General features: G+C 70.3%; 53 protein-coding genes, 1 tRNA gene, 4 pseudogenes and 1 riboswitch (2 of these 59 cut by a window edge). Of the genes and pseudogenes, 34 read left to right on the top strand and 24 right to left on the bottom strand.

Annotated elements, in window-relative coordinates:
• The 4 genes from ACQEVG_RS08000 to ACQEVG_RS07985 form a co-directional block, all read right to left on the bottom strand.
• A protein-coding gene (locus tag ACQEVG_RS08000; RefSeq protein WP_432985167.1) for a SpoIIE family protein phosphatase crosses the window boundary here: on the bottom strand, positions 1-94 show its 5' end (the start). 2,507 nt of this gene lie to the left of the window's left edge; 94 of the gene's 2,601 nt are visible here — the first part of the coding sequence; it begins with the start codon at positions 92-94; its stop codon lies off the left edge, out of view.
• Between the two features lie 284 nt (positions 95-378).
• Positions 379-1,461, bottom strand: coding sequence for a prenyltransferase (locus ACQEVG_RS07995; RefSeq protein WP_432979082.1), 1,083 nt, complete (start codon positions 1,459-1,461; stop codon positions 379-381).
• Complete coding sequence (locus ACQEVG_RS07990) at positions 1,458-2,192, bottom strand: class I SAM-dependent methyltransferase (protein WP_432979079.1); 735 nt, start codon at positions 2,190-2,192, stop codon at positions 1,458-1,460. Before ACQEVG_RS07990 ends, ACQEVG_RS07995 begins: the two co-directional genes overlap by 4 nt.
• Positions 2,193-2,310: 118 nt before the next feature.
• Positions 2,311-3,618 carry a glycosyltransferase family 4 protein gene (locus tag ACQEVG_RS07985; RefSeq protein ID WP_432979076.1) on the bottom strand — a complete coding sequence of 436 codons (1,308 nt, stop codon included), beginning with the start codon at positions 3,616-3,618 and terminating at the stop codon, positions 2,311-2,313.
• A 198-nt stretch (positions 3,619-3,816) separates the two neighbouring features.
• On the opposite strand from ACQEVG_RS07985, the gene ACQEVG_RS07980 reads away from it, so the two are divergent.
• Entirely contained in the window at positions 3,817-4,443 is a 627-nt protein-coding gene (locus tag ACQEVG_RS07980) for a TetR family transcriptional regulator (protein WP_432979073.1), read from the top strand.
• A 217-nt stretch (positions 4,444-4,660) separates the two neighbouring features.
• On the top strand, positions 4,661-5,269 hold the full coding sequence (locus ACQEVG_RS07975) for a LuxR C-terminal-related transcriptional regulator (protein ID WP_432985164.1): 609 nt from the start codon (positions 4,661-4,663) through the stop codon (positions 5,267-5,269).
• A 53-nt stretch (positions 5,270-5,322) separates the two neighbouring features.
• On the opposite strand, the gene ACQEVG_RS07970 is transcribed toward ACQEVG_RS07975, so the two are convergent.
• The gene (locus ACQEVG_RS07970; RefSeq protein WP_432979070.1) at positions 5,323-5,556 is read right to left on the bottom strand and encodes a ferredoxin; all 234 of its coding nucleotides are present in this window, start codon (positions 5,554-5,556) and stop codon (positions 5,323-5,325) included.
• Positions 5,556-7,040: an aldehyde dehydrogenase gene (locus tag ACQEVG_RS07965; protein ID WP_432979067.1), complete on the bottom strand. Its 1,485-nt coding sequence runs from the start codon at positions 7,038-7,040 to the stop codon at positions 5,556-5,558. The genes ACQEVG_RS07970 and ACQEVG_RS07965 overlap by 1 nt, the downstream gene beginning before the upstream one ends.
• A 222-nt stretch (positions 7,041-7,262) precedes the next feature.
• On the opposite strand from ACQEVG_RS07965, the gene ACQEVG_RS07960 reads away from it, so the two are divergent.
• The 11 genes from ACQEVG_RS07960 to ACQEVG_RS07910 all read left to right on the top strand — a co-directional run bounded on the left by ACQEVG_RS07960 (position 7,263) and on the right by ACQEVG_RS07910 (position 19,286).
• On the top strand, positions 7,263-7,928 hold the full coding sequence (locus tag ACQEVG_RS07960) for a hypothetical protein (protein WP_432979064.1): 666 nt from the start codon (positions 7,263-7,265) through the stop codon (positions 7,926-7,928).
• A 114-nt stretch (positions 7,929-8,042) separates the two neighbouring features.
• A complete protein-coding gene (locus ACQEVG_RS07955) occupies positions 8,043-8,279 on the top strand; it encodes a ferredoxin (RefSeq protein WP_432979061.1) in 237 nt (78 codons plus the stop codon).
• Positions 8,236-9,663 (top strand): NAD(P)/FAD-dependent oxidoreductase, encoded by a 1,428-nt coding sequence (locus ACQEVG_RS07950; RefSeq protein ID WP_432979058.1) that lies wholly within the window; start codon positions 8,236-8,238, stop codon positions 9,661-9,663. The genes ACQEVG_RS07955 and ACQEVG_RS07950 overlap by 44 nt, the downstream gene beginning before the upstream one ends.
• 62 nt (positions 9,664-9,725) lie before the next feature.
• Complete coding sequence (locus ACQEVG_RS07945) at positions 9,726-10,964, top strand: cytochrome P450 (RefSeq protein WP_432979055.1); 1,239 nt, start codon at positions 9,726-9,728, stop codon at positions 10,962-10,964.
• A 161-nt stretch (positions 10,965-11,125) separates the two neighbouring features.
• A complete protein-coding gene (locus tag ACQEVG_RS07940; protein ID WP_432979052.1) occupies positions 11,126-12,160 on the top strand; it encodes an MBL fold metallo-hydrolase in 1,035 nt (344 codons plus the stop codon).
• Positions 12,161-12,310: 150 nt separating this feature from the next.
• A riboswitch (cobalamin riboswitch) is annotated at positions 12,311-12,381 on the top strand.
• Between the two features lie 129 nt (positions 12,382-12,510).
• Positions 12,511-13,746, top strand: a complete 1,236-nt coding sequence (locus tag ACQEVG_RS07935) for a prenyltransferase/squalene oxidase repeat-containing protein (protein ID WP_432979049.1) — start codon at positions 12,511-12,513, stop codon at positions 13,744-13,746.
• On the top strand, positions 13,746-14,396 hold the full coding sequence (locus tag ACQEVG_RS07930; protein ID WP_432979046.1) for an SCO2322 family protein: 651 nt from the start codon (positions 13,746-13,748) through the stop codon (positions 14,394-14,396). The genes ACQEVG_RS07935 and ACQEVG_RS07930 overlap by 1 nt, the downstream gene beginning before the upstream one ends.
• A gap of 443 nt (positions 14,397-14,839) precedes the next feature.
• Positions 14,840-15,928, top strand: a complete 1,089-nt coding sequence (locus ACQEVG_RS07925; RefSeq protein ID WP_432985161.1) for an energy-coupling factor transporter transmembrane component T — start codon at positions 14,840-14,842, stop codon at positions 15,926-15,928.
• Positions 15,925-17,658 carry an ABC transporter ATP-binding protein gene (locus ACQEVG_RS07920; RefSeq protein ID WP_432979043.1) on the top strand — a complete coding sequence of 578 codons (1,734 nt, stop codon included), beginning with the start codon at positions 15,925-15,927 and terminating at the stop codon, positions 17,656-17,658. Before ACQEVG_RS07925 ends, ACQEVG_RS07920 begins: the two co-directional genes overlap by 4 nt.
• Positions 17,659-17,693: 35 nt before the next feature.
• Positions 17,694-18,536, top strand: coding sequence for an ECF transporter S component (locus ACQEVG_RS07915; RefSeq protein ID WP_432985158.1), 843 nt, complete (start codon positions 17,694-17,696; stop codon positions 18,534-18,536).
• Positions 18,537-18,863: 327 nt separating this feature from the next.
• Complete coding sequence (locus ACQEVG_RS07910) at positions 18,864-19,286, top strand: transglycosylase SLT domain-containing protein (RefSeq protein ID WP_432979040.1); 423 nt, start codon at positions 18,864-18,866, stop codon at positions 19,284-19,286.
• 142 nt (positions 19,287-19,428) lie between these two features.
• Here ACQEVG_RS07910 and ACQEVG_RS07905 read toward each other — a convergent pair whose 3' ends face one another.
• Positions 19,429-20,598 carry a steroid 3-ketoacyl-CoA thiolase gene (locus ACQEVG_RS07905; protein ID WP_432979037.1) on the bottom strand — a complete coding sequence of 390 codons (1,170 nt, stop codon included), beginning with the start codon at positions 20,596-20,598 and terminating at the stop codon, positions 19,429-19,431.
• A 276-nt stretch (positions 20,599-20,874) separates the two neighbouring features.
• Between ACQEVG_RS07905 and ACQEVG_RS07900 the strand changes: the two genes are divergently transcribed.
• Entirely contained in the window at positions 20,875-22,119 is a 1,245-nt protein-coding gene (locus tag ACQEVG_RS07900) for a cytochrome P450 (protein ID WP_432979034.1), read from the top strand.
• 103 nt (positions 22,120-22,222) lie between these two features.
• Entirely contained in the window at positions 22,223-22,927 is a 705-nt protein-coding gene (locus ACQEVG_RS07895; protein WP_432979031.1) for a hypothetical protein, read from the top strand.
• Positions 22,928-23,091: 164 nt separating this feature from the next.
• On the opposite strand, the gene ACQEVG_RS07890 is transcribed toward ACQEVG_RS07895, so the two are convergent.
• A complete protein-coding gene (locus ACQEVG_RS07890) occupies positions 23,092-25,116 on the bottom strand; it encodes a bifunctional glycosyltransferase 87/phosphatase PAP2 family protein (protein WP_432979028.1) in 2,025 nt (674 codons plus the stop codon).
• A gap of 190 nt (positions 25,117-25,306) precedes the next feature.
• Here ACQEVG_RS07890 and ACQEVG_RS07885 point away from each other — a divergent pair, with 190 nt between their 5' ends.
• The 4 genes from ACQEVG_RS07885 (at position 25,307) to ACQEVG_RS07870 (ending at position 28,102) form a co-directional block, all read left to right on the top strand.
• On the top strand, positions 25,307-26,416 hold the full coding sequence (locus ACQEVG_RS07885; RefSeq protein WP_432979025.1) for a DUF2330 domain-containing protein: 1,110 nt from the start codon (positions 25,307-25,309) through the stop codon (positions 26,414-26,416).
• 31 nt (positions 26,417-26,447) lie between these two features.
• A complete protein-coding gene (locus tag ACQEVG_RS07880) occupies positions 26,448-27,119 on the top strand; it encodes an O-methyltransferase (protein WP_432979022.1) in 672 nt (223 codons plus the stop codon).
• 78 nt (positions 27,120-27,197) lie between these two features.
• Positions 27,198-27,512 carry an antibiotic biosynthesis monooxygenase family protein gene (locus ACQEVG_RS07875; protein ID WP_432979019.1) on the top strand — a complete coding sequence of 105 codons (315 nt, stop codon included), beginning with the start codon at positions 27,198-27,200 and terminating at the stop codon, positions 27,510-27,512.
• Between the two features lie 74 nt (positions 27,513-27,586).
• The gene (locus ACQEVG_RS07870) at positions 27,587-28,102 is read left to right on the top strand and encodes a GNAT family N-acetyltransferase (protein ID WP_432979016.1); all 516 of its coding nucleotides are present in this window, start codon (positions 27,587-27,589) and stop codon (positions 28,100-28,102) included.
• A gap of 11 nt (positions 28,103-28,113) precedes the next feature.
• On the opposite strand, the gene ACQEVG_RS07865 is transcribed toward ACQEVG_RS07870, so the two are convergent.
• Both ACQEVG_RS07865 and ACQEVG_RS07860 read right to left on the bottom strand, forming a co-directional pair.
• Positions 28,114-30,162, bottom strand: a complete 2,049-nt coding sequence (locus tag ACQEVG_RS07865) for a DHA2 family efflux MFS transporter permease subunit (RefSeq protein ID WP_432979013.1) — start codon at positions 30,160-30,162, stop codon at positions 28,114-28,116.
• Between the two features lie 218 nt (positions 30,163-30,380).
• On the bottom strand, positions 30,381-31,013 hold the full coding sequence (locus ACQEVG_RS07860; protein ID WP_432985501.1) for a hypothetical protein: 633 nt from the start codon (positions 31,011-31,013) through the stop codon (positions 30,381-30,383).
• On the opposite strand from ACQEVG_RS07860, the gene ACQEVG_RS07855 reads away from it, so the two are divergent.
• Together ACQEVG_RS07855 and ACQEVG_RS07850 are read left to right on the top strand one after the other, a co-directional pair.
• On the top strand, positions 30,901-31,230 hold the full coding sequence (locus ACQEVG_RS07855; RefSeq protein WP_432985156.1) for a peptidoglycan-binding domain-containing protein: 330 nt from the start codon (positions 30,901-30,903) through the stop codon (positions 31,228-31,230). The genes ACQEVG_RS07860 and ACQEVG_RS07855 overlap by 113 nt on opposite strands.
• 135 nt (positions 31,231-31,365) lie before the next feature.
• Positions 31,366-32,034 (top strand): HAD-IA family hydrolase, encoded by a 669-nt coding sequence (locus tag ACQEVG_RS07850; RefSeq protein WP_432979010.1) that lies wholly within the window; start codon positions 31,366-31,368, stop codon positions 32,032-32,034.
• A gap of 124 nt (positions 32,035-32,158) precedes the next feature.
• Here ACQEVG_RS07850 and ACQEVG_RS07845 read toward each other — a convergent pair whose 3' ends face one another.
• Both ACQEVG_RS07845 and ACQEVG_RS07840 read right to left on the bottom strand, forming a co-directional pair.
• Positions 32,159-32,743, bottom strand: a complete 585-nt coding sequence (locus tag ACQEVG_RS07845; protein ID WP_432979007.1) for a TMEM165/GDT1 family protein — start codon at positions 32,741-32,743, stop codon at positions 32,159-32,161.
• A 249-nt stretch (positions 32,744-32,992) separates the two neighbouring features.
• On the bottom strand, positions 32,993-33,733 hold the full coding sequence (locus ACQEVG_RS07840) for an ABC transporter permease (protein ID WP_432979004.1): 741 nt from the start codon (positions 33,731-33,733) through the stop codon (positions 32,993-32,995).
• 166 nt (positions 33,734-33,899) lie between these two features.
• Between ACQEVG_RS07840 and ACQEVG_RS07835 the strand changes: the two genes are divergently transcribed.
• From ACQEVG_RS07835 to ACQEVG_RS07815, 5 genes are all read left to right on the top strand, one after another.
• Positions 33,900-34,553 carry an HNH endonuclease family protein gene (locus ACQEVG_RS07835; protein ID WP_432979001.1) on the top strand — a complete coding sequence of 218 codons (654 nt, stop codon included), beginning with the start codon at positions 33,900-33,902 and terminating at the stop codon, positions 34,551-34,553.
• An 84-nt stretch (positions 34,554-34,637) separates the two neighbouring features.
• Positions 34,638-36,407, top strand: a complete 1,770-nt coding sequence (locus tag ACQEVG_RS07830) for an alkaline phosphatase D family protein (protein ID WP_432978998.1) — start codon at positions 34,638-34,640, stop codon at positions 36,405-36,407.
• A gap of 43 nt (positions 36,408-36,450) precedes the next feature.
• Positions 36,451-38,667 carry an FAD/NAD(P)-binding protein gene (locus ACQEVG_RS07825; RefSeq protein WP_432985153.1) on the top strand — a complete coding sequence of 739 codons (2,217 nt, stop codon included), beginning with the start codon at positions 36,451-36,453 and terminating at the stop codon, positions 38,665-38,667.
• A 60-nt stretch (positions 38,668-38,727) separates the two neighbouring features.
• Entirely contained in the window at positions 38,728-39,204 is a 477-nt protein-coding gene (locus ACQEVG_RS07820; RefSeq protein ID WP_432978995.1) for a DoxX family protein, read from the top strand.
• A 319-nt stretch (positions 39,205-39,523) separates the two neighbouring features.
• Positions 39,524-40,183 (top strand): DedA family protein, encoded by a 660-nt coding sequence (locus ACQEVG_RS07815; RefSeq protein ID WP_432978992.1) that lies wholly within the window; start codon positions 39,524-39,526, stop codon positions 40,181-40,183.
• On the opposite strand, the gene ACQEVG_RS07810 is transcribed toward ACQEVG_RS07815, so the two are convergent.
• Together ACQEVG_RS07810 and ACQEVG_RS07805 are read right to left on the bottom strand one after the other, a co-directional pair.
• Complete coding sequence (locus tag ACQEVG_RS07810; protein WP_432978989.1) at positions 40,137-40,406, bottom strand: DUF2277 domain-containing protein; 270 nt, start codon at positions 40,404-40,406, stop codon at positions 40,137-40,139. The genes ACQEVG_RS07815 and ACQEVG_RS07810 overlap by 47 nt on opposite strands.
• A gap of 164 nt (positions 40,407-40,570) precedes the next feature.
• Positions 40,571-40,744, bottom strand: a pseudogene (locus tag ACQEVG_RS07805) (EstA family serine hydrolase); the annotation flags it as partial.
• A gap of 330 nt (positions 40,745-41,074) precedes the next feature.
• Here ACQEVG_RS07805 and ACQEVG_RS07800 point away from each other — a divergent pair.
• A complete protein-coding gene (locus ACQEVG_RS07800) occupies positions 41,075-41,722 on the top strand; it encodes a peptidase inhibitor family I36 protein (protein WP_432978986.1) in 648 nt (215 codons plus the stop codon).
• 94 nt (positions 41,723-41,816) lie between these two features.
• Here the strand turns inward: ACQEVG_RS07800 and ACQEVG_RS07795 are convergent, their stop codons facing one another.
• The gene (locus tag ACQEVG_RS07795) at positions 41,817-42,527 is read right to left on the bottom strand and encodes a glycoside hydrolase family 75 protein (protein WP_432978983.1); all 711 of its coding nucleotides are present in this window, start codon (positions 42,525-42,527) and stop codon (positions 41,817-41,819) included.
• A 169-nt stretch (positions 42,528-42,696) separates the two neighbouring features.
• On the opposite strand from ACQEVG_RS07795, the gene ACQEVG_RS07790 reads away from it, so the two are divergent.
• The 3 genes and pseudogenes from ACQEVG_RS07790 to ACQEVG_RS07780 form a co-directional block, all read left to right on the top strand.
• Positions 42,697-43,104 (top strand): ArsR/SmtB family transcription factor, encoded by a 408-nt coding sequence (locus ACQEVG_RS07790; protein WP_432978980.1) that lies wholly within the window; start codon positions 42,697-42,699, stop codon positions 43,102-43,104.
• Positions 43,031-43,534, top strand: coding sequence for an SRPBCC family protein (locus tag ACQEVG_RS07785; RefSeq protein WP_432978977.1), 504 nt, complete (start codon positions 43,031-43,033; stop codon positions 43,532-43,534). The genes ACQEVG_RS07790 and ACQEVG_RS07785 overlap by 74 nt, the downstream gene beginning before the upstream one ends.
• 22 nt (positions 43,535-43,556) lie before the next feature.
• A pseudogene (locus ACQEVG_RS07780) lies at positions 43,557-43,940 on the top strand (serine hydrolase); the annotation flags it as partial.
• Between the two features lie 32 nt (positions 43,941-43,972).
• On the opposite strand, the gene ACQEVG_RS07775 reads toward ACQEVG_RS07780, so the two are convergent.
• Positions 43,973-45,340 (bottom strand): pyridoxal phosphate-dependent decarboxylase family protein, encoded by a 1,368-nt coding sequence (locus ACQEVG_RS07775; RefSeq protein WP_432978974.1) that lies wholly within the window; start codon positions 45,338-45,340, stop codon positions 43,973-43,975.
• Between the two features lie 160 nt (positions 45,341-45,500).
• Here ACQEVG_RS07775 and ACQEVG_RS07770 point away from each other — a divergent pair, with 160 nt between their 5' ends.
• Positions 45,501-46,334, top strand: a complete 834-nt coding sequence (locus tag ACQEVG_RS07770) for an endonuclease/exonuclease/phosphatase family protein (protein ID WP_432978971.1) — start codon at positions 45,501-45,503, stop codon at positions 46,332-46,334.
• Positions 46,335-46,799: 465 nt separating this feature from the next.
• Here the strand turns inward: ACQEVG_RS07770 and ACQEVG_RS07765 are convergent, their stop codons facing one another.
• From ACQEVG_RS07765 to ACQEVG_RS07750, 4 genes and pseudogenes are all read right to left on the bottom strand, one after another.
• Entirely contained in the window at positions 46,800-47,255 is a 456-nt protein-coding gene (locus ACQEVG_RS07765) for a hypothetical protein (RefSeq protein WP_432978968.1), read from the bottom strand.
• A gap of 326 nt (positions 47,256-47,581) precedes the next feature.
• Positions 47,582-49,579, bottom strand: a complete 1,998-nt coding sequence (locus tag ACQEVG_RS07760) for an ABC transporter ATP-binding protein (RefSeq protein WP_432978965.1) — start codon at positions 49,577-49,579, stop codon at positions 47,582-47,584.
• Positions 49,580-50,973: 1,394 nt separating this feature from the next.
• Positions 50,974-51,189, bottom strand: a pseudogene (locus ACQEVG_RS07755) (integrase core domain-containing protein); the annotation flags it as partial.
• Between the two features lie 228 nt (positions 51,190-51,417).
• Entirely contained in the window at positions 51,418-52,644 is a 1,227-nt protein-coding gene (locus tag ACQEVG_RS07750) for an amidohydrolase family protein (RefSeq protein ID WP_432978962.1), read from the bottom strand.
• 112 nt (positions 52,645-52,756) lie between these two features.
• On the opposite strand from ACQEVG_RS07750, the gene ACQEVG_RS07745 reads away from it, so the two are divergent.
• A complete protein-coding gene (locus ACQEVG_RS07745; protein WP_217128979.1) occupies positions 52,757-53,248 on the top strand; it encodes a MarR family winged helix-turn-helix transcriptional regulator in 492 nt (163 codons plus the stop codon).
• Between the two features lie 136 nt (positions 53,249-53,384).
• Here the strand turns inward: ACQEVG_RS07745 and ACQEVG_RS07740 are convergent, their stop codons facing one another.
• From ACQEVG_RS07740 to ACQEVG_RS07730, 3 genes are read right to left on the bottom strand one after another with little or no spacing between them, the layout of a single operon-like run.
• Positions 53,385-53,615 carry a hypothetical protein gene (locus ACQEVG_RS07740; RefSeq protein WP_432978958.1) on the bottom strand — a complete coding sequence of 77 codons (231 nt, stop codon included), beginning with the start codon at positions 53,613-53,615 and terminating at the stop codon, positions 53,385-53,387.
• 26 nt (positions 53,616-53,641) lie between these two features.
• Positions 53,642-53,845, bottom strand: a complete 204-nt coding sequence (locus tag ACQEVG_RS07735) for a DUF6233 domain-containing protein (RefSeq protein WP_432978955.1) — start codon at positions 53,843-53,845, stop codon at positions 53,642-53,644.
• Positions 53,846-53,877: 32 nt separating this feature from the next.
• Positions 53,878-54,525 carry a hypothetical protein gene (locus ACQEVG_RS07730; RefSeq protein WP_432978952.1) on the bottom strand — a complete coding sequence of 216 codons (648 nt, stop codon included), beginning with the start codon at positions 54,523-54,525 and terminating at the stop codon, positions 53,878-53,880.
• 405 nt (positions 54,526-54,930) lie between these two features.
• Between ACQEVG_RS07730 and ACQEVG_RS07725 the strand changes: the two are divergent.
• Positions 54,931-55,182 (top strand): annotated as a pseudogene (locus tag ACQEVG_RS07725) (tyrosine-type recombinase/integrase); the annotation flags it as partial.
• 55 nt (positions 55,183-55,237) lie between these two features.
• Here the strand turns inward: ACQEVG_RS07725 and ACQEVG_RS07720 are convergent.
• Positions 55,238-55,312: transfer RNA gene (locus tag ACQEVG_RS07720), tRNA-Val, on the bottom strand.
• 187 nt (positions 55,313-55,499) lie between these two features.
• Here ACQEVG_RS07720 and ACQEVG_RS07715 point away from each other — a divergent pair.
• Positions 55,500-55,555, top strand: partial view of a DUF4097 family beta strand repeat-containing protein gene (locus ACQEVG_RS07715; RefSeq protein ID WP_432978949.1) — the beginning only. It continues 727 nt past the right edge of the window; the window shows 56 of its 783 coding nt (coding positions 1-56); it begins with the start codon at positions 55,500-55,502; its stop codon lies off the right edge, out of view.

The raw sequence follows: 55,555 nt of genomic DNA, 5'->3' as shown, positions 1-55,555 counted from the left end.
CCTCCCGCCGGCTGTCCCGCTGGGCGTCCAGTACCAGCACGACAACAGCACCGACAGCAAGCAGCAGCACGACCACGACCTGCAGCACAAACATCTGGCCGACGACACTGCGCACGCCCAGCACCGAACGCAGCCGCCCTTGCCGACTGCGCACAGACTCGTCACTGGACAGGGAATCCGGCAAAAATCGCCATCGCCGGAAAAACCCGTTCATAGATCCTTTGTACTACTTTCGGCGAGAGCACGGCGGATGGGAGGTTGATCCCCTGCCATGCCCCTTGGCATTCCTGCCCCGGCTCGACGCCTCCCGCCCCCCGCCATCCGCCACCGCATTCCCGCCCTGCCGGACGGCCGTCCGTGGTGGCGGTCCTTGGGGGGTCAGCAGCAGTCGGGCGCCAGCCCCCGTGGCAGTCGCTCCCCGCCGAAGACAGCGGTGGTCGCCTCGTCCCCCCCGAGCGCGGCCACCGCCAGCAGCAGTGACCCCGCCGTCCACGTCGTGAGCTCCTCCGGCCACACCGCGCGGTCGCCCTCGAAGACGTACCCCGTCCAGTACATGCCGCCCTCCGCGCGCAGGTGCTGCACGGACTGCAGGATCTCCAGCGCGCGGTCGGACTCGCCCATCACCCACAGGGCCAGGGCGAGTTCACAGCTCTCGCCGCCGGTCACCCACGGGTTGGGCAGCACACACCGCACACCGAGGCCCGGCACGACGAAGTCGTCCCAGGACTCCTCGATACGGGACTTCGCCTCGGCGCCGGTCAGCGCACCGCCGAGGACCGGGTAGTACCAGTCCATGGAGTAGTGGCTCTTGTCGAGGAAGCGCTCGGGGTGCCTGCGGATCGCATGCGCGAGCGCGCCCGCCGCGAGCTCCCAGTCCGGCTGCGGCTCCTCGCGTTCCTCGGCGATCGCCAGTGCGCAGCGCAGCGCCTGGTGGACGGACGAACTGCCCGTCAGCAGCGCGTCGTTGACCGGCGTACCGTCCGCCTCGCGCTTCCAGCCGATCTGGCCGCCCGGCTGCTGCAGCGCGAGCACGAACTCGATCGCGGCGTACACGGCGGGCCACAGCCGGTCGAGGAACGCGTCGTCGCCGGTGGCCAGGTAGTGGTGCCAGACGCCGACAGCGATGTACGCGCAGAAGTTGGTCTCGCGGCCACGGTCGGTGGGCCGGTCCGCCTCGCCGTCGTGGTACGCCGCGTACCAGGACCCGTCCGGATTCTGGTGCCGCCGCAGCCACTCGTACGCACCCGCCGCGGCCTCGTGCTCACCGGCCGCGTCCAGTGCCATGGCCGCCTCGGTGTGGTCCCACGGGTCGAGGTGGTGCCCCCGGAACCACGGGATCGCGCCGTCCTCGCGCTGGACGCCCAGGATCCCGGCGACCGTCTCGGCGGCCTCCTCGGCGGTCAGCACTCCGGGCAGGACGAGGTGTTCCGTACGGCCGGGGCCGCGCCTGGGCACAGTCACTTGGCGGCCACTGCGGGCAGGTGCGGCTTGGTCGCGTACGCCACGAAGCTCTTCCCGATCACCGGGTTGAGCGCCTGCTCGGCGAGCCGGGTGACCAAGGGCTTCTTCATGATGTCCCAGACCAGAAGCTGGTGGTACGCCTTGACGGGCAGCGCCTTGTCGTTGTCGACGCCGAAGGCGCACTTGAGCCACCAGTAGGGCGAGTGCAGGGCGTGCGCGTGGTGGGTGCCGTACGGCCTCAGACCGGCTTCCTTCATCTTGCCGAGCAGCTCGTCGGCCTTGTAGATGCGGATGTGCCCGCCCTCGACCTCGTGGTACGCGTCGCTGAGCGCCCAACAGATCTTCTCGGGCCCGTAACGCGGCACGGTGACGGCGATCCGGCCGCCGGGCCTGAGCACCCGCACCATCTCGGCGAGGACGCCCTTGTCGTCGGGGATGTGCTCCATGACCTCGGAGATGATCACGACGTCGAACGACTCGTCGGGGAAGGGGAGATTGAGCGCGTCCCCCTCCATGGCGGTGGCGGTGGCACCCTCGGGCGCCTCCCCGGCCTCCTTCATCGCGGCGAACCACTTGGCGACCTCGCGGATCTCCTCGCCGTTCTGATCGAGGGCCACGACGTGCGCACCGCGCCGGTAGCACTCGAACGCGTGCCGCCCGGCACCACAGCCCAGATCGAGGACGCGGTCGCCCGCGGCAAGCGGAAAGCGGGAGAAGTCGACGGTCAGCACGTGATCCTGCTTTCGCAGTCGAGGGAACCAGTACGTGTTGCGGTGCGCGGCAATTGTGGACCGCGTCCACAACTCGGGCCGCGGAGCGGCCGCGAGACCGGGGCCGCAAAGCGGCGGGTCACCGCGAGAGCCCGACGCGCGTCGCGATCGCCTCGCGGTACAGCTCGGCCGTGCCCTGCGCAGCACTCGCCCAGGTGAAGCGGGACAGCACCCGCTCCCGGCCCGCCGCCCCCAGCCGTACGCGCAGGTCCGCGTCGCCCAGCAGCCGGCCCAGAGCCGCGGCAAGCGCGCCCGGGTCGCCCGGCGGGACCGCCAGGCAGGTCTCGCCGTCCGGGCCCGTGACCTCCGGGATCGCACCCCCGGTCGTCGCTACCAACGGCGTCCCCGTCGCCATCGCCTCCGCGGCCGGCAGCGAGAACCCCTCGTACAACGACGGCACACAGGCAACCTGCGCGCTGCGCACCAGGTCCACGAGCTCCGCGTCGCTGATGCCCTTGACAAACTCGACCGCGTCCTCGAGCCCGTACCGCTCGATGAGCTGAGCGACCGGCCCGTCCTGCGCACGCTTGCCGACGACGACGAGATGGGCGGCCGGATTCTCCGTACGGAGCTTCGCCAGCGCCTCGACCAGATGCACGAGCCCCTTCAGGGGGACGTCGGCGCTGGACGTGGTGACGATCCGGCCGGGCACTTCCGCGACCGCCGGGTTCGGCGAGAAGAGATCCGTGTCGGCGCCGATGTGGACGACCTGGACGCGCCCCGGCCGCACACCGAGGTGGTCCACGATCTCCTGCCGCGAGGAGCCGGAGACAGTGAGCACGGACGGCAGCCGGCGCGCGACGCGCTTCTGCATCCGGGTGAAGCCGTACCAGCGCCGTACGGAGGCGCGCCGCCTCCAGTCCGGTGCCGCGTCCAGCTCCAACTGCCGGTCCACGGTGATCGGGTGGTGGATCGTGGTGACCAGCGGCGCACCGAGGTCGCCGAGCAGCCCGTAGCCGAGCGTCTGGTTGTCGTGGATGACGTCGAACTCGCCGCGCCGTGCGAGCAGATGACGCCGGGCCCGCAGCGAGAACGTCAGGGGCTCGGGGAAGCCGCCGGTCCACATCGTCGCGACCTCGACCGCGTCGATCCAGTCGCGGTACTCGCCCCGCCCGGGCGTACGGAAGGGGTCCGGGCTGCGGTACAGGTCGAGGCTGGCCAGCTCGGTGAGCGGCACGCCCTCGTCGAGCACGGGATACGGCTGCGCACCGATCACCTCGACGCTGTGCCCGAGGCGGGCGAGCTCGCGCGAGAGGTGGCGTACGTAGACGCCCTGGCCGCCGCAGAACGGGTTGCCCTTATAAGTGAGGAGCGCGATGCGCAGCGGCTCGTCACCGCCGCCGGACGACCCCGTACGAGGGCCGACCTCTATGGCCTCAGCGGTCACTCACGGCCCCCTTCTCACTGCGTTTCGCCGGAGCGTAACCGGTCGCGCTAATCTAGAACAAGTTTCAGACTTGATCGCTCAAGGAGCTTCGAATCTACCGGCAGGTAGCGCGCCTGTAAGGGCCGGATCAGGTGATTCGCGCCACGGCAGGCACGCTGCCGTGCTGTGCGATCCGGACTCGCGTAGGGAACGGGACATATGACAGCCGAAGCCAAGTCGGCGGGGCCGGCGGCGTCGCCCCTGACGGAACGCCAGGAGGCGCGCCGGCGTCGCATCCTGCACGCCAGTGCGCAGCTGGCCAGCCGGGGCGGCTTCGACGCGGTGCAGATGCGCGAGGTCGCCGAGGCGGCCGGCGTGGCGCTCGGCACGCTCTACCGGTACTTCCCCTCCAAGATCCATCTGCTGGTCGCCACCATGCAGGACCAGCTTCAGCACCTGCACACGACACTGCGCAAAAGACCCCCGGCCGGCGACAACGCGGCGGATCGGGTCGCCGAGACGCTGATGCGGGCCTTTCGGGCGCTGCAGCGCGAGCCGCATCTCGCGGACGCGATGGTGCGCGCGCTGACCTTCGCGGACCGCAGCGTGAGCCCCGAGGTGGACACGGTCTCGCGGCAGACGACGGCGATCATCCTGGACGCGATGGGCCTGGAGAACCCGACGCCGCAGCAGCTCTCCGCGGTCCGCGTGATCGAGCACACCTGGCACTCGGCGCTGATCACCTGGCTCTCGGGGCGCGCCTCGATCGCACAGGTGAAGATCGACATCGAGATGGTGTGCCGTCTGATCGACCTGACGACGCCGCCACGGAAGACGCGAAGCTGAGCCCCGCCGAAGATGCGGAACCAGGGCCGTCGTAGCCCTTCGGGCACTGCGTCCCTGCGTGCGCGCGCCGTGCACGCCCGGCGTTCACACCGGGCGCGTGCGCCCCTCTTGCCCCCCGTTGGCCGAATCTCCGCCCTCGCGGCGACCGTCCGCCGATGAGAATGTTTCGCGTGCTGCACGGAGCAAACCCGTGGACGGTGAGCTGAGGGGGCGAAACGTGATCCGGGTACTTCTCGTGCACGATGCCTGTCTGCTGCGCTCTGCGCTGGCGGAGAGGCTTGACAACGAACCCGACCTGGAGGTGTTCCACGCATCGTGGCCCAATGCGCCGGAGCTCGCGCGCTCGCTCGCGCCCAATGTCTGCGCCGTGGACCTGGAGTGTCCGGACTCGTACGGCATCGCGCCGCTCGGCGAACTGCGCGATCGGCGCACCAGTGCCGAGGACGGCCAGCTGCTGGTGCTCGCCAGCGCAAATCGGCCAGGTTCGCTCCGGCGCGCGGTCGAGGCGCAAGCCGTCGGCTATGTCGACAAGGAAGGCACGCCCGAGCGTCTGGTCATCGCCATACGGCAAGTGGCCAGGGGAGAGCGCTTCATCGACAACTCCCTTGGCTTCAGCTTTCTGAAGGCGACTCAGATACCGCTGACAAGACGGGAGTTAAGCGTGCTGTCACTCGCGGCCGAGGGAGCCTCCATCGCGGACATCGCGAGCAGTCTCCATCTGTCCCACGGCACGGTGCGCAACTACATGGCGGCCATCACCCGCAAGACCGGGGCCCGCAACCGGGTCGACGCCATAAGGATCTCCCAGGACGAGGGCTGGGTGTGACGCCACCGGTCGGCCGGCCGCGGCGAGCCGGGCCCGTGTGCGACGACCGGCTCTCAGTCCTCCGGCGGGAAGACCGGCTCCCCGCTCTCCAGCAGCGCGATCGCGATCGCCTCCACCGGACAGCTCTCCGCGGCCGCCAGAATCTGCTCGTTCGCGTCGATGTCGGCGGCCCGCGGGTGCGACTGCCGCGCCGAGTCCAGCGTGAAGCCTTCCGGTGCGTTGCCCACACACAGGCCCGAGCCGATGCAGACGCTCCGGTCGACCTCGACGTGCCAGCGGTCCCCCATCAGTTCTCCCCACTCCCCGCATCAGTGGCTGATGCATAGGCGGCAGGGAGATGGATCATCTTGTGCTCCAGGTACTCGCCGTATCCCTCGGGCCCGAACTCGCGCCCCAGACCTGAGCTCTTGTAGCCGCCGAACGGTCCGAGCATGTCGAGGCTGAAGGTGTTGACGTTGTACGTCCCCGTCCTGATCCGCCGCGCGAAGTCGATGCCGTGCTCGACGTCCGCCGTCCAGACGCTGCCGCTGAGCCCGTAGTCGGAGTCGTTCGCGATCTTCGCCGCCTCGCTCTCGTCCCCGTACGGCAGCAGGCAGATCACCGGTCCGAAAATCTCCTCGCGGGCGATGCGCATGGCGTTGTCGACCCCGCCGAAGAGCGTCGGCTCGACGTACCAGCCCTGGTCGAGCCCGGCCGGACGCCCGCCGCCCGTAAGAATCTTGGCGCCTTCCTCCTGGCCGATCCTGATGTAGTCGAGGGAGCGCTGCTGCTGACGCCGGGCGACCAGCGGGCCGACCTGGGTCGCCGCCTCCAGCGGGTCGCCCACCACCAGCGCGGAGGCCGCGGCCGCGAACGCCTCGGCGATCTCGTCGTAGCGGCTGCGCGGCGCGAGGATACGGGTCTGGGCCACGCACGCCTGCCCGTTGTTCATCCAGGCCGCGGGCACGATCCCGGCGACCGCAGACGCCAGATCCGCGTCCGGCAGGATCACCGCCGCGGACTTGCCGCCGAGCTCCAGGGTGACGCGGGTGAGATTGCGCGAGGCGACCTCCATCACCCGCTTGCCCGCGCCGACGGACCCGGTGAAGGACACCTTGTCGATCCCGGGGTGGCCGACCAGATACTCGCTGACCTCACGGTCCGCGGGCAGGATGGACAGGACGCCCTCCGGCAGCCCGGCCTCCTTGGCCATCTCGCCGAGGATGTACGAGTCGAGGGGCGACTCGGGCGAGGGCTTGAGCACCACGGTGCAGCCCGCGAGCAGTGCGGGCCCGAGCTTGGCCGCGGCCGTGAACTGCGGGACGTTCCACGGCACCACGGCCGCGACGACCCCGACCGGCTCCCGTCGCACGAGAATCGGCCCGAGCACTCCGGCCCGCCGCTCCTCGTGCGCGAAGTCCCGCGCGACCGTGATGGCCGCGTCCCAGACCATCATCGCGCCGAGCGCCTGCGCGAGGACGCTCCAGGAGTAGGGAGAGCCGTTCTGCGAGCTGATGGAGCGGGCGATCTCCTCGTGCCGTACCGCGATCGCGTCCTTGATCCTGGTGACGACCGCGATCCGCTCGTCGAGCGTCATCCGTGGCCAGGGCCCCTCGTCGAAGGCCTTGCGGGCGACGGCGACCGCCCGGTCGACGTCCGCCGGTGAGGCGTGCGGGACCCGCCCGATGACCTGCTCGGTGTGCGGCGATACGACCTCGATGGCGTCGCTGCCCAGCGGATCGGTCAACTCCCCGCCGATGAACAGCTTTCCGTGTTCCACGAGCTCGGTCATAGCTGCTGCCTCCTGCGGCCCGACGCTTTTCTGACACTGTTTCAGAACTGATACCAGTTCTAGTTGAAGGAGTCCACGACAGGAACGAAAGAGCTCCCGACCAGTGAATTCCCGTCTCGCTGCGGTCCGCGCACGTCACCCTCTTGCATGGTCCCGGTGGCGCGGCCGCGTGCCGGGGTGCTTGCTGGTCGTAGTCGACAGGGAGAGGAAGCGAACCACCCCATGGAGAGGAGACCTCAGGCGCTGCGCACCCCGCGAGCCGCGGGAGTGGTGGGGATCGCCTTCGCGCTGCTACTCGCTGCCACCATCGTTCTGGTCCGCCTGGCGATACCGGGCGAGCCGAGCAACGCGGGCAGCACCTGGTTCACCGACCCCTCGCGTCGGCGCACGGTACAGACGGCGCTCGGCCTCATCCCGTTCGCGGGCATCTTCTTCCTGTGGTTCATGGGCGCTGTACGCGCGCGTATCGGGGAGGCGGAGGACCAGTTCCTCGCCACCGTCTTCATCGGCAGCGGCCTGGTATTCGTGGCGACTCTTTTCGGTGCCGCGGCCGCGGCCGGCAGTCTGCTGGAGACGGCCGGTACGTCCGGGACCGACTCCGCGCAGCTCTGGTCCTTCGGCCATCACTTCACCTACAGCCTGCTGGCGACCTACGCGATGCGCATGGCCGCGGTGTTCACCCTCTCGACCTCCTCCATCGGGCACCGGCTCGGAGTCCTTCCGCGCTGGCTTGCCATCCTGGGCTATCTCGTCGCCCTGACACTGCTCTTCGTGACGAGCAGCGTCGCCTGGTCCGAGCTGGTCTTCCCGCTGTGGGCCCTGGTTCTCAGCCTCCACATTCTTGTGGCCACTTTCCGCCCGCGGCCCGCACCGACCCTCTCGTCATGACCAGCTGTTTCCTGAGCGTTTTCGGCTGATAACTCCTTTGGCCCGCCTGTGCTCGCGAAACCACGACAGCACGCACACGCTGGGGCGCAGGAGTACTACTGGAAGGGCCCCTTGATGAGGCTTGTCGTCGATCTCAACCGGTGCCAGGGATACGCGCAGTGCGCCTTCCTCGCACCCGACGTGTTCACCATGCACGGCGACGAGGCGCTGTTGTACAACCCGCACGCCGACGACACACAGCGGGAGCACGTGGCACGCGCCGCCGCGGCCTGTCCGGTCCAGGCCATCTTGGTGGACGACCTGGGCGATGCACCCGCCGCAGCGAGAGAAGGGCTGTCCGGTGTCCGGTGACGGGAACCTGGAATCGCTGAGGCGCAAGGGGCGGATCGTGATCGTGGGCGCCTCCCTCGCCGGCCTCCGGGCCGCAGAGACCCTGCGGGAGGAGGGCTTCACCGGTTCGCTGACGCTGATCGGCGACGAGCCCTACGAGCCGTACGACCGGCCGCCGCTGTCCAAGCAGGTCCTGCTCGGCAAGGCGTCCGCCGAGCACACCACACTGCCCCGGCGCCGGGCGATCGATGCGCAGTGGCGGCTCGGTGACGCCGCCACCGGGCTGGACATGGCAGCCAAGCGGGTACGCCTGGCCGGCGGCGACGAGGTGGAGTACGACCGGCTGCTGATCACCACCGGCGTCCGCGCCCGGCCGTGGCCGCACGAGCAGGAGGCCGAGCTGGACGGGGTCTTCGTGCTGCGTACGCGCGCGGACGCGGCCGGTCTGCACCGACGGATCGCGGCGGGACCTCGCCGGGTGCTCATCGTCGGCGCCGGTTTCACCGGCTCGGAGATCGCCTCCGCCTGCCGTGAGCGGGGACTGCCCGTCACCGTCGCGGAGCGTGCGGCAGCGCCTCTCGTGGGCGCGCTCGGCGGCGTGGTCGGCGCGGTGGCCGCCGAGCTGCAACGCGAAGCAGGCGTGGACCTGCGCTGCGGCGTCATGGTCACAGGGCTGGAGGGCGACTCGGCAGGGCGTCTGCGCAGTGCCCACCTGTCCGACGGCACGACGATCGACGCGGACGTGGCGGTGATCTCGCTCGGCGCGACACGCAACACCGAGTGGCTGGCGGGATCCGGACTCGGCGTCGGACCCCGGGGAATCGCCTGCGACGCGGGCTGCCGCGCCTTCGACGTCCGGGGCATCGTGACCGACGACGTCTTCGTCGCCGGTGACGTCGCGCGATCCCCGCATGCGCTGTTCGGCTACCAGTTCCTGTCCCTGGAGCACTGGGGCAATGCCGTCGCGCAGGCCGAGATCGCGGCGCACAACATGATCAGCGCCAGCTCGGACCGCCGGCCGCACATCTGGGTGCCGGCCTTCTGGTCCTCACAGTTCGGGGTCAGCATCAAGTCGGTCGGGGTCCCGTCCATGGGCGAGGAGATCCTTGTCGCACAGGGATCGCTCGCCGAGCGCCGCTTCACCGGCGTGTACGGACACCAGGGCCGCGTCATCGCCGCCGTCACCTTCGACCAGACGAAGTGGCTGGACTTCTACCAGCGGCTGATCGAATCGGCTGCGCCGTTCCCGCCGAACTTCCCCACCGTCGACCGCCGTCCTGAAGGTCTGCGGCCGGTCCCGGCCGACTTCCCCGACCCCTCCCTGCCCACCCACGGGCCGACCGTCACACTCAGCGGCTACTCGCCGACCGACCGGCGGATCACCTTCACCCCGGTCCGAGCCTGACCGCGGGCACGGCAACGCCCGCCCAAGGCCCGCAGAGCCTCCAACGCCCACAAGGACCCGTCATGACGCAAGCCACGCTCCTGGGACAGATCCTCGACCACGCCAACCGCGCCGACCCCTACCCCCTGTACGCCGAGCTCCGCAAGACTCCGGTGTACCGGGAGGAAGACAGCGACACGTACGTGGTCAGCAACTACTGGGAGATCAAGGGCCTGCTCCACGATCCGCGGATCAGCTCCGACGCCCGTAATCTGTCCCCCCAGGCAGCGGGCGCACTTCCTGACCAGGAGGAGGAGGGCGCCCTGCCACCCACCTTCCTGAAGCTCGACCCTCCCGAGCACGACCGGTTGCGCCGTATGACCATGCGGCCCTTCGGACCACCGAACACCCCCCGGCGCGTCCACCACATGCGCGGCGAACTCCTCCGAATCGTTTCCGACCTCATCGACGGCTTCGGAGACCGGGACCGGATCGACCTCGTCGACAACTTCTCCTATCCCTTCCCCGTGACTGTTATCTGCAGGCTGCTCGGAATTCCGCGCGAGGACGAGGCACACTTCCACTCCTGGGCCGACACCATCGCCGCAAGCCTGGACCCCGACCCGAGCCAGGATCCCGGCGAGCGGCGCCGCGTCGCCCAGCAGGCGCGCACCGAGCTGGGCATGTACCTGGCCGGGCTCATCGACGAACGCCGCAAGGCACCCGGCGACGACATGCTCTCCGCGCTGGCCACCGAGCACGGCCCTGACGGCCAGATGTCCCAGATGGAAGTGCTCAGCACCGCTGCTCTGCTCCTGATCGCCGGCCATGAGACCACGGTCAACCTCATCACCAACGGAATGCTCACCCTGCTGCGTAACCCGGACGTTCTCAAGCGGCTGCGGGAGGAGCCTTCGCTGGCCGTCCCGCTCGTGGAAGAACTCCTGCGCTTCGAGCCCCCCGTACAGCTGCTGCCCCAGCGCACCACGCTCGCGGACATCGAGGTCGCCGGCACCACCATCCCCAAGGGCGCGTCCCTCTGGCTCGTCCTTGCCTCCGGCAACCGGGACCCCCAACGGTTTCTCGACCCCGACCGGTTCGACCCCGACCGGAAGGACAACCAGCACCTCGGCCTGGGCAGCGGCATCCACAACTGCTTCGGCGCACCCCTCGCCCGTCTGGAGGCACAGCTCGCCCTGACCGAGCTGGCCCGCAGGCTCGACAACCCCCGCCTGGTGGAGGACCCACCCCCCTACCGCCAGAACGCCGTCCTGCGTGGGCCCCGCCATCTGAACATCGTGTTCGAAGGGTTCCGTGCCTAGCGAGGCCGCCGACCACCCGATTCGCCCCTGACAGCAGTAGTCGTCGGCGCCCCGCAGGTCAGCCAACTCCCCTGGACCGACGGTCGACTTGGGCGACCATTGGAACCAGTTCTAGTTATAGTGGGCGATGGCCGTGCCGCCGAAGAGATGCCGAGGGCCTCATGACGCAGGTGACCGACCACCGTGGGGGCGTCTGGTCCATTGAGGTGCCCATCCCGGACAACCCCCTCGGCCACACCCTGGTCCACCTGCTCGACACCGACCGCGGCCCCGTCCTCATCGACACCGGCTGGGACGACCCCGCCTCCTGGGACACCCTCACCGCAGGTCTGGACTCCCTCGGCGTTCGCGTCGCCGACATCCACGGCGTGGTCATCACCCACCACCATCCCGACCACCACGGCCTGTCCGGGCAGGTCCGGGACGCTTCCGGCGCATGGATCGCGATGCACGCCGCCGACAGCGCGGTGGTACGCCGTACCCGCGGGGCCGAACCCGGCCTCTGGCTCGACTACTTGACGGACAAGCTGACGCGCGCGGGCGCGCCCGACGAGCACACCGCGCCGCTGCGCGAGGCCCGCGCCTCGGGGCGGATGCGTACGCTGCCGGGGCTGCGCGCCGCCCTGCCCGACCGGGAGATCGTGCCGGGTGAGCTGCTGGACCTGGCCGGCCGGCGGCTGCGCGCGATCTGGACGCCCGGACACACCCCCGGCCATGTGTGCCTCCATCTGGAGGAGGCCCACCCGGCGAAGCGGCCGGGCAACGGCCGGCTCTTCTCCGGCGACCATCTGCTGCCCGAGATCACCCCGCACATCGGCCTGTACGAGGACCCCGACGACGCGACCGTCACCGACCCCCTCGGCGACTACCTCGACTCACTGGAGCGCGTCGGCCGCCTCGCCCCGGCCGAGGTGCTGCCCGCCCACCAGTACGCCTTCCCCGACGCGGCCTCCCGGGTAAGGGAGTTGCTCGCCCACCACGAGGAGCGCCTCTCCGGGCTGCTCGCCCTGCTGGCGCAGCCGCTCACGCCCTGGCAGGTCGCCGAACGGATGGAGTGGAACCGGCCCTGGGAGCAGATTCCGTACGGATCACGGAACATCGCGGTCTCGGAGGCGGAGGCGCATCTGCGCAGGCTGGTGAAGCTGGGGCGGGCCGAGGTGCTGGCGGGCACCCCCGCCACGTACGTGGCCCTCTGATCCACTCCCGCCTGCTGCTTCGTGCCCGAAGGACAGGCACGGCGGGCATGTCCAACACCATTCCGCGCGGCGGTCCGGAAAGGCATGCGCCCCGACGGGCCTCGGTGACCCGCCGGTAGAGTGAGCGGGTCGTCATCATGCCCGTACGAGGGGAAGCCGGTGCAAATCCGGCACTGACCCGCAACCGTGAGCCGCCGTCGCAGGCGGTGAGTCGGAATGCCTCGTACACGGTCGTGAACGGCTCGTGTCACCGGAACCGCCGGTGGCCGGCACCGTCGAGGTATACGGGCCGGAGCCATGGTGCCTTTGCGTGCCTGTGCCCGGCTCCCGCAGGAGAGGCCAAGCCCGCCATGAGCATCGTCCGCCGCAGCGCCGCAGCGCTCGCCGCATCAGCCGTACTCGGCATGGCCATCACGTCGGCCGCGGCCGCCGCACCGTCGCCCACGCCTTCGGCCCCAGCGCCGTCGGGCCTGTACGGCACGGGCGACCCGACCTACGACGGCGTCTGGCGGCAGTCGCTGGCGCTGCTCGCGCAGGACACCGTCGGCCTGAAGCCCGCGGCGAAGGCGGTGGACTGGCTGACCGGGCAGCAGTGCGACAGCGGGGCATTCCCCTCGTACCGGGCGGATGCGACCAAGCCGTGCGACGCCAAGCTGCCGCTCGACTCGAACGCCACCGCGGCCGCGGTGCAGGCGGTGGCCGCACTGGGCGGGCAGGACGCCGCCGCGAAGAAGTCGGTCGGCTGGCTGAAGTCCGTGCAGAACGCGGACGGCGGCTGGGGCTACAACCCGGGCGGGGCGAGCGACGCGAACTCCACGTCGATCGTGATCGGCGCTCTCGCGGCGGCGGGCGAGAAGCCGGAGGCGGTGAAGTCGAAGGGCGGCAAGACGCCGTACGATGCGCTGCTGACGTTCGCGAAGCCGTGCGGCGGGAAGGACGGCGGGGCGTTCGTCTATCAGCCGAAGCAGCCGGGGATCGTGGCCGACTCCACGGCGGCGGCGGTGCTCGGGGCGCACGGCAAGGGGCTGGTCGTGACCGCCGGCGCGAAGGACGCGAAGGGGACGGTCTGCGAGAAGTCGACGACGGTCGAGGGCGCCGCGCACAACGGCGCCGTGTACCTCGCGACCGCGCTCGCCAAGACGGGCCACCTCGACACCCCGCCGATGGCGGGCGCGACCGACCCGACGCCGAAGCCGGACTTCGGGAACACGGTGGACGCGATCGTCGCGCTCACCGCGCAGGGCCTGGGCGACCGGGCGAAGAAGCCACTGGAGTGGCTGGAGAAGAACTCCGCGGCCTGGGCGAAGGAGTCGGGCCCCGCGGCGTACGCGCAGCTGATCCTCGCGGCGCATGCGGCCGGGGCGGACCCGAAGAGCTTCGGGGGTACGGATCTGGTGGCGGGCCTGAACGCGACTGGTCCGGCGCCGGAGAAGCCCGCGGCCGGCAACTCGGCCGAGAAGAAGGACTCCTCGGACTCCGACGGCTCCGGTGTCGGGGTCTGGTGGATCGTCGGCGCGTTCTTCGTCGCGAGTGTGGGTGCGGGCTTCCTGTTCAGCGGACGCCGGAAGAACCAGCAGCAGCCGTGATGCCTACGCGAATCCTCGCCCCGGTCCTCGTCCTGGTTCTCGCGCTCGGCGCCGCGCTGACGCTGCTGGGCGCGGGACCGGCGCAGGCCGCGGGTTACCGCTACTGGTCGTTCTGGCTGGGCAGCGGCGCATGGACCTACGCCACCGAGGGCCCGGCGACCGCGAGGCCCGCGGACGGCTCCGTGAACGGCTTCCGCTTCTCGGTGAGCGAGGACAGCGCGGACTCGGCGCAGCCGCGCAGGGCCCCGGACTTCAAGGCGATCTGCGGCGGGACTCCCCCGAAGGCGGACACGAAGCGCATCGCGCTGGTCATCGACTCCGGCACCCGGGCGGACGCCCCGTCGGGCGACACGCCACCGGCCCCGCGGGTGGCGTGTGCGCAGGTCCGGAAGGACGCGACGAGCGCGGAGGCGCTGGCGTCGGTGGCGAAACCGCTGCGGTACAACAGCCAGGCGCTGCTGTGCGCGATCGCGGGCTACCCGAAGTCGGGCTGCGGGGACCAGGTCTCGGCGTCCGAGCCGAAGCCGTCGGCCCCGGCCTCCTCGGACGCCGAGGAAGGCGGCCCGTCGCTGGGCATCGTGGCGGGCATCGCGGCGATTCTCGCGCTGGGCGCGGCGACGGTGTGGCAGTCCCGGCGCCGGAAGCGATGACGCCGGCCCCCGGCCTGCGGCCGGGCCTCGTTTTCCCATCCGCACCACCCGTGCGAGTGGTAGGTCGCCTGACGGCCTTCCTGTGGGCGCTGCCCGCCGTCGGCGGCCGCGCGCTGTCTGCGCGCGGAGCCGCAGACGCCGACGGCGCGGCACCGGCCACGGGGAGCGGCCGCACCCGGCCAGTCACTCGCACGGGTGGTGCGGGTGGGTACCCCGGCGTGGCCGGAGGCCGCGCGCACCCGCCACGGCCCGCACCCGGCGGCGCCGGATCAGGTACCAGCCATCCGCACCCCGCGGACGCCCGCGCCACGGACCCCGGGCCCGCACCACGGCGCCCCGCCGCGCCGGGCACCCCGGAACCGCCCCGGCCCCACGCGCCGGAGGCGACTCGCACCCCCCGTCGGGACGGGGCCACCCCGCCCCGGCCCCCCCGTTGGGCGCGGCTGCGGACGCCCGAGGCAAGCCGGAGCAACGCCCTCCACCCCGGCGCCTGGTGGCTCTGGGCGCTCGGTCTCGCCGTAGCCGCATCCCGCACCACCAACCCCCTCCTCCTCGGCCTCGTCGTCGGCGTCGCCGGATACGTCGTCGCCGCCCGTCGCACCGATGCCCCCTGGGCCCGGTCCTACGGGGCCTTCGTCAAGCTCGGCCTCGTCGTCATCGGGATCCGCGTGCTCTTCTCCGTCGTCCTCGGGTCGCCCATCCCCGGTACGCACACCCTCCTCACCCTCCCCGAAGTCCCCCTCCCCGACTGGGCAAAGGGCATCCGCATCGGCGGCCGTGTCTTTGCCGAACAGCTCGTCTTCGCGCTGTACGACGGCGCGAAGCTCGCCACGCTCCTCATCTGCGTCGGCGCCGCCAACGCCCTCGCCAACCCCGCCCGCCTCCTCAAATCGCTCCCCGGCGCCCTGTACGAGGTGGGCGTCGCCGTCGTCGTCGCCATGACCTTCGCGCCGAACATGGTCGCCGACGTCGTCCGCCTGCGCACCGCCCGCCGCCTGCGCGGCCGCCCCACCGGCGGCATCAGGGCCATCGTGCAGCTCGGACTGCCCGTCCTGGAGGGCGCGCTGGAGCGGTCGGTCGCGGTCGCCGCGTCGATGGACGCCCGCGGATACGGGCGTACCGCACACGTACCGCCCGCCGTCCGGCACACCACGACCGTACTCACCCTCGGCGGGCTCCTCGGCGTCTGCGCCGGGTCGTACGGACTGCTGGCCGCCGCGGGCGCATCGTACGGACTGCCCCTCCTCGTCGCCGGGTTGCTCGCCGCGCTCGCGGGGCTCCGGCTGGGCGGGCGACGGTCTGTCCGCACCCGCTACCGCCCCGACCACTGGGGCCCCAGGGCCTGGCTGGTCGCGGGCTCCGGCGCGGCCGTCGCCGCGCTGCTGATCCTGGCGGGTTCGTCCGATCCGGACGCGCTGCACCCGGGCGTCGTACCGCTGACCGCTCCGACGCTGCCGCTGTGGCCCGCCGCGAGCATCCTGCTCGGCCTGCTCCCCGCCTTCGTCGCACCCCTTCCGAAGGAGTCCTCGTGATCCGCTTCGAGAACGTCTCGGTGACGTACGGCGACGCCGCCGCGCCGACCCTGGAGAATGTGGATCTCACCGTCCCCGAGGGCGAGTTGGTGCTCCTCGTCGGCCCTTCCGGCGTCGGCAAGTCGACCCTGCTCGGCGCGGTCTGTGGCCTCGTACCGCACTTCACGGGTGGCACCCTCCGCGGCCGGGTCACCGTCGACGGCCGCGACACCCGCACCCACAAGCCCCGCGAACTCGCCGATCTCGTCGGCACGGTGGGCCAGGACCCGCTCGCCCACTTCGTCACCGACACGGTCGAGGACGAGCTGGCGTACGGCATGGAGTCGCTCGGCATCGCCCCCGAGGTGATGCGCCGCCGGGTCGAGGAGACGCTGGACCTGCTGGGCCTGGCGGAGCTGCGCGACCGGCCCATCGCCACGCTCTCCGGCGGACAGCAGCAGCGCGTCGCGATCGGCTCGGTGCTCACGCCGCACCCGAAGGTGCTGGTCCTGGACGAGCCGACGTCGGCGCTGGACCCGGCGGCGGCCGAGGAGGTCCTGGCGGTGCTGCAGCGCCTGGTCCACGACCTGGGTACGACGGTCCTGATGGCCGAGCACCGCCTGGAGCGGGTCGTGCAGTACGCGGACCAGGTCATCCTGCTGCCGTCCGCGGGTGCGGCGCCACGGACGGGCGCGCCGGCCGAGATCATGGCCGTCTCGCCCGTGTTCCCGCCGGTGGTGGCGCTGGGCCGGCTGGCGGGGTGGGACCCGCTGCCGCTGTCGGTGCGGGATGCGCGGCGCGGGGCGGGTGCGCTGCGGGCCCGCCTGGAGGGGTGTTCCCCCAGCCCGCTCCTTCCCGTGACCGGGGGCGAGCCCCCGGCCGCCCAGAATGGAGCCCCGCCGGCGATTGAGGCGCGGGGTCCGGGACGGAGCCCCGGTTACGGGATGGGGGTACCTCCCAGGCGAAGCTCTGAGGGAGGGCGGGGCGGGGCGGCGAACGCCCCCAGCCCGACCCGCCTCCGCTCCCTCACCGTCCGCCGCGCCCGCATCGAAGCCCTCCGCCGCGTCGACCTCACCGTCGCCCCGGGCGAGATCATCGCCCTCATGGGCCGCAACGGCGCCGGAAAGTCCACCCTCCTCGCCACCCTCGTCGGCACCGTCGAGCCCACCTCCGGCACCGCCGAGGTGGGCGGTCACACCCCCCACCGCACCCACCCCCGCGAGCTCGTCCGCCAGGTCGGTCTCGTCCCGCAGGAGCCGCGTGATCTGCTGTACGCGGACACGGTGGCGGCCGAGTGCGCGGCCGCCGACGCCGACGCAGGAGCCACCCCCGGCACCTGCCGCGCCCTGGTCAGCGAGCTGCTCCCCGGCGTCGCGGACGCAACGCACCCCCGCGACCTCTCCGAGGGACAGCGCCTCGCACTCGCGCTGGCCATCGTGCTGACCGGCCGGCCCCCGCTGGTCCTGCTCGACGAGCCGACCCGGGGTCTGGACTACGCGGCCAAGGCCCGTCTCGTCGCCGTCCTCAAGAACCTGGCCGCCGAGGGCCACGCCATCGTCCTGGCCACCCACGATGTGGAGCTGGCCGCCGAGCTCGCGCACCGCGTGGTGATCCTGGCCGGTGGCGAGGTCGTCGCGGACGGCCCGACCGCCGAGGTCGTGGTCTCGTCCCCCGCCTTCGCGCCGCAGGTCACCAAGATCCTGGCCCCTCAGGAGTGGCTGACCGTCTCCCAGGTCAGGCAAGCCCTGTGAAGAAGGCCACGCGCCCCAGGGCCACACGCCTCAAGGTGGGGGCCGCCCGCGCCGCCGCGACAGCACGCCCCATCCGCCTCGGCCCCCGCTCCGTCGCCGCCCTCGCCCTGATCAGCGGGATCGGGGTCATCGCCTTCGGCTGGCCGCTGCTCGCCGACGCCGACTCCGGGCTCGCCCACTCCGCCGACGCCCCCTGGCTCTTCGCCGCGCTGCTGCCCCTCCTGGTGGCCGTGGTCGTGGCGACGATCGCCGACACGGGGATGGACGCCAAAGCGGTGGCGATGCTGGGGGTGCTCGCCGCCGTCGGCGCCGCGCTGCGGCCGCTGGGCGCGGGCACCGCCGGCCTGGAGCCGATGTTCTTCCTGATGGTGCTGAGCGGCCGGGTCCTCGGCCCGGGCTTCGGCTTCGTACTCGGCTCGGTCACGATGTTCGCGTCCGCGCTGCTCACGGGCGGTGTGGGCCCCTGGATGCCGTTCCAGATTCTGTCGATGGGCTGGTTCACGATGGGCGCGGGGCTCCTGCCCGGCCCCGACCGCCTGCGTGGCCGCGCCGAGGTGCTGATGCTCGCCGTATACGGAGCCGTCGCGGCCTTCGCGTACGGCACGGTCATGAATCTGCAGGGCTGGACCTACATCGGCGGACTCTCCTCCGGGATCTCCTTCCATCCCGGCGACCGGCTCCCCGAGAACCTGGTCCGCTTTCTCGCCTACTGCGCGGCGACGTCCTTCGGCTGGGACCTCGGCCGCGCCGCCCTGACCGTCGTACTGACCCTCACCATCGGCTCCACCGTCCTCAAGGCGCTGCGCCGTGCCACACGTCGCGCCAACTTCGAGGCACAGGTCACATTCGAGGCCCCCGAGGGGGTCCCTCAGAGGTGAGCCGCCCCACACGCCAGAGTCCGGTACGAAGCGGAGTAGGAGACCTCAGCGGGCCACTGGACCCCCTCCGGCCCCCTCCAATCCCCGCCGTGACCTGCGCAGACGCGACCCGTCAAGCCCTATGGCCGATTTACCCGATATGCGAGCTCGGCTAGTAATAAGGGTCATTGCGAGGGGCCGAGCGGCTCGCTAAACATGGTCCGGTCGCACGGCGCGGCGTGCTCCTCCCGAGCCGCAACGCGCCTCCGGGCGGCCGGAATTCCCCCTGCACGTACGGGAATCCGGCATGCCCATGCGGCCGCCCTGTTCCCGACGTAAGGACTGCCTGTGTCTCGCTCCCTCATCAGCCGCATCGCCGACCTCCCGAAGACCGCCGTGGTCGGCTCCGCCCTCGTGGTGAGCTCCGCCGCCATGGTCCTCGGCGCCAACCCGGCGACGGCCGCCACGACCGCCGCGCCGTCCGGCTCCGCGCAGGCGATCGCCAAGCAGATGATCAAGGACGACGCGCAGTTCCAGTGCTTCAGCAACATCGTCTCCCACGAGAGCGGCTGGAACGTGTCCGCGTCCAACCCGTCCTCCGGCGCCTACGGCCTGGTCCAGGCGCTGCCGGGTGGCAAGATGGCCTCCGCCGGTGCCGACTGGAAGACCAACCCCGCCACCCAGATCAAGTGGGGTCTGGACTACATGAACTCCCGCTACGGCAGCCCGTGCGGCGCCTGGTCCACGTGGCAGTCCCAGGGCTGGTACTGAGGCCGGCCCGGCTCAACCCGGCTCAGCCCGGCGAGTTGAACCAGCCCACAGTCTTGGGCGCTGCGTTCTTGAAGGCCCCGAAGTGATCGACCTTTCCCTGGTCGAGCACCGGGGTGAGGATGCAGGGGTCGCAGGGGGACGGCTACAGCCTCTGAATGATCGTCGCCGTCGCCAGCGCACCCCCCGCGCACATCGTCACCAGCGCGAACTCCTTGTCCCTGCGCTCCAGTTCATGCAGCACCGTGGTGATCAGCCGGGCCCCGGTCGCCCCCACCGGGTGCCCGATCGCGATCCCGCCCCCGTTGACGTTGACCTTCTCCAGGTCCTGCTCGAAGACCTGCGCCCAGCTCAACACCACCGAAGCGAACGCCTCGTTGACCTCCACCAGGTCGATGTCCCGCAGCGACATCCCCGCCTTGCCCAGCACCGCCCGCGTCGCGTCGATCGGGCCGTCCAGGTGGTAGTGCGGGTCCGCCCCGACCAGCGCCTGCGCGACGATCCGGGCCCGCGGCTTCAGCTTCAGCGCACGCGCCATCCGCTTCGAAGCCCACATGATCGCCGCCGCGCCGTCCGAGATCTGCGAGGAGTTGCCCGCGGTGTGCACGGCCGTGGGCATGACCGGCTTCAGCCTGGCCAGCGCCTCCATGCTGGTGTCCCGCAGCCCCTCGTCCCGGTCGACGAGCCGCCACATGCCCTGCCCGGTGGCCTGCTCCTCCTCCGTGGTGGGCACCTGTACGGCGAACGTCTCGCGTTTGAATCGCTCCTCGGACCATGCGACGGCCGCCCGCTCCTGCGACAGCAGCCCCAGCCGGTCGACTCGTTCCCGGGTGAGACCGCGGTTGCGCGCGATGCGCTCGGCCGCCTCGAACTGGTTGGGCAGGTCGACGTTCCACTCGTCGGGGAAGGGTTTGCCGGGGCCGTGTTTGGACCCGCTCCCCAGCGGCACCCGCGACATCGCCTCGACCCCGCAGCTGATGCCGATGTCGATGACACCGGCCGAGATCATGTTCGCGACCATATGGCTGGCCTGCTGCGATGAGCCGCACTGACAGTCCACCGTCGTCGCCGCGGTCTCGTACGGAAGCCCCATCGCCAGCCAGGCGTTGCGCGCGGGGTTCATGGACTGTTCGCCGGCGTGGGTGACCGTGCCCCCCACCACCTGCTCCACGCAGTCGGCGTGCATGCCGGTGCGGCCCAGAAGCTCTCGGTAGGTCTCGCCCAGCAGATAGGCGGGGTGCAGATTGGCGAGCGCGCCTCCGCGCTTGCCGATGGGGGTGCGTACGGCTTCGACGATGACGGGTTCCGCGGCCATGAGCTCGTCCTCTCCTGACATGCGCGGAGGCGTCCCGGCGCCGCCACGCGAGAACTAGTACGCGTTCTAGTTCTCCCAGCAGTCTTATGAGTGCTACCCCCGGTACGCAAGGGTCTTGCACTGCCCTACCGCACCCACGCCCCGCAACAAATTGAGCCGTGACCCTTGCCACTTGTGGAACTCGTTACTACCTTTCGGCCAATTCTGATGGGTCGTCAGACAGGTTCGGATGAACCGTGTCACCGACACCACCGCCCGCCAGACCTGGAGTTGCCGATGCCCCGCCCCCATCTGCCCGACGGCTTCGACTTCACCGACCCCGACCTGCTCCAAGCCCGCGTTCCGCACCCCGAGTTCGCCGAGATGCGGAAGACCGCCCCGGTCTGGTGGTGCGCACAGCCGGCCGGGATCTCCGGCTTCCAGGACGAGGGCTACTGGGCCGTTACCCGGCACGCCGATGTCAAGCATGTCTCCACACACCCCGAACTCTTCTCGTCCCACACCAACACCGCCGTCATCCGCTTCAACGAGCGCATCAGCCGCGACCAGATCGACGCGCAGAGGCTGATCATGCTCAACATGGACCCGCCCGAGCACACGCGCGTACGCCAGATCGTCCAGCGCGGCTTCACTCCCCGGGCGATCCGCTCCCTGGAAGAGGCCCTGCGAAACCGCGCCCGGGCCATCGTCGAGACGGCGCTCGCGGGCGCGAAGGACGACGGCAGCTTCGACTTCGTCAGCAACATCGCCGTCGAGCTGCCACTCCAGGCAATAGCCGAACTCATCGGCGTACCGCAGGAGGACCGCTCCAAGCTCTTCGACTGGTCCAACAAGATGGCGGCGTACGACGATCCCGAGTACGCCATCACCGAAGAGGTCGGCACCGAGGCCGCGATGGAGATCGTGATGTACGCGATGAACCTCGCCGCCGCCCGCAAGGAGTGTCCGGCCAAGGACATCGTCAGCCGGCTGGTCGCCGCGGAGGACGAAGGCAACCTCTCCAACGACGAGTTCGGCTTCTTTGTGATCCTGCTGGCGGTGGCGGGCAACGAGACCACGCGCAACGCCATCAGCCACGGCATGCACGCCTTCCTCACCCACCCCGAGCAGTGGGAACTCTTCAAGCGCGACCGCCCGGCGACGGCCGCGGAGGAGATCGTGCGCTGGGCGACGCCCGTCGTCTCCTTCCAGCGCACGGCAACCCAGGACGTGGAGCTGGGCGGTCAGCAGATCAAGAAGGGCGACCGGGTCGGGCTCTTCTACTCCTCCGCCAACAACGACCCCGAAGTCTTCAACGCACCCGAGCAGTTCGACATCACCCGCGAACCGAACCCCCACCTCGGCTTCGGCGGCGGAGGGCCGCACTTCTGCCTCGGCAAGTCGCTGGCCGTGATGGAGATCAACCTGATCTTCAACGCGACAGCGGACGTTCTGCCCGGCCTGCGCCTGGTCGGCGACCCGCGGCGGCTGCGCTCGGCGTGGCTGAACGGCATCAAGGAGCTGCAGGTCAGCCACGGCTGACCTAGCTGCCGTGGGAGGCAGGGGCAGACTCACCCCACGCCCCGCCCCTGCCTCCCTCTGTCGCGCCTCAGCAGGTAGATTCCTTCGCCAGGGGGTGCGTCAAATGAGTGAACCGAGCACGCAGCGGCGGATGTTCAACTGGATGAGGCGGGGCCGGACGGCCCGTCTCATCAGCGCGACGATCATCGGAGCGGTCACGGGACTGGCGCTCTTCAGTGTGACGCAGGTGACCGGGCGCAATCTCTTCATCATCACGGGCAGTGTTGCCGGCGTGGTCGCCGTGATCGTGATGGAGGCGTACGGACGAGGCGCCCGCCTGAGCGAGGTCAAGGTCACCGTCCCGCAGCTGAGCGAGTTCACCTTCGTGGTCAACAACGACGCCCGGCAGGTGGCGTGGCAGCTGTTCGTCGAGACTGTGACGCGCGTCTCCACACAGCCGCTGGCGAGCGACGAGGGCAACATCCGCGAGGCCATGAACTCCCTGTACGGGCTGTTCGCGACCACCCGCGACACGTTGAAGGGCAGCCGCCCCTCGACGGGCATCGGGGGCGGCCAGACCGTCGAGTACCTGGCCGTCACGATGCTCAACCGCGAGCTGCGGCCCTTCCTGTCCGCCTGGCACCCCCGGCTCGGCACGTACGAGCGCGAGCACCCGGACGCCCCGGAAACGGACTGGCCGGACAACGAGACATGCCGCGAGGAACTGAGCGTGGTGCAGGGCCACCTGCACGCCTACGCGCTGGGGTTCGCCCGCCTCGCGGGCGTGCGGGACGCCGCTGCGCTGATCGGGACGCAGGGCCCGTCGTAAGGACTGGTCACCGCGACGAAGAGCGTCGTCCCGTCGCCGGCGAAGGCGAGCGACGATTCCGTCGCCCGAGTGGCGGAAACGGGACCGCGGGCGGATCCTGGCTGGAACGCGACGATCCACCCCAGGGGGTACGGGGACACCCGTACCCCCTGGGGCCGTGCGTGCTACTTCGGTGCGGCCGGGACCGGCGTCTCCGTCTCCGCCTGCGCCGCCCGCGCGAGTGCAACCGCGCCCGGGGGCACCCGGAGCTGCCGTCGGCCCGCCAGGACGTGCGTGAGGCCGAAGCCCGCGCCGACGACCGCCGCGCCGCCCGCCGCGTCCAGGACCCAGTGGTTCGCGGTGGCGACGATCGCGCACACCGTGAAGAGCGGGTGGAGCAGCGCGAGGAGCTTCATCCACAGCTTGGGTGCGAGAACGAGGACGACCAGGCCGCACCAGAGGGACCAGCCGAAGTGCAGCGAGGGCATCGCCGCGTACTGGTTGGTGACCGCGGTCATCGCGCCGTAGTCCGGGTTGGCGAGGTCCTGCGGGCCGTGGACGGTGTCGATGAACTCCATGCCGGGCATCAGGCGCGGCGGGGCCAGCGGGTAGAGCCAGAAACCGAGCAGCGCGAGAAGCGTGGCGAAGGCGAGGGATGCGCGGGCCCAGCGGTAGTCGGCGGGGCGGCGGACGTAGAGCACGCCGAGGATGGTCAGCGGCACAACGAAGTGAAAGGACGCGTAGTAGAAGTTGAAGAAGGCTTCGGCCCACTTCACCTTCACCACCGCGTGGTTGACCCAGTGCTCGATGTCGATGCGGAGCGCCTGCTCGATGGAGACGATCTGGCGGCCGTGCTCCTCGGCCGCGGTGACGCCGCCGGTCGCGGCGGCGCGGATGTGCGAGTAGACGGAGTAGCCGACCCGGATCACCAGCAGTTCGAGGAGCAGGTTGGGGCGGCTGAGCACACGCCGCCAGAAGGGCAGCAGTGGCACCCGGCGCCAGCGGGCCGGGGCGGGCAGGGCGTACTCGGTGGGGATGGGCGCGCGGAAGTACGGCGAGGTCCGGGGCAGGAACGGCACCGCGCAGGCGGCCGCGAGCGCGGCGACCAGGACGACGTTGTCGCGTAGGGGAAGGAGCACCGCCATGTTGGGCAGCAGCATCGTTCCGGGCAGCGTCATCGCCAGGACTGTCAGGACGGGCCAGAGCATGCGGTCGGCCGCGCGCCTGCCGACGCGGCCGACTACGGCGAGGAGCACCCACAGGAGCTGGTGCTGCCAGGCGGTGGGTGAGACGGCGACGGCGACGCAGCCGGTGAGGGCGACGGCGAGGAGGAGCTGGCCGTCCTGGGCGTAGCGGACGGCGCGGCGCAGTCCGAACCAGCAGACCGCGGCGGCGAGCGCGACGTAGAGGGCGATCTCGAGCGGGCCCTGGAGGCCGAGGCGCAGAAGCGCGCCGTGCAGGGACTGATTGGCGAGGCTGTCGGGTCGGGCTCCGAGTCCGGCGCCCGCGACATGGTGGACCCAGTACGTCCAGGAGTCGCTCGGGAGCGCTGCCCAGGCGAGTGCCGAGCAGGCGGCGAAGGTGCCGGCCGAGGTGACGGCGGCGCGTCTGCGGCCGGTGAACCAGAGCAGCGGCGCGAAGAGCAGGACTGTGGGCTGAAGGGCCGCGCCGACACCGATCAGCAGGCCGGACGCTCTTTCCCCGCGGGCGGCGAAGCAGCCGAGGAGGACGAGCAGCACCGGGATAATGCTGGTCTGGCCGAGGTAGAAGCTGTTGCGCACGGGCAGCGAGAGCATCAGCAGGCTGATGGCGATGGGGGCGGCGAGCAGGCCGCTGCGGCGCGACACGGGGCCCGGGAGTGCGCGGGCGACGACCAGGCCGAGGCCGACGACGAGCAGGAGTGTGCCGAAGGTCCAGGCGACGCCGAGGCTCTGCTCGGCGGAGCGGGCGAGCGGTTTGAGGACGAGTCCCGCGAAGGGTGTGCCGGTGAACTTGTCGGCGTCGTACAGCGAGCCCTTCACATGCAGGACGCCGTTCTCGCCGAGCCAGGTCTCCAGGTCGGTCAGCCGCTCGCCGGGCGGCTGCCGGAGCACCGCTGCCGCCTGCCGTATCGCGAGGACGGCGGCCATGAGCCACAGGGCGGCCCTGGCAACGCCCATCCTCGAGTCCGTCGTCCCGCTCCCGCGCACGCTGTGCTCCGCGTTCGCCACGTCGCGCCGGCCTCCCCTACGTTCTGCGTTTGTGGTTCATAGAGCCTCGCATTGCCCCATGAAGGAGACCCAGGCAACCCCGTCTTAGCCTGAGTGTCACCCTGTTTTGACCGAATATCTCGCCGACCGGTACCGGAACCGGACGTTCGGGACCGTCGTCACAGGAGGCATGCGGGGGAACATACAAGAAATGCGCGGCAGGATTCTGCTGGTCGTGGCAGCGCTGCTCGCGCTGCAGCTCGGATCGCTGATCAGCCCGGCGTACGCGTGCGGTTGCGGGGCGATGGTCCCGGACCGCGGGTCCCATATGGCGGTCGACCGCGAGACCTCGGTGGTGGGCTGGGACGGGCGTACGGAACAGATCGTCCTGCGCTTCACGGTCGACGGAAACGCGCGGAAGGCCGCGTGGATCATGCCGGTGCCCAGCAGGGCGACGGTGGAACTCGGTGACCGGGCGGTCTTCGACGAGCTGGAGACGGTGAGCGCGCCGGAACACAGGACGCGGCACTACTTCTGGCCGCGCGCCCACGACTGGCCGTTCTCGGGCTCGGACACGGACGGCGCGGCAGCGGCAGCGCCGCCGCCGGGAGCCAGGGCTCCGGTGGGCGTGGTGGGGCGCGAGCGCCTCGGCGACTTCGATGTGGCACGGCTGACGGCGACGGAGCCGGGGGCGCTGCGGAGCTGGCTGGAAGCCAACGGCTTCCAGTTGCCGCCCGGACTTGCGACGGAGCTGAAGCCGTACGTCGCTCAGAAGTGGGAGTACGTGGCCGTGCGGCTGGCGCCCGAGGCGGAGGGTGCGATGCTGCGCGGCACGCTCGACCCGCTGCGGCTGCGGTTCGCCAGCGACCGGCTGATCTACCCGATGCGGCTGTCCCGGCTGGCCAAGAACGCTCAGTCGCTGGGCCTGTTCGTGCTGGCGCCGCACCGGATGGAGCCGAAGTCCTCGATCGGCGGGGATGCGCCGGAGGTGACGTACGCGGGCAAGGTCCCGGCGGACGGGGTGCTCGCCGGGTTGGCGGGCGGCGGACAGACCTTCCTGACGGCGCTGGACCAGAGGTTCCCGGAGCCGGGGCGGATCAGTGGCGATCACGAGCTGCGGGCAGCTGAGGCGGACACTCCTTTCCGGCGGGTGGTGTACAAGGACGAGCTGCTGATGGCGGGCGGTGTGCCGGTGTGGCTGCTGACGGTCGGCGGCGGGCTCGCGGCGCTCGTGGGCGCGGCGCTGTGGCGCGTACGGGCCAGGCGCCGCAGGCCGGTCGTGCCGCCGCCCCCGGTGCATGTGCCGCCGCCGCTCGCCTGAAAAGTGGGGCCCGCTGAAATAGGTTGGGCCTATGACTCAGGAGCAGTGGAACGCAGTTGACCGCTTCATCACCGACCACCTCGTCCACGACGACGAAGCCCTCAAAGCGGCCCTCGCGGCGAGCGACGAGGCCGGCCTTCCCGCCATCGCCGTTGCCGCGAACCAGGGCAAGCTGCTGAATCTGCTGGCCCGGATCCACGGCGCCCGCAGTGTGCTCGAGATCGGCACACTGGGCGGCTACAGCACGATCTGGCTGGCCAGGGCACTGCCGGAGGGCGGCAGGCTGATCACCCTCGAATACAACCCGGCCCACGCGGAGGTCGCCCGCGCGAACCTGGCCCACGCGGGCCTCGACAAGATCGCCGAAGTCCGCGTGGGCGCGGCCCTGGAGACCTTGCCGAAACTGGTCACCGAGCCGGGCGCGGGCCCCTTCGACCTGGTCTTCATCGACGCGGACAAGCAGAACAACCCGCGCTACATCGAGTGGTCCCTCAAGCTGACCCGCCCCGGCAGCCTGATCATCGTCGACAACGCGATCCGCGGCGGCGGGGTGACGGACGCGGACAGCACGGACCCGGCGATCCTGGGCACGCAGGAGATGTACGAACTGGTGGCGCGTGAGCCGCGGCTGGACGCGACGGCGGTGCAGACGGTGGGAACGAAGGGGTACGACGGTTTCCTGCTGGCGAGGGTGGTGGACTGACACGTCCGGTCAGCGGCCCGTCGGCGGCTCCGGCCGGGGTCCTCAGCTCTCGCGTGGGCGGTGCGGCAGGATGGGCGCATGAGCATTGTGAAGATCAACGCCCTGACCGTGCCCGAGGAGCAGCGCGAGGTGCTGGAGAAGCGCTTCGCGTCACGAGCCGGGTCGGTGGAGAACTCCGACGGCTTCGAGTGGTTCGAACTCCTTCGTCCGCTCGAAGGGACCGACCAGTACCTCGTCTACACGCGCTGGCGCGACGAGGCCGCGTTCCAGGCATGGATGGAGGGCTCGATGAAGACGGCGCACCAGGGCGGCGGGGAGCGGCCGAAGTCCGCCGCCACCGGGTCCACGCTCTGGTCGTTCGAGGTGGTGCAGCAGGCCGCGCCCAAGGCGTAGGCCCTCTTCGGGCCCGCCGGGAAGCGCAGGAAATCGTTGGCCAAGGGTTCGGTGGCTCGGGTAGAGAGAGCGTCATGACGACGTGGACCATGGCCCCCGAAGCCTTCGATTCCCCCGACGCCGGCGTGCTGCGGCGCGAGTACTACGACGAGGTCGCGAGCCGCTACTGGAAGCGGCCCGCGACCGCCGGGGAGATCGACCAGGGGCTGACCGGAGACGGCGTCGAGCAACTCACGCCGCCCACCGGACAGTTCGTCGTCGGGCGGTACGGTGGCAGGGCCGCGGCATGCGGCGGGGTGCTGATGCTGGACGCCGAGCGGGCCGAGCTGACCCGGGTCTTTCTGCGGCCCGCCTTCCGCGGCAGGCAGGGCGCGGGGCTGCTGCTGGCAGCCCTGGAGGACGCGGCGCGCGGACTCGGGGCGCGGCGGATGGTGCTCAATACCCGGCTCGATCTCATCGAGGCACGCAAGCTGTATCTCCGGCACGGCTACGCGGAGATCCCGGCGTACTGCTCGGGGCCGTACATGGAGGTCTGGTACGGCAAGGCGCTGTGCCCGGGGGCGGCCGGGAGCCGAGGGGCGCAAGCCTGACGCCAGGGGCTTCAGCGCGCGTGGTCCCGCTTCGGGGCAGGGCTGTACGGGCGCTCCTCGTCCGAGCCGCACAGTTCCGCCGTCAGGTCCCGGACCAGCTGCACCAGATCCGTCGGGCGATCCGGGCCCCACCAGTCGCCGAGCAGCTCCGCGAGCGACTCCTCGCGGGCGTTCGAAAGACGTACGGCCGCCTCCATCCCCCGGTCGGTGAGCAGCAGTTGCAGCCCCTCGCGACGGGCCAGGCCCCGCTCTTCCACCTGACGCGAGGCCTCGGTGATCGCGCGCAGCGGCACCGGCGTGGTGTCGGCGAGCAACTGGGGCTCCACCAGACCGTGGCGGCGGATGCGCAGCAGCAGCCAACTGGCCGCCGGCAACAGGTCGTACCCCGCCTTCTCGGTGATCCTCTCGTAGATCTGGCGCCGGCCGTCGCGCGAGCCGAGCACCGAAAGCGCCCGTGCCACCTCCTCGCGGGAGGAGCGCGTGACCGGGTTGGAGGCCACCGTCTCGCTCGGGTCGGGCGCGGTTACCGAGCCGCGCAGCTTGTCCTCCTTGAGGAACCAGGCGACGACGAAGGCGACGGCCACCACGGGAACTGCGTACAGGAAGACGTCGGTGATGGACGACGAGTACGCGTGCAGCACCGAGGGGCGCAGCGTGGACGGCAGTTCGGCGATCGCGCGCGGGTCGGCCGCCAGCTCGCGGGCCCCGGCGCCCGGCGGCACCTGCTGTCCGGCGAGCGCGTCGGCCAGCTTGTTCTCGAGCCCGTTGGTGAAGATCGTGCCGAAGATGGCGACGCCGAACGAGGCGCCGATGGAGCGGAAGAAGGTCGCCCCGGACGTGGCGACACCCAGGTCCGCGTAGCTGACCGCGTTCTGGACCACCAGCACCAGCACCTGCATCACCAGGCCGAGACCGGCGCCGAAGACGAAGAAGTACGCACTCATCTCCCAGGTGGAGCTCGTCTCCTTGAGCTGGTGGAGCAGGACCAGGCCGACGGCGGTGACGCCGGTGCCCGCGATCGGGAAGACCTTCCAGCGTCCTGTGCGGCTGACGATCTGTCCGGACGCGGTCGAGGTGAGCAGCATGCCGAGCACCATCGGCAGCATGTGCACACCGGACAGGGTCGGCGCGACGCCCTGCAGGACCTGGAGGAACGTCGGCAGATAGGTCATCGCGCCGAACATCGCGAAGCCGACGATGAAGCTGATGACGGCGACGAGCGAGAAGGTGCGGATCCGGAACAGCCCCAGCGGTAGCACTGGTTCGGCGGCGCGCTGCTCCACATACAGAAAAGCGACGAGAAGTACGGCGCCGAGTACGGCGAGACCGATGATCTGACTCGAGCCCCAGGCCCAGGTGGTGCCGCCGAGGGAGGCGACCAGGACCAGACAGGTGGCGACGGATGCGATGAGGAAGGTGCCGAGGTAGTCGATGGTGTGCCGGGTCGGGCGCGCCGGGATGTGCAGCACGGCGGCGATGACGAGCAGTGCCACGACGCCGATGGGCAGATTGATGTAGAACACCCAGCGCCAGCTGAGATGTTCGGTGAAGAAGCCGCCGAGGAGCGGCCCGAGGACGCTCATCGCGCCGAAGACCCCGCCGAACAGGCCCTGGTACTTTCCGCGTTCGCGCGGCGAGACGATGTCGCCGACGATCGCCATCGACAGGACGATGAGGCCGCCGCCGCCCAGACCCTGGAGCGCGCGGAAGCCGATGAGCTGCGGCATGTTCTGCGCGATGCCGCACAGCGCGGAGCCGATGAGGAAGATGACGATGGCGGCCTGGAAGAGCTTCTTGCGGCCGTACTGGTCACCGAGCTTGCCCCACAGGGGCGTCGCCGCGGTCGAGGCCAGGATGTACGCGGTGACCACCCAGGACAGATGGTTCATGCCGCCGAGCTCGCTGACGATGGTCGGCAGCGCGGTGGAGACGATCGTCTGGTCGAGGGCGGCGAGCAGCAGGCCGAGCAGCAGTGCGCCGATGGCAACCATGACGGCCTGCCGGTTCTGGCCCTCGCCCGGGGCCGGACTGACGGCCTCGGTGCTCACTTCCTGAGCCATGCCGCTCTCTCTCCTCGCCGCTCTCCGCATCACACTCCTCCCCATCGTGGTGGCTGTGACCGGTTATGGCCTGCCGAGGTGGCGGGCGCCGTTGGGCGCCGGGTGGGGCGGCTGCATAATCGCTCGCAGGTCAAGGGGAGGGAACCGGCGATGACCGGACACGTGTGTCCTGAATGCGGTACGCCGCGCGGTACCGGGGGCAGAGCCGGGCCCGGCTGTCACTGTGCGGAGCGGGGGTTCGACCCGCTGCGGGTGCGGCCGTATGTGGCCTTGCACAACGTGGGTGAGAGCGGGTCGGGGCCGGACGCGGAGACGATGCCGCTGCTGCTGCCGGATGCGTTGGTTCCGATGCCGGTTCCGATGCCGGTTCCGATGCCGGTTCCGATGCCGGGTGACGAGTCGGACGCGCTCGACGCGGTGGGCCTTACGGCAGTGGACCTGACTGCGGTGGACCTGACTCCGGTGAGCCTCGCTCCGGGGCGCCACCGCGGCCGGCGGCGGCCGTACCGGGGTCTGTTGGTGGTCGCGGCGGCGGTGGCGGTGGCGGGGACCGCGGCATTCGCCTCAGGGCTTTTCTCCGGGGACGACGAGCGCGACAAGGCCCTGCCGGACCGGGAGACGAGTGCGCCGAGCGTGAGTGTCCTGCCGGACGCGCCCTCGTCGGCGCCGACCGCCTCCGCCGACGCCTCGGCGTCCGCGTCGGCCTCGCCGTCCGGCAGGCCGACGGCGTCCGCGTCGTTGCGCAGGGCCCCCGGGCCGTCCGCGCCCGCGGATCGGTCGACGCCGCCGCCCGCGACGCCGAGTGCGTCGGAGTCGGCCTCCGCGGCGCCGTTGGGTGCCCGGTCGGGCACGCTGCGCCCCGGGGACAGCGGACCGGAGGTCGTGGAGCTCCAGCAGCGGCTGGCCGAGGTGTGGCTGTACTCGGGCCCGATGGACGGGCAGTACAGCCAGTCCGTCGAGACCGCGGTGCGCGGCTACCAGGACGACCGGCACGTCAAGGGCGACCCCAAGGGGGTCTACGGCCCGAAGACGCGCCGTGCGCTGGAGAGCGAGACGCAGGACGGGTGACGCTCGGTCTGCGCCGACCGGGTGGCGCATACCCCCCGGTTTTTGTATCGTGGTGGAACAAAGTGGTTCCGTCCGTATTCCCTGACCGGCGGGCGGAACCGCTTGTTCTCTTCTCCCGTGCCCTGGAGTACGCCGATGCCGGCAACCGCCCCGCTCGTTCTGACCGCCCGCGCCCTCCTGCTCGACATGGACGGCACCATCGTCAACTCGGACGCGGTGGTGGAACGCTGCTGGCGCCAGTGGGCGACCGAGCACGGCCTGGACCCGGACGAGGCGCTGAAGGTCGTACACGGGAGGCAGGGGTACGCCACGATGGCGGCGCTCCTGCCCGACCGGCCGATGGAGCAGAACCACGCCGAGAACCGCGTGCTGCTCGCACAGGAGACCGCGGACACCGACGGCGTCGTCCCGGTCGCGGGCGCCCCCGCCTTCATGGCAGCCATCGCGAGGCTCCCGCACGCCCTGGTGACCTCGGCGGACGAGGCCCTGGCCCAGGCACGGCTGGCCGCGGCCGGACTGCCGATACCGGAGATCCGGGTCACCGCCGAACGCGTCGGCGCGAGCAAGCCGGACCCGGAGGGCTTCCTCAAGGGCGGGGCCGAACTCGGCTTCGCCCCGGCGGACTGCGTGGCCTTCGAGGACTCCGAGGCGGGCATCGAGGCGGCGAGGGCGGCGGGCATGCGCGTGCTGGGTGTCGGCCCCCGCGCGGCGGCCCTGTCCCCGGACGCGCACGTCCAGGACCTGACCTCACTGCGCGTGGAGTCGGCGCCCGACGGCACGATCCGCCTGTACGTCACGGGGTGACGGTTTCCCCGGTCGGCCCGAGTCCTCGGGACGGCCGGCGGGGGAATTCAAGCCACGCCGGCAAAGGGTCGCCGCGTACCCGACGCGCCCCGCCCCCCAGGTCACCGCGTACGCGCCCCGCGCCCTACCCCGCCACCGCCTCGAACAAGCTGAACCCGGCCAGCACCAGCATCAACCCCGCCGCCACCCTCGTGATCAACCTCAGCGGCACGTACTTCATCAGCGTCCGCCCGCCCAGAATCCCCAGCCCCGCCACCGTCCACAGCGCCAGCACCGCCCCCAAGCCCACCGCCGGCGGGCTGTCGTAACGCGCGGCCAGATTCGCGGTCATGATCTGGGTCAGATCACCGAACTCCGCCACCAGAATCAGCATGAAGCCCGCCCCGGAGACCTTCCAGAAAGACTGGTCCGCCGGGGCCTTGATGTGTTCCTCGTCGCCGTCGTCCTTCTTCAGCAGCAGCACGAGTGCCCCCGCAAGGAAGAGGACGCCCACCACCGCCTGCACCAGCCGGTGCGGCAGCAGTGTGAGCACGCTGCCCGCCGCGACAGCGAGCGCGACATGGACCGCGAACGCGGCCGCGACGCCCGCGAAGACGTACGAGGCGCGGTAGCGGGTACCGAGCATCAGACCGGCGAGCGCGGTCTTGTCGGGGAGTTCGGCGAGAAAGACGACACCGAAGGTGATCGCCAGGGGGGTGAAGCTGAGCACGGAACGGACTCCTCGATCGGTCGGGCTGCCGGACCGAGAGACCTGATCGGAAAAGGGGGTCGCTTCGGCACGGCAGCGTCACGTGAAAGCACAGGACACTGCGGCCGAAGGTCTCGCTGGCGGGCCGGGTCGAACTGGTCGACGAGGGCCGCCTCCGGGCGCCGGCCGGGCACGAGGCCCGGCAGTATGTCGACGTTCCGGCGAAGAGCTACTCCCCTTCTGCTCCGTTCAGGGTACGTCGGGCGCCACTCACGGCGGATCCCGGTACAGCAACCCCCGCGTCACCAGCTCCAGCACCACCGCCACCGCCACCGCCTGGACGGCCATCAGAGCGACCAGAACAAACAGCTGCACCGCCCCCGCCAGCAGCGGTGAGGCGCCGCCCAGCAGCATGCCGACGAACGCGCCCGGCAATGTGACGAGCCCCACGGTCCTGGTCTGATCGAGCCCCGGCAGCAGCGCGTCGGAGGCGGCCGGGCGCGCCACCTCCATACGGGCGTCGCGTTCGAGCAGCCCGAGCGCCATCCCCGCCTCAACCTCTCCGTGCCGCAGCCCCAGCTCGTCCAGCGCCCGCCGCCCGCCGAGCACGGTCGCGGTGAGCGCGCCGCCGATGAGGATGCCGGTCACCGGGACCAGCGCGATGCCCTTCAGCGGTACGAGGCCGGTGAGCAGCAGCGCGGCCACGACGGGCGCAACACCCGCGGCGATCGGCAGCCACGCCCATCGCCAGGTCCGGTTCGCGGTGATCCGCCGGCCCGCCGTCCATACCGCGACCGCGTACATCAGCAGCAGAAACGCGAACAGCAGCGGAAGCGAACGGACCACCCAGCCGATCACCAGGGAGACGGCCGCGAGTTGGACGGCCGCCCGCATGCCCGCCACGGCGATCTCGCGCGCCCGGCCCAGCCGGGCGACGGCGGCCACGGTCGCCGCGACGGCCAGCAGTACGGCCAGTACAGCGCCGAAGGTGACATTGACCGTGAGCAGCACCCGGCAACCCTACGACGTGCCACGGCATGTGCCGGGGTGTCAGAACTCTTGATCTGACGTGCCCATGTCGCCACTCTGTTACCTGGCGCCCACCCCACCGAAACCTGGCGCCGACAACATGGCCACGCCCGAACGGCCAAATGCCCCCCACAGCCAAGGAGTTCGCATGTCTGGTGTCTACGCGCGTCAATGTCGCCGTATAGCCGTACTCGCCGCCACCTCCGCTCTCGCCGTCACCGGTCTGCTCGCCACCGCCCCCACCGCGCAGGCCTCCCCGCCCACCCCCGTCAGCGCCGCCACCGCCCGCACCTATCTCGCCGGGCTCACCGTGTCCCCCGAGGGCTCGTCCACCGGCTACAGCCGCGACAAGTTCCCGCACTGGATCACCCAGTCGGGCGCGTGCAACACGCGCGAGGTCGTCCTCAAGCGCGACGGCACGAACGTCGTCCAGGACTCCAGCTGCGCCGCCGTCAGCGGCAGTTGGTACTCCGAGTACGACGGCGCCACCTGGACCGCCGCAGCCGACGTGGACATCGACCACATGGTGCCGCTCTCCGAGGCCTGGAAGTCCGGCGCGAGCAGCTGGACCACCGCCAAGCGGCAGTCCTTCGCCAACGACCTCACCCGTCCGCAGCTGATCGCCGTCACCGACAACGTCAACCAGGCGAAGGGCGACCAGGACCCGGCGGAGTGGCTGCCCTCGCGCACCTCGTACCGCTGCATGTACGCGCGCATGTGGGTGGACGTGAAGCACTACTACGCCCTGACCGTGGACTCGGCCGAGAAGACCGCGCTCCAGGGCATCCTGAACGGCTGCTGACCAGCAGAACTGACGGTTCCCGCAGGAACCTGGTGGTCCTCCCCTGTCGTTCCGTACCGTACGGGGCGACAGAGGAGGGCACACATGGCCGGGCTGCGCGTGGGACCACTGCTGCGGTATGTCGACTGGGAGACGGGCACCAGTGCGACCGTCTGGGTCGAGGCCGACCGGCCGTGCACGGCCGAGGTGCGCTGCGAGGACGGCGCGAAGGGCACTGCGCGTACGTTCCAGATCGCCGGCCACCACTATGCGCTGGTCCAGATCACCGGCCTGACACCCGGGACGGCGACCGCGTACGACGTGCTGCTCGACGGCCGGCGGGTCTGGCCGCTGGAAGGAAGCGGGTTCCCGGCGAGCACGATCCGTACGCCCGAGGTCCCCTCCGACGGCATCACCGTCTCCTTCGGCTCGTGCCGCTGGTCGGCCGCGCCGCGCGGTGGGCACGACCCGGTCGGCCCGGACGCGCTCGACACCCTCGCCGCGAAGCTCGCCGCCGACCCCACGGCCGTACGCCCCGAGGTGCTGCTGCTGCTGGGCGACCAGGTGTATGCGGACGAGACGTCCACGGCGACCAGGGCCTGGCTCGCCGCGCGCCGCGATCTGAGCGAAGCCCCCGGCGCGGAGGTCGCGGACTACGAGGAATACACCCGGCTCTACGACGAGTCCTGGCTGGACCCCGAGGTCCGCTGGCTGCTCTCCACCGTGCCCAGCTGCATGATCTTCGACGACCACGATGTGATCGACGACTGGAACACCAGCGCCTCCTGGCTGGCGGAGATGCGCGAGACGGCGTGGTGGCAGGAGCGGATCCTCAGCGGTCTGATGTCGTACTGGGTCTATCAGCACCTGGGCAACCTCTCCCCGGCGGAGCTGGAGTCGGACAAGCTGTACGCGGCGGTGCAGGCGTCGCCCGACGGGACGGATGCGCTGCGGCGGTTCGCCGCCGAGGCGGACGCCGACCCGGCGTCTGTGCGCTGGAGTTACCGCCGCGACTTCGGGCGGACCCGGATGCTGATGGTGGACTCGCGCGCCGGCCGGGTCCTGGACGAGCAGCGGCGATCGATGCTGGACGCGGACGAGGCACGCTGGCTGCGCGAACAGGTGCTGGACGGGCGGGGGCCCGGGCACGGGTCCGCGACGGAGTCCGGGCACGGGTCTGCGGCAGGTTCCCGGCACGGGTCCGTGTCGGGGCCGTACGACCATCTCCTGATCGGGACCTCGCTGCCCTGGCTGCTGCCGCCGCTCATCCACGACGCGGAGAGCTGGAACGCCGCGCTCTGCCGCGGCGAGCGCGGCGAGCGCTGGGCCCGCTTCGGCGAGAAGCTGCGCCGAGGGGCCGACTTGGAGCACTGGGCGGCCTTCCCCGACTCCTTCGACAAGCTGGCGGCGCTGATCGCAGAGGCGGGCAGCGGGGACGACGCCCCGGCAACGGTGTGCGTACTGTCGGGCGATGTGCATCATGCGTATGTCGCCGAGCCCGAGTGGCCCGGCCAGGCACCGGACACCAGGGTGCTCCAGCTGACCTGCTCGCCCGTGCACAACTCCATCCCCCGCCCCATACTGCTCGGCTTCCGCTTCGGCTGGAGCCGTGTCGGACGGCGGATCGGGCACGCCCTGGCTCGACACGGCAGGACGGGCAGACCGCCCGTCGAATGGGGGCGGACGGGGGGCCCGTGGTTCGGCAACCAGCTGATGACGCTGACGCTGCGAGGCCGTTCGGCGAGGCTGCGGCTGGACCAGGCGCAGGCGGTGGCGGGGGCCGCCGAGTCCGCGAGGGGCGCGGGTGCGCGGCTCGTGACGGCGGACGAGCGGGAGCTGACTGCGCACCGTGATCCATCCCACAGCGGAGGGTGATCCTCGGCCCCTGGGGTTCGACTCCGGCCCCTCCCCCGGCATGATGAGCCGAACATTCCGCTGCCCAGCACCCCCACATGCCCCGGGAGTTCCTGTTTTGTCCGACGTACGCGATGTGCGATCAGCAGTAGCCCCCCACACCCGCGCCGTCGCGGTCGTCGGGGCAGGCCCCCGCGGCACCTCCGTCCTCGAAAGACTCTGCGCCTCGGTCCCCGAGCTGATCCCCGGGACGCCGCTGACGATCCACCTCGTCGACCCGGCGCCGCCGGGCCCGGGCCGGGTCTGGCGCACCGACCAGCCGGCCGAGCTGCTGATGAACACCGTGGCCTCGCAAGTCACTTTGTTCACGGACGACAGCGTTGTCTGCGAAGGTCCGATACGTCCGGGGCCGAGCCTGTACGAGTGGGCGGCAGCGCACACCGACGAACGGCTCGGCCCCGACGACTATCCGACGCGGGCCTGCTACGGGCGCTATCTGGAGTGGGCTTTCCGGCAGACGGTGGACGCCGCGCCGGGCACGGTGACGGTGCGGGTCCACCGGGCGCGCGCGATACGGCTGGAGGACGAACTGGAGGCGGCCCCGCAGGCCGGGCCGTGGGCCGGGGCCCTCAGCGGCGGGGCGGCGCGGACCGGGGCTCCGACCGGCACGGCGGCGCGGACCGGGGCTCCGACCGGCACGGTGCCGCGGGCCCGCGCGGCGCTCGACGACTTCCCCGGCAGGGCGCCCGCCTCGCCGACGCAGAGCCTCACCCTCGACGACGGCACCACGATCACCGGACTCTGCGCGGTGGTCCTCGCACAGGGCCATCTGCCGGCAGTCTCGCGCCAGACGCAGGCCCATCTCGCCGAGTACGCCACCCGTCACCCCCGGCTGCATTACTTCCAGCCCGCGAACCCCGCGGACCTCGACCTCTCGGCCGTAACCCCCGGCGAGTCGGTCCTGCTCCGCGGCCTCGGCCTCAACTTCTTCGACCATATGGCGCTGTTGACGACCGGCCGCGGCGGCACGTACGTACACGACGACGACGGCACTCTCGTCTACCGCCCCTCCGGCCGCGAACCGCGGCTCTACGCGGGCTCGCGGCGCGGCATCCCGTACCAGGCACGCGGCGACAACGCGAAGGGCGCCTCGGGCCGGCACGACCCCCTCGTACTCACCCCGGACGTGATCGCCGTCTTCCGCAAACGCGCGGACGAGGGCGATCCGCCGGACTTCCTGACGGAGATCTGGCCCCTGGTGGCCAAGGAAGTGGAGACGGTCCACTACGAGGCACTGCTGTCACACCCGGCCGGCTTCCGGGACCGCTATCTCGCAGCGCCCCACGGAAGCACCCAAGAGGCCGCCGTACTGGACGAGTTCGGCGTCACGCAGGCGGACCGCTGGTCCTGGGACCGGATTTCGCGCCCGTACGGCGGCGAGAGCTTCGGCTCGCCGGCCGAGCACCGCGCCTGGCTCCTCGCCCATCTGCGCCAGGACGCCGCGCAGGCCGCGCTCGGCAATGTCGCGGGTCCGCTGAAGGCCGCGCTCGACGTACTGCGCGATCTGCGCAACGAACTGCGTCTGATCGTGGACCATGCCGGGCTCTCCGGCACTTCCCGGCGCGACCATCTGGACCGCTGGTACACCCCGCTGAACGCCTTCCTCTCCATCGGCCCGCCGCGCCGCCGCATTGAGGAGATGACGGCGCTGATCGAGGCGGGCGTCCTGGAGGTGGTCGGCCCGCGCACGACCGTCGGGATGGCGGACGGGATGTTCACCGCCGAGTCTCCCGACGTGCCCGGCTCCTTCGTCACGGCGACGACGCTGATCGAGGCGCGGCTGCCGGAGCCGGACCTGAGGCGGACCTGTGACGACCTGCTCGGTCGACTGCTGAAGACGGGACAGTGCCGGCCGCACACCATCGACGGTTACGAAACCGGAGGACTGGACGTAACACAGCGCCCCTACCGTCTGATCAACCGTCAAGGGCGGACACACCCACGGCGCTTCGCGATCGGTGTGCCCACCGAAGGCGTCCACTGGGTGACCGCGGCCGGGGCCAGGCCCGGTGTCGACTCGGTGACGCTCGCGGACGCGGACGCGGTGGCACGCGCCGCGCTGCGCGCGGTGGGCACGCTCGGTGCGCCGCACACGTCCGGACGGGCTGCCGAACCAGGCCCGGAGACAGGCCCCGAAGCGGAACCCGGACCGGAATCCACGGCGAAAACCGGGGCAAAGGCCGACCGTTGGCCAAATGTTGAACTTGCAAGCATAGATTAGGTCCGCCTAACCTAGGGCCTCCCTCGTCGGTTCACGTCCCCAAACCGAAGGAGTCCCCCCATGGCCAATCCCTCGCTGTCCACCCGCCTGAACAAGGCCCAGCCCTATGTGCTCAGCCTGTTCCGCATCGTCGTCGGCCTGCTCTTCGCCTGCCACGGCGCCGCCTCGCTCTTCGGCGTACTCGGCGGCGCGGCCGGCAGCGGCGGCACCATCCCGGCCGGCACCTGGCCCGGCTGGTACGCGGCGGTGATCGAGCTGGTCGCAGGCGCACTCGTGCTGGTCGGCCTCGGCACGCGCAGCGCCGCCCTCATCGCCTCGGGCTCGATGGCGTACGCGTACTTCACCGTTCATCAGCCGGAGGGCCTCTTCCCACTGCAGAACAGCGGCGAGGGATCCGTCCTGTACTGCTGGGCCTTCCTGCTGCTGGTCTTCACCGGGCCGGGCGCGCTGGCGCTGGACCGGGCGTTCGGCTCGCGCGGCGAGAACGGGACCGCGCAGGACGAGCGCAAGGAGCAGACCGCGGCGGTCGCGGCCTAAGGCACGTTTTAGAAGTCCCGCCTGCTGCCGGAGCTTTCGGAGCGCCCAGACCCTCGTCCACAAAAGAGGACCTGGGCGCTCCGCTTTTCCGCCTGCCGCCCACTTCGCCGCCCCACTCCGTTTCTCACGTCGCCCGCTCCCAAATCCCGTCCCTATTCCCGCCCGTATTCCCAAATCCCGCCAGACGTGAGGCTTACTACATCGACGCCCCCCGGCGATCTCGAGGTATACGCCAGGCGTACGCTGTACAGCTGTAGTGCCGCCCCTGCCGCTCCCCTTGCGACGTCGCGGCGTTATTCACGAAACCGGGGAGTTACGGGTGCTAGAGAGTGTGGGGTCGCTGACCGGCAGCCCATGGATTTACGCCGTCGTGGCGCTTTCCGTACTTCTCGATGTATTTCTGCCCGTACTGCCGAGCGGCGTGCTGGTGATCACGGCGGCGACCGCGGCCGCGGCCGGCTCGACCACCGCCACCGCCGCGCCCGTCGCGACCGCGGCCGGTCAGGTCCCGCACCAAGTGCCCTCGCTCCTCGTCCTGGTGCTGTGCGCGGCCACCGCCTCCGTACTCGGCGACCTCGTCGCCTACCGGCTGGCCTGGCGCGGCGGCGACCGCCTGGACCGGGCGATCGCCCGCTCCCGCAGACTGACCCGCGCGCAGGATCGTCTCGGCACGGCTCTCAGCCGCGGCGGCGGCGCACTCGTCGTGATCGCACGCTTCGCACCGGCCGGCCGCTCGGTCGTCTCGCTGGGCGCGGGCGCGGCCCACCGCAAGGTGAGGGATTTCCTCCCCTGGTCCGCCCTGGCGGGCGTGGCCTGGGCGGGCTACAGCGTGGGCCTCGGCTACTTCGGCGGCCAGTGGCTGGGCGCGACCTGGGTCGGCGCGGCGGTCTCGGTGCTCGCGCTGTTCGGGGCGGGCGCGCTGGCGGCATACGTCATGCGGCGCCCGACACAGTCACCGGCTCCCGAACCGGCTGCTTAGCGCCGGCCCCACCGGACCCGCGCACCTCAAGCCCTTCGAGCAGCTTGCGGGTCGCCTCGGCAATCTCGTCGACGGCCTGCTCGAAGACCTCGCGATTGTGCGCGGCGGGGGCACGGAAGCCGGACACCTTGCGCACGTACTGCAGGGCGGCGGCGCGGATGTCGTCCTCGGTGGCCTCTTCGGGGAGGGCGGGCGGGCGGAGAGTCTTGATACTGCGGCACATGTCTTCAGTGTGCCTCGCGGGTCTGACAGTGTCCGCCGGAGCGGGCGGGCCTGTACGGGGCGGGGGCCGCACCCTTCACCACGGGTGCGGCCCCCGCCACAAGCCCCCCTCAAGCCCCCTCAAGCCACGATGCGGGCCCGATCAAGGCCCGGTCAGGCCCGCCATCAGGCCGCGGCCGCCGCCCGCACCACCGACGCCGCCAGCCGGTCGTTCTCCGGCGCGGCGCCGCCCGGGAACGCGAACCGGCGGCGCACATAGCCGTACGCGACACTGCGCGGATCGGCAAAGCTGTCGGCGCCCGCGGCGCCGCTGTGGCCGAAGGCGTCCGCGCCCAGGAAGTCGCCCGCCATGCCGTCACCGGCCCACAGGCAGGGGAGCCGGGATAATTCCCCGGGATGCCGTACCGCTCCGTACCGCTCATGCCGTCTCCTCGACGGGTTCGCGCGCCTCGTCGGCCGCCACCGTACGGCCCGGGCCCGAGCCCCGGTAGCTGTGGCGCCGGGCGTGTGCGCGGGAGCTGATGACGGAGGCGTGAGGGCGGTACGCACACGCGCCAACACCACCGGCATTCCGGTCAGTTGAGATATGTCCGGCAGCTATGGCGACTTCTGGACATCTGCGGAGGAAGCGCTTGTCCGGCTCTCCGGCTCGCTTGGAGACTCGGTGGCATGCCCGCCGCAGGAGCGGCCGGGTATCAGCGCAAGAATCAGCAGGGGGAATCCCGCATGGCACTACGCAAGCTGATCGCTTCGTTGCTCACGACCCTGGCGCTCGTCGCCGCGGCGGTCACCGGACTCACCGGCCAGGCCACCGCGGCGTCCGGGGCCGACAGCAACACCGGCACCGGTGCTGACCAGGGCTTCACGGCCCAGGCCAAGCAGGCGGGACTGACCACCGCCGAGGCACGGCAGCTCCAGCAGACGGTCGACGGCTACCTCACCACGGTGGGCGGCAAGCAGGTCGCGCCCAACAGGATCGAACTGGCAGGCCAGGGCGAGATCGTGGTCGCCATGCCTGGCGAGCGCTACGCCCGCGATCTGTCGAGCCCGGCGGGCACCAGGGCGGCGTGTCCGTACGAGAACTTCTGCATGTGGACCGGCACCGGCTTCACCGGCACGCAGTTCAACCTGTGGAAGTGCGGGACGTACGACCTGTCCAACTGGAACGGTCCCGGCTCCTGGAGCAACAACCAGACCCCGGGCACCAGGGCGAGGTTCCTGGACCGCGGCTACAACACGATCTACACGACGCCCGGCGCGTATGCGAACAGCGCGTACTACGACTGGACTCCGGTCTGGCACGTAGTCCCCTGCTAGGACCCCGGCGGCCTTCGGCCGCAGGGACTGAGGGACGGGGCCCGGCCCCGGCGACGCAGAGTCGCCGGGCCCGGGCTCTCACGCTTACCGGCGCTCAGTTGTCCTGCAGGAACTTCTTCGCGAGGGAGTCGCCGAGGCTCACCGCGGCACTGTGGCTCTCGATCGGCGAGACCTTGGAATTCTTGAACAGGATGTACGTGACACCGGACTCGGCACCGCCGGTCTCCGGGTCCGGGTCGATCCCCAGCGCCTTGGCGGTGGCGTACGACGCCTCGCCGATGATCTTGTTCGGCCCGGTGTCACCGACGACGGCGTACTCGACCTTGTTGTTGTAGATGACGGCGACGACGCCGCCACCCTTGATCCCGGCGCTCGAGTAGTTCCAGATGCTGCTGGTGCTCGGTACGACGACGTACGGTAGCTTCTCGGCGTTCAGCGGCTTGCCGTTGGACTGGTGGAACGCGGTGTCGTCCTGGAACCAGGGGTCGGTGTTGGCGTTGCACTTGCTGGTGACCTGGCCATCGCAGTCGACGTCCATGTCGGCCTTCCAGAACACCGCGCCGTTCTTCCCGCAGACCGGGATGGTCGCCGAAGTCTCGCTGTCCGTCTTGTACTTGCCGTTCGATATCTGCGAACAGGTCTTGACCTTGGCCAGCAGATCGGCCGCGCCGACCGAGCCTTCCCGCGTCCCGCGCGCGTCCGAACCGGCGGCCCGGTGGGCGGTGTTGGCGGCGGCGGGCAGCGCGGCGACGGTGAGCAGGGCGGCGCCCGAGGCGGCGGCGAGCGCGAGAGTACGAGTACGCATGTGGGGGCGGCCTCTCTGTTAGGAAAGTTTCCTTACTTGTCCGCCGATAAATGTGATCCCTTTACATGACCGCGTCAACCCCTTCCGGCGCGGATTCCATGCCTTGACATCCGTCCAGGCCGAGCGCATGCTCAACCTATCGGTTTAACAACTGGATGGTTGATTACAGATGGCAGACGATCCGCTCAGCAACACCTTCGGCGCTCTCGCCGACCCGACCCGCCGGGCCCTCCTGGCGCGGCTCGCCGACGGGGCGGCGACGGTCAATGAGCTGGCAGAACCGTTCTCCATCAGCCTTCAGGCCATCTCCAAGCACCTGAAGGTGCTCGAACGGGCCGGCCTGATCACCAGGGGGCGCGACGCCCAGTACCGCCCCTGCCAACTCCATGCCGGTCCGCTCAAGCAGGCCACCGAGTGGCTGGAGGGCTACCGCCGGTTCTGGGAGGAGAGCTTCGGCCGGCTCGACGACTATCTGATCGAACTTCAGGAAAGGCAGCGGAACAATGACCTCGAAAGCCAGCGAGCACCCGACGACGCTGACCACTCCGTCGGACCTCGAGATCGTCATCACCCGTGACTTCGACGCACCGCGCAGCCTCGTGTGGGAGGCCTGGACCAAGCCCGAACACGTCCGGAGGTGGTACGGCCTGCGCTCCATGACCACGACGGTCATCGAGATCGACCTCCGCCCGGGCGGCGCCTGGCGCTGGGGACAGGCCGAGCCCAACGGGCAGGAGGTGGTGTTCTCCGGCGTCTACAAGGAGATCGTGCCGCCCGAGCGGCTTGTCTACACCGAGGGCTTCGAGCAGATGCCGGGCTCCGGCGAGACCCTGGTGACGCTGACCTTCGAGGAGAAGGACGGTCGGACGACCCTGACCAGCACCTCGGTCTGGCCTTCCGTGGAGGTCCGTGACATGGCGATGGCTTCCGGCATGGAGCAGGGCGTGATCGAGACGTACGAGCGACTCGACGAGCTGCTCGACGAGCTGCGGGGCACGACGGGCTGAGGCGAGGGGAGTTGGCGCGAGGCGGGCTGCGGGCGGACTGCGGGACGGTGCACCCGTGCCCGCCCGCTGCCTGATGCGCGGCACCGTCGGCCTGGTGACCAGCTGTGCGCGCCTCACCGTGGGGGACGCGCTGGATCCCCGGGACCGCAGGCGGCTGACCGAATGGCTGCTGAACCACACGACCAGCGGGGAACGATTCCGTGCGGGGCTGCCGAAGGACTGGACCGTCGGGGACAAGACCGGCGCCGGCTCGTACGGCACCAACAACGACGTGGGCATCGCCTGGACAACGGACGGGACGCCGATCGTGCTGGCGGTGCTGACGACCAAGCACGAGGCCGCCGCTGCCCCGGACAACCGGCTCATTGCGCGAACGGCCGCACTCTTGGCAGAAGCGGTGACATAGGACTGGCGCGAATCGGAATGATGCCTTCCGCATCAGGCGTTGATGGATGCGCGCCGGATCGCGTCGAGCGTGCGCGTCACGTCGTCGTCGGTCGTCGACCAGTTGCTCACCGAGATCCGCATGACGTGACGGCCGTGCCAGGTGGAGCCGCTGATCCACGCCGTGCCGTCGTCGAGCAGCCGGGTGAGTACCTTTTCTGTGCGCTCGTCGTTGCCGAACTCGGCGCAGACCTGGGTGAATACCACTTCGTTGAGGACTGTCGCGCCGTCGATCCCGGCGATGCCGGCGGCGAACGCGGAGGCGTGTCGGCACAGCCGCTCGACGAGGTCGGCCACACCTGATCGGCCGAGGGATCTGAGTGCGGCCCACACGGTGAAGGCTCTGCCGCGCCGGGAGAGCTCGGGGACCTTGTCGATGGGGTCGCCGTGTTCGTCCTGGATGAGGTAGTCGCCGTGCAGGCCCATCGCTGCCCGGACCGCGAACGGGTCGCGCACGATGGCAAGGCCGCAGTCGTAGGGGACGTTCAGGGTCTTGTGGGCATCCGTCGCCCAGGAGTCGGCGTTCGTGCAACCCGCCGTCAGGTGTGCGTAAGTCGGCGAGGCGGCCGCCCACAGTCCGAAGGCGCCGTCGATGTGCACCCATGCGTCTGCCTCGCGAGCGGCACGGATCGTCTCGACGAAGGGATCGAAGGCGCCGGAGTGGATGTCTCCGGCCTGGAGGATCACGATCGTGGGGCGCTGCCCGCCGGCCGCCAGACTGTGCCGCAGGGCCTCGGGCTCGATGCGTCCCTGATCGTCCGCCTTCACCACCTCGGGCCTACCGAGCCCCAGGTAGCGCAGCGCCAGGTCAATGGCCATGTGGCGGCCCTCGCCCACGACGACGTGGACGGCTGGCGCACCTGCGAGTCCGTCACGGGCGACGTTCCATCCGGTGCGCCGCAGCACCGCGTCGCGCCCGGCGGCGAGGCAGGTGAAGTTCGCCATCGTGGCACCGGTGGTGAAGCCGACGGCGCTGTCGGTCGGCAGGCCGAGCAGATCGAGCAGCCACGCGCCGGCGATATCTTCCGTCGCCGAGTACGCGGGCGAGACTGCGCGCATCACGCAGTTCTGGTCCCAGGCACTGACCAGCCAGTCTGCGGCCAGCGCGGCCGGTTCCGTGCCACCGACCACGAACCCGTAGAAGCGGCCGCTGGGAAACGCGGTGAGCCCCGGCTCGCAGGCCGTGACCAGCAGGTCGACGACGTCGGCGGGGGTGCTCGGACCATCGGGCAGTTCGACACCGAGTGCGCGCACGATCCCGTCGACCGAAGCGCGGGCGGGAACCCGGCGATCGGACAGGCTCGTCAGCCAGCGGACGGCATGGTCGTATGCCCGTCGCAGCGCCGCCTCGCGCGCGTCCATACCTCGGACTATGAGACAGTCGCCGCCACCACGCAAGCCACGACCGGCACGGTCACTCCCAGGCCTTGATCACCGTGCAGCGGAAGGAATGAATCACCCCCGGGCGGGCCCCCTAGCCAGCAGGATGCACCTACGGACTCTGGGAAGGGTGAGGCGGCAGATGCGCGTGCTGACGTGGAATGTGTGGTGGCGGTTCGGCCCGTGGGAGCAGCGACAGAAAGCGATCCTGACCGTGCTGCGCGACCTGCAACCCGATGTCATCGGGCTGCAGGAGGTGTGGGCTCGTGGCGGGGAGAACCTCGCGCAGTGGCTCGCGGAAGAACTCGACATGCAGTGGACCTGGGCCGCCTCGGACGCGCCCGGGCGCTGGCAGAGGCGACTCGGGGACTCGACGGTCGATTTCGGCAACGCCGTGCTGAGCCGGTGGCCCATCGTGGACCGCGCCGTGACACGGCTGCCCGCCGCCGAGGGCGATGACGACGGACGTCTGGCTCTGCATGCACGCCTGGCCGCGCCCACACATCAGGTGCCCTTCTTCACCACCCATTTGACCTCGGAGATCCATGCCTCGGCCGTGCGCTGCGCACAGGTCGCGGCGCTCGCCGAATTCATCGCGGCCCACCGCGGCGGCACTCTCTTTCCGCCGGTGGTCACGGGCGATTTCAATGCCTGGCCCGATTCAGACGAGATCCGCCTGCTCGGTGGCTACAAGACGGCCCCTGCCGTCCCCGGCCAAGTCCTCCTCGACGCCTGGGAGTACGCCGCCCCGTCGGCACCGTCGGCAACCTGGGACGCGGCAAACCCCTACGTGGCGGCGGCCGGTGACCCGAGCGTCCGAATCGACTACATCCACGTCGGACAACCCGGCCCCGGCGGCCTCGGCCGCGTCCGCTCCATCCGCCGCGCGGGCGACGGCCCGGTCGGCGGCATATGGCCGTCCGATCATGCGGCGGTGGTCGCGGACCTGGCGGATGCCGATCCTGGAGAGAGCTGAGCCAGAACAACCGCGGCCCTCAAAGAGGTTGGCGGGCAACGCGCGAGGATCCCGTCAACGGATCCTGGGGGCACGGCCCTGCTCGTCCTGATAGGCCTTCTCCAGGGCCGCGATGGCCCGGCCCCGCGCCGCCGATCTGCGCCGGCCTGTGACCGCTATGACGGTGACAACCACGAGCAGAAGGGTGACCAGGGAAACACCCACAATGGCAACAACGAACAACAATCCAAGCGTTTCCACGGAACCCCCTCTCCGGGGAGCGTACTCGCCCTGGGTCTTCGAGTGAGGTCGGTGGTGTCTCAATCGGTGAGTCAAGCCGCGCTGAGGTGCGATCAGTAGCCGAGGAAGTGACGCGGGACCTCGCTGACCTGGGAACCGCCCGGCGACCAGCATGGTGACCTGCGGCTGAGCCGTCGAAGGAAAGGGCACTATCGTTCGTGCTTGCTGCCGGCGAGTGCAGGGTCCTTACAGGTCGCCCAGTACCGATTCGCGCATCACGCTCCGAAGCCGGCGGACTGCGGCGTCGTAAGGGTCATGGACCGCGTGCCACTCCGCGGAGACCCCAACTGCAAGCCCAGTGGTGGCGATGGCATCTCGGATAGCTCTCAGTCCCCGGTAGGCAGCCCGTGCAGCATCACAGACCTCACGAGGTGCGGCGATGAGGAGCTCGTAGTACGTCGGCAGTATCTGATGTGCTCGGTAGGTCGATACGACATCGGCGTTGCTGACGGGCTGGCTGAGAGCCAGTAGCGCCGTTTCCGTCTCAGTGAGGGCCGTCAGAAACCGCAGATATGCGTCACGCTGCACCTGTTCAATTCGTGTTCCTCGTTCGCGTCTCGCTCGCGCTGCTTCTACCAGCAGCGTCGAGCCCACGCCCAACACGCCGCCACTCAAGGTGCCGACCAGGGTTAACCATTCCATGCAGCCCAAGGTAAGAACGGACCACCACCGACAACAGCCCGAACGTCGAAGGTCGGTGGAGTCCCCATGACTGAGTCAAGCGGTCTCTTCGACCGGCTGACTGCGCACTGGCCCGGCCGCGGGACTTGAGCCCGTGACCTCATCCTGGGAATCACTGGGGTCTGGGAGGCGTGTATATGCTCTGGCCTGCGGATATGTGCCCTGAGCGATGCTGCCGTACGGTGGCTTGGCGCCGCTGTCAACCGCGGAGGCCACCGGACGCGGCTCCGGTGACGGTGAGGCCGTGACCGAACGAGCCGGGAAGCGTGGCTCCCGGCAGGTGGCGCTCACCGGGCGAACTGACCTGTGTCGGCCCGGGCCGGGACGCCGTGCAGCCGTGCGTAGGCGCCGCCGCAGGCCAGCAGGTCCGTGTGCGTGCCGGTTTCCACGATCCGGCCCTGGTCGAGTACGAGGATCCGGTCGGCGTGCGGGGCCAGAGCGAGGTCGTGTGTGATCATGATGGTGGTGCGGCCGGACATCAGCCGCTTCAGCGGGCCGATCATCCGGCGCGCGGCCGGCGCGTCGAGCCCGGTGGTCGGCTCGTCGAGGACGAGCACGGGGGCGTTGCGCAGCATCGCCCGGGCGACGGCGATGCGCTGCAACTGGCCGCCGGACAGCTGTGCGGTGTGCGTGTCGATACGGGTGTCGTACCCCTGGGGCAGGGTGGTGATGAAATCGTGGGCGGCGGCGGCCTGCGCGGCCCGCACGATCTCCTCGTCGGTGGCGGCGGGGCGACCGCAGGCGATGTTCTCGCGGATGGTGTCGTGCAGGATCAACGTCCTCTGCGGCAACAGGGTGACGTTGTCCCGCAGGAAGGTCACACGGGTGGTGTGCAGTGGCACGCCGTCCAGACGGATGCACCCGTCGGTCGGGTCGTAGAAGCGCAGCAACAGCTTGGCGAGCGTCGACTTGCCGGCCCCGCTGGCCCCAGTGACCAGGACGAACTCACCTGGGCTCGCGGTCAGTGAGACGTCGCTGAGCGTCTCCTTGTCGGCGCCCGGATAGCGGAAGGCGACCCGGTCGAATTCCACGACTCCCAGCACGTTCCACTGCCCGGCGTCCAGGTCCACGGGCGGATCGGTCACGGACGGACCGGTGTCGAGGATCTCCAGCAGGCGTTCGGCGCCGGCGGTCGCGGCGGTGAGCGTCAGGCCGAGCTGTCCCAGATTGCGCAGCGGCGGGTAGAGGTAGCCCAGGAAGGCGGCGAAGGACAGCAGCTGACCGATGGTCATGCGGTCCTGTGAAATCTCCCATACGCCCAGTCCGATGACACCGAGTACGCACAGCGTCTCGATGACCTCTACCAGTTGTTCGTACAGTTCGCTCGCGCGGGAACCGGTCACCGAGGCCCGCATCCACGCGTGGGCCTCGCGCCCGAGCCGCCCTTCCTCGGCGGACTTCCGGTTGTATGCCTGTGTGAGCACGACGTTGGCCAGGGACTCCTCGACGACGGAGGTGATCGCCCCGTCGGCGACCCGCTCGTCGCGCGCGGCGGATTTGATCCGGCCGGAGAAACTGCTGGCGGTCAGCCACAGCACGGGTGCCATGACGAAGGTGGCCAGCGCCAGGTCCCAGCGTAGCCACAGGGCGGCCGCGGAGAAGAGAACCGTGCTGAAGGCGGCCGATGCCGCGCCCACGACCCCCGACACGACCATTTGCTCGATGGCCTCGACGTCTCCGGTGAGCCGTTCGACGAGATCGCCCTGGCGGTGCCGCTGGAAGAAGTCCGGTGACAGGTCCTGTACGTGGCTGAACACGCGGGCGCGCAGCCGCAGTACGAAACGCTCGGCGGTCCACACGGCGAGGGAATTGCCGACGTAGCCGACCACGGCACCGAGGACCGCGACGACCAGCCACTGCCCCGCTGGAGACCAGAACGCGTCGAGCGAGCCCTCCTGTAGGGCGTCGTCGGTGAGACTGCCGAACAGCAGAATCGCGGCGGTCTCGGCGAGGGCGGCGATGATCACACACACGAGGATCAGCGCCAGCCGACCGCGGTCTCCCTTGGTCAGCGGCCAGAACCGCGCGAAGGCCCGGCGCATCGGGAGGCTGGGAGCTGCTGCTGCGCCGTCCGCGCCGCCGTACATGCCCGCAGCCACAGGGGGCGCCTGGGGGGCGTCCGGGCCCGGATCGGCCCTGTCCTGGGAGGCGGTCGGCCGCTGCTGGGGAACCGGAGGCGTGCGGCCCCGCACCGTACGCGCCGGTCCGGGGCGGCGATGGCGGCCTCGGACCGGCGGCGGCATCACGCGAAGCTGCACCGTCTGCTGGTCGTCGTATTCGGTCACTGGCTCTCCTGCTCCTCGGAACCGGCCCACAACGCGGAGGGCGGGCCCCCGGCGCGATGCCGGGGACCCGCCCCTTGTCAGCCACGCGTGACTCAGTGACCGATCGGGCGACGCTTCGGCTTCCGGGCCGGCTTCGGCTTGGGGGCAGGCTTCTTGTGGGCCTTGTCAGCGGGCTTTACGGGAACGATCTTCTTGAAGCTCATCAGTTCTCCTTGGAGTTCGCTTTGATTCGAGTGCCGGAGCCGTTCGGCTTCGACACGGAAGACATTAGGAACGCTTCCTGAGGAGAACCTAAATCTCAGCTGTGAGTTATCTATGGCCGATAAACCGTGAATTTCTTGATGATTTCGGGAACCGAATGTGAATGCCTTTCGTCTCGCGCGCCAGCGCGGTTGACGTACTCGTCACCCTCGCAGGTCATGCGGGCGTTCGGGCTTGCGGGAAGGACAAACCAGTAGTACTTGGGAGCGGCCAGTGGAAGGTACGCCGATGTGGTGCACACCATATTCATAGCCGCTCGGCAGCTGAAAGGGCACGATTTTATGGGAGCGACTGCCAGGTCACCGCCTTGTCCGAGCCGCAGTTCCGGCCCGGTCGACGTACACCGTGAGCCGGAAGCCGCGGCGGCCGTCCGGGAGGGGGCGTTCGCCTCGACCGCGACGATGAGCCTGCGGCCGGCCACAGGAGCGGCGCCCGTCGTGGCGATTGCACTCGGCTGGGGCACCCATTACGGCTGCGAGTCCTGCGGCTGGGAGCTTTACGTCTCGGAGGTGACTGGCTGGCTTCGGCGGATTTTGTGAAACGTCCGACGCGAGTCGGTTCTGCGGCCGCGTGTCCGTCGAGTCTCGCTGCCTATTGCGCCTGTGTACGAGCAAGATCCATGTGCGAATACGCAGGTCGCGTATATTACGTCCCAATATTCGAGGTATCTTGCGGAGAGTCCGGCGTCACCGGCTTACAGTGTTCAACTCGTCACAGTGGCCGGGGCTCTTATGGCACACGCGTCCTCAAAAGGTCTGGGTAACACGCAAGGCGCCCGGGTCGAAGACCTGGGCCTTTGCCATGGAGCGGGTGACGGAAATCGAACCCGCGCTCTGAGCTTCCGCGCAATCCGGCTGGCATCCGTGTAGGGGACGTGTACGAGGACTGCTCCATCCGGTTCTGCGCACGGAGGTTGACGACGACGCCGACATGCAGGCGTCCAGGAACCGTTCGTAGAGCTGCCGGCGAGTGTTCAAGCGGCGGGCTGCGCGCTGCGAGGCCGGACAGCGGGGAGTCCACGGCGAGGAGTTCGAGAAGACATGCGCTCAGCGCGGTGCCCTCGGCGGTGAGGACGAGGTGCTTGGCGCGGTGGTCCGTGGGGTGCGGGTCAGGCAAAATCCGGAAGAGACGGCTTAGCTGTATTGACCCGCAGCATTGTTGATTCGACTGATGGGCGGGTGGCCGCCGAGTGCAGTGTGGCAGCGGTGATGGTTGTAGGTGTGGAGGAACTCCACGAGGGCTGCGGTGCGCTCGGCGTTGCTGGAGTACGGGCGCACGTACGCCCATTCGTCGAGCAGCGTGCGGTTCAGGCGTTCGACCTTGCCGTTCGTCTGCGGGCGGTACGGTCTGAGATGCCCATTTCGTCGGCTACGTGCGCGACGGGGGGACCGGCTCGGACCCGGTCGATCAGAAGTCGTCTGCCGTAGACGGTCAGTCGGGCGTTGGGGTGGGACACGAAGACCTCTGCTGTGGTGCGGATCTTGATCAGCCGTCTGGGCTCAGGCGGGGAGCGCAGGCACGTGAGGCCGCCGACCCGGTGGTCGGCGGCCTGTGGCGCTGTGTGGTGGGCGGCGGGGTCAGGCCGCGAGTCGGGTGCCGCGGCGCCAGATGGCGCGTGTGTTGAGGGTGTCGGAGATGGTGCTGGTGGGGTCGCCGTCGATGAGGAGGAGGTCGGCGCGCATACCCTCGGCGATGCGGCCGCGGTCTTCGAGGCCGAAGCGGCGGGCAGTGGTGGCGGTGGCTGCGCGCAGGGCCTGGGCGGGGGTGAGGCCGGCTTGAACCAGGTACTGCAGTTCGTGGTGGACGCTGGCGCCGTGGGCGAGCCCGCCCAGGAAGGGCAGGGGCAGGGAGACGTCGGTGCCGGCCAGCAGGTCCACGCCTGCGTCGGCGAGGGCCTTGACGGTGGCCAGAACGTCTTCGATCTTGCCTTGGGGGTAGTGGCCGAAGGCGGAGCGCAGGGCCTTGTCCCAGTCCGCATCGAGGCGGGTGGCGACGCGCGGATCGTCGGCGAGGTCGCTTCCGGTGATGCCCATCATGGAGGCGTTCAGGACGACGCAGGGCACGACGAACACTCCAGCGGTCTTGACCAGGTTGATGATCTCGTCGGTGTGGGGCTGGTCCATGAAAAGGTGGGCCAGGCCGTCGATACCCGCCTCGATGGCCATACGGGTGGCGTCCATGGTCAGGGCGTGGGCGATGGTGAGCATGCCGTGCTTCTTGGCCTCAGCCACGCCGGCGTTCAAGGTGGCCTGGTCAAGCATGGGCAGGCCCGGATGGCCTTCGACGCTGCCGTCGTCGACCATGAACTTGATGTAGTCCGAGCCGCGTTCGATCAATTGCGGGATGAATGCAACGGCTTCTTCGGGGGTGGTGGAGAACGGCATCAACGGCGGCTCCCCTGCAGGCTTGGCGCCGGGAGGAGGGCCGGGACGGAAACCCTCCGGGAACAGCTCACTGGGGTGGCCGCCCGGAGGGGTGATACCGAAACCGGAGGAACGCACGTCAGCGACGGCATCGTCCTCGCTGATGTGGGCCCGGTTGTCCCGCGTGTTGGTGCCCTGCATCTCCAACTCGGTCGTCACACCGAACCGCAGCGCCAACGCCAGCGCGTCCCGGCTGGTGTGGACGTGCGCGTCGATCAGGCCGGGGAGCAGCGTGGCGCCGCTGCCGTCGACGATCTCGGCCCCTGCTGGGGCGTCGCCGCCGATGCGGGCGATGTGCCCGCCCTCGACGAGCACGGTGGTCACCCCCAGCGGCTTCTCGCCGTCGAAGACCCGGGCAGCAGCAATAGCGGTCACGGACATGGCTTACCTCGATCCTGGAGTACGACCCTCCATCTCAATATATACCTAAAGCTATGCACATGCATAATGGAATGGTTATGCATGTCGACCAAAACTCCCTAGGATGGGCGGCATGAGCAGCTCGTCAACGCCCCGGGAGACCGGCAAGGGCCTCTTCGATCAGGTCGGACCTGCCCTGTCGCGGCTGCGGCGGCGCACCTCGGGCGGACGCAGGGATCTGACCCGCAACCTCGTCCTGAACGTGGTCGCGGACGCGCCCGGCGAGATGACGGTCGGCGGCATCGCCGCCGAGATGGGCGTCACCCAGCCCGTCGCCAGCCGCACCATTGCCGCCTGCATCGCCGACGGACTGCTGCGGCGATCCGCATCCCAGGCAGACGGCCGCCGCACCGTCCTTGAACTCACTCAGGCCGGCCAAACCGAGCGCCGCCGCTTCGCCTCCGAGCAGCGCGAGACCTTTGAGCACATCACCGCTGCATGGGAGCCGACCGAGCGCATGCAGTTCGCCCAGTTCCTCATCCGCTACAGCCAGGACGCCAGCGCCTGGTCCGCCCGGCAGACCCACCGCAGCGACGATGACACGAGTGCCCGCGCACACGACTGAACCACCCCGCAGCGATGTAGCGCAGGACCAAAGGGCAGGACCCGCGTCACGCCGCAACATCACCCTCGGGCAAGCTCCCGAAAACCGGACGAAGCGAACCCCTGAGTATTGTCAACAACGCTCGTGGGCAATACACCTAGCTCAGCTTGGAGCACCAGTTCGGCCTGTACTCGTGCGCCCTGCCACCGACCCATTCGACCCGCGTGGGGTCGTCCGGGAGATCGTCCGCGTCGGGCAGGCCTGCTTGGCGGAGGAATTCCAGCAGGTCCCGGTCGGAGTGGGCCAGGCCCATGATCTGGTCCCGCACCGTGACCCGCCGGCCGCCGGTCGGAGGGATCCGGTGCACGACGATCGGGGCGCCTCTCATGCCTCTAGGCTGCGACGGGTGGCCGGTCACAGCATGCCGAGGTCTCGGTCGGGACGGCAGATCGTGCACGGTGCGACCTGCTCGGCGAGGGCGGCGAGTGCCTGCTCCCGGCTGATCGGCTTGGCTCGCGGTGCCCCACCGTGGTGCTGTGCCCCGCGTGAACCGCGATGGCGTGCCGCCCGCCGCAACCCATCTCGATCTTCCACAGCGGCCGCGATGAGGGTGGTCATGGTGCTCACCTCCTCCTTGTGGGGTTTTGGGGTCATGGGGTGGGCGGCCTTGGCGCCGCGGTGTCCAGAGCCCGCTCGTCGTGGGCGGCCTGCATCGCGGTCGGCAGGTACGCCCAGTACGTGAACTGGGCTGCGGTGCGGTCCTCGACCGACCGGAGCGCGGCCTGGTGCTCCGGCGAGCCGGGGTACACGCCCGCCCGGGCCCCGGCCTTGAAGCGGCGCCAGGCCCATGCGGCGGCCGCGTACGTAGCGCCGACAGCGGCGCCGATCGGGTAGATCAGAGCAAGGTTGGCCATGTCGGGGCCTCCTATCGATGTGGTGGGGCCCCGCCTTTCGGGGCTATTCGCTGTGAGCTCCGGCTGCTCGTGCTCGAAGGCGCGCTCCTGGTTCTCCGGCGTGAGGGTCCGGTAGCAGGCGCCACATAGGTCCTCGCCGGCGAAGCGGCCAGCCGCCTCGCGCCGGTCGCCCCGTGGCGCGTCGCCGACCACGGTCGCTAAGGGGGCGGGGAACCAGTGGCGCGCCTGCCCAGGAGAGGGAGCGCGGGCGGCAACACCGTCGTTCTGGTAGGGCGCTGCCGCATACAGCGCCGGGAACGGGCCGTCCCCGTCGGGCAGGTACACATCGACGCAGGTCCGGACGCCGTCGGAAGCCGTGATCCACTCATCCTTGAGCGCGTGCATGACCAACCCCTAATTTCCTCATGTGTAGAAACTAATTTCACCGTATGCTGAAACTGTCGCGGACGGGAAGTCTCTTCTCTGACCTGCTACGGAAGGTGATGCGCTGCGACTGGCCGAGGTCCCCGGGGAGAGAGCGGAGGGCAGGCGGACAAGATCATCGCTGCCGTGCCTGGCGCTTGATCAAGCAGGCGGGTCCACGGTGTCAAGCGGAATGGCGGGCCCCGCGACGGATGCCCGTCCCGAGCCTTGACCAGAGGTGCCGCGTTCTACCGGGGGAGCGCTCTTGTGGCTCTGCGGGTCTCGCTGTTGCGATAGCTCCAACGTCGTTCCGAATACTGGGGGTTCAGGGGCGGAGCTGCGTGTCACTTCGTGGAAGCGCTTCGGGCACGATCGGCGCTACGTGAATCATTCACCCGCGTCGCGACGACCGCCGGGCTCCGAGTGATCCGGCTGCACGATGCCCGGCACGGCTGCGCGACCCTGCTGACCGCCGCGGGCGTCGCTCCCCGCGTCGTGATGGAGATCCTCGGTCACAGTCAGATCGCCGTGACGATGAACATCTACACGCACGTCGTTCAGGACACGCAGCGCGAGGCAGTGAGCCACCTGGACCGCATGCTCAATCGGCGGCCGGTCGTGAATGACCGCCCCGGTTGATGTCAAAAGTGGATGTCAAAGGCCCCCAGCCATGATCGGCCGGGGGCCTTTTCACTGGTGGGCGCGGACGGTTTCGAACCGCCGACATCTGCTTTGTAAGAGCAGCGCTCTACCCCTGAGCTACGCACCCGTGGATGAAGGAACAGCGTACATGGCAGATGGGGCCGCCCTGCAAACCCGTTCCCGGCCGCCGCCCCGCACCCCTCAGTACTGGGGTTAGCCCCACCCCGACACGGTGGTCGCCCGGATCGCTCCCCACTCCCGCGCGCTCATACCTTGAGGGCACATCGGCAGAACCACCTGGGGGAACGATCACCATGGCCGCACTGACCACCCGACGCAACCGCGCCCGCGCGTTCATCGCACTCGGAGG

The sequence above is a fragment of the Streptomyces sp. CA-135486 genome (assembly GCF_050936555.1).
GTDB lineage: Bacteria > Actinomycetota > Actinomycetes > Streptomycetales > Streptomycetaceae > Streptomyces.
This window is presented reverse-complemented; position numbering and strand designations above follow the sequence as displayed.

Bases quoted from the DNA above. Each gene is read 5' to 3' on its own strand.
- ACQEVG_RS07965 (WP_432979067.1), bottom strand. From the start codon at position 7,040: ATGACCGAGCTCGTGGAACACGGAAAGCTGTTCATCGGCGGGGAGTTG.
- ACQEVG_RS07945 (WP_432979055.1), top strand. From the start codon at position 9,726: ATGACGCAAGCCACGCTCCTGGGACAGATCCTCGACCACGCCAACCGC.
- ACQEVG_RS07880 (WP_432979022.1), top strand. From the start codon at position 26,448: ATGACTCAGGAGCAGTGGAACGCAGTTGACCGCTTCATCACCGACCAC.
- ACQEVG_RS07885 (WP_432979025.1), top strand. From the start codon at position 25,307: ATGCGCGGCAGGATTCTGCTGGTCGTGGCAGCGCTGCTCGCGCTGCAG.
- ACQEVG_RS07905 (WP_432979037.1), bottom strand. From the start codon at position 20,598: ATGGCCGCGGAACCCGTCATCGTCGAAGCCGTACGCACCCCCATCGGC.
- ACQEVG_RS07730 (WP_432978952.1), bottom strand. From the start codon at position 54,525: ATGCACGCGCTCAAGGATGAGTGGATCACGGCTTCCGACGGCGTCCGG.
- ACQEVG_RS07750 (WP_432978962.1), bottom strand. From the start codon at position 52,644: ATGTCCGTGACCGCTATTGCTGCTGCCCGGGTCTTCGACGGCGAGAAG.
- ACQEVG_RS07980 (WP_432979073.1), top strand. From the start codon at position 3,817: ATGACAGCCGAAGCCAAGTCGGCGGGGCCGGCGGCGTCGCCCCTGACG.
- ACQEVG_RS07960 (WP_432979064.1), top strand. From the start codon at position 7,263: ATGGAGAGGAGACCTCAGGCGCTGCGCACCCCGCGAGCCGCGGGAGTG.
- ACQEVG_RS07865 (WP_432979013.1), bottom strand. From the start codon at position 30,162: ATGGCTCAGGAAGTGAGCACCGAGGCCGTCAGTCCGGCCCCGGGCGAG.
- ACQEVG_RS07795 (WP_432978983.1), bottom strand. From the start codon at position 42,527: ATGCGTACTCGTACTCTCGCGCTCGCCGCCGCCTCGGGCGCCGCCCTG.
- ACQEVG_RS07735 (WP_432978955.1), bottom strand. From the start codon at position 53,845: ATGACCACCCTCATCGCGGCCGCTGTGGAAGATCGAGATGGGTTGCGG.
- ACQEVG_RS07790 (WP_432978980.1), top strand. From the start codon at position 42,697: ATGGCAGACGATCCGCTCAGCAACACCTTCGGCGCTCTCGCCGACCCG.
- ACQEVG_RS07950 (WP_432979058.1), top strand. From the start codon at position 8,236: ATGCACCCGCCGCAGCGAGAGAAGGGCTGTCCGGTGTCCGGTGACGGG.
- ACQEVG_RS07740 (WP_432978958.1), bottom strand. From the start codon at position 53,615: ATGAGAGGCGCCCCGATCGTCGTGCACCGGATCCCTCCGACCGGCGGC.
- ACQEVG_RS07820 (WP_432978995.1), top strand. From the start codon at position 38,728: ATGGCCAATCCCTCGCTGTCCACCCGCCTGAACAAGGCCCAGCCCTAT.
- ACQEVG_RS07900 (WP_432979034.1), top strand. From the start codon at position 20,875: ATGCCCCGCCCCCATCTGCCCGACGGCTTCGACTTCACCGACCCCGAC.
- ACQEVG_RS07895 (WP_432979031.1), top strand. From the start codon at position 22,223: ATGAGTGAACCGAGCACGCAGCGGCGGATGTTCAACTGGATGAGGCGG.
- ACQEVG_RS07825 (WP_432985153.1), top strand. From the start codon at position 36,451: ATGAGCCGAACATTCCGCTGCCCAGCACCCCCACATGCCCCGGGAGTT.
- ACQEVG_RS07770 (WP_432978971.1), top strand. From the start codon at position 45,501: ATGCGCGTGCTGACGTGGAATGTGTGGTGGCGGTTCGGCCCGTGGGAG.
- ACQEVG_RS07870 (WP_432979016.1), top strand. From the start codon at position 27,587: ATGACGACGTGGACCATGGCCCCCGAAGCCTTCGATTCCCCCGACGCC.
- ACQEVG_RS07935 (WP_432979049.1), top strand. From the start codon at position 12,511: ATGAGCATCGTCCGCCGCAGCGCCGCAGCGCTCGCCGCATCAGCCGTA.
- ACQEVG_RS07775 (WP_432978974.1), bottom strand. From the start codon at position 45,340: ATGGACGCGCGCGAGGCGGCGCTGCGACGGGCATACGACCATGCCGTC.
- ACQEVG_RS07745 (WP_217128979.1), top strand. From the start codon at position 52,757: ATGAGCAGCTCGTCAACGCCCCGGGAGACCGGCAAGGGCCTCTTCGAT.
- ACQEVG_RS07940 (WP_432979052.1), top strand. From the start codon at position 11,126: ATGACGCAGGTGACCGACCACCGTGGGGGCGTCTGGTCCATTGAGGTG.
- ACQEVG_RS07810 (WP_432978989.1), bottom strand. From the start codon at position 40,406: ATGTGCCGCAGTATCAAGACTCTCCGCCCGCCCGCCCTCCCCGAAGAG.
- ACQEVG_RS07835 (WP_432979001.1), top strand. From the start codon at position 33,900: ATGTCTGGTGTCTACGCGCGTCAATGTCGCCGTATAGCCGTACTCGCC.
- ACQEVG_RS07785 (WP_432978977.1), top strand. From the start codon at position 43,031: ATGACCTCGAAAGCCAGCGAGCACCCGACGACGCTGACCACTCCGTCG.
- ACQEVG_RS07955 (WP_432979061.1), top strand. From the start codon at position 8,043: ATGAGGCTTGTCGTCGATCTCAACCGGTGCCAGGGATACGCGCAGTGC.
- ACQEVG_RS07930 (WP_432979046.1), top strand. From the start codon at position 13,746: ATGCCTACGCGAATCCTCGCCCCGGTCCTCGTCCTGGTTCTCGCGCTC.
- ACQEVG_RS07850 (WP_432979010.1), top strand. From the start codon at position 31,366: ATGCCGGCAACCGCCCCGCTCGTTCTGACCGCCCGCGCCCTCCTGCTC.
- ACQEVG_RS07970 (WP_432979070.1), bottom strand. From the start codon at position 5,556: ATGGGGGACCGCTGGCACGTCGAGGTCGACCGGAGCGTCTGCATCGGC.
- ACQEVG_RS07875 (WP_432979019.1), top strand. From the start codon at position 27,198: ATGAGCATTGTGAAGATCAACGCCCTGACCGTGCCCGAGGAGCAGCGC.
- ACQEVG_RS07830 (WP_432978998.1), top strand. From the start codon at position 34,638: ATGGCCGGGCTGCGCGTGGGACCACTGCTGCGGTATGTCGACTGGGAG.
- ACQEVG_RS07765 (WP_432978968.1), bottom strand. From the start codon at position 47,255: ATGGAATGGTTAACCCTGGTCGGCACCTTGAGTGGCGGCGTGTTGGGC.
- ACQEVG_RS07800 (WP_432978986.1), top strand. From the start codon at position 41,075: ATGCCCGCCGCAGGAGCGGCCGGGTATCAGCGCAAGAATCAGCAGGGG.